Raw genomic sequence first — 40980 nt, forward strand, 5'->3', positions numbered from 1 at the left:
AAAACATCCATCGGTTTTGCCTCGGCGCACAATTGACCAGTCAAAAAAAAGCGGCGGCCCGAGATCAGGCCGCCGCGCTAGCATGGGTTACCTTTTGCCCGGGATAAAGCCCGGAATACCGGTTTCCACCACCGAGTTGAAGCGCACCCGCGTCGTGATGTCCTCCTTGATCTCAAGCATGGCCCGGTGCGGCAGCGTGGTAATGTCAAAGTTTTCCTGAATATGGCTCAGTGTCGCAGACGTGGTCAGAAACGCCACACCGCGCTGCACCGACCAGGCCAAGGCGACTTGAGCCGGGGTTCTGCGCAGGTGTTTGGCGATGCCGGTCAGCACCGGATCTTCCAGCACCGCAGGCTGCATGCCATGACCGAGCGGCGCAAACGCGAGGACGATGATGCCGTGCAGTTTGCAGAACTCCAGCAGCTCCCATTCCGGCAGATACGGGTGGGATTCCACCTGCACCACGGCAGGTTTTATCCGCGCGACTTCGACAATCGCCTTCAACGCCTCAAGGGTGATGTCCGACAAGCCGATGGACTTGCAGCGCCCTTCATCCACGAGCTGTTCCAACGCCCGCCACGTCTCGATCAAGGTCACGCCCGAGTCATAGATCATGTGGCCGAACGGGTCTCGGGGTTCCTGGTCATCACCGGGTTGAAAGGCGAACGGCGTGTGGATCAGGTAGCAGTCAACGTAATCCACTTGAAGGCGCCGGCAACTGGCCTCGAACGCCGGCAACACGCGCTCGGGACGATGGTTGGTGTTCCACAGTTTGGTGGTGATGAACAGGTCTTCGCGCCGGGCCTTGCCCGAGTCGATGAAGGCCTTGAACGCCACGCCCACTGCTTCTTCATTGCGATAACGCTCGGCGCAGTCGAAATGACGGAAACCGGTTTCCAGCGCATGGGTGACCGCTTGGGTGGTGACGCTGAGGTCGCGGAACAAGGTGCCAAAGCCCACGGCTGGCATCTCGGCCGAGCCGTGGTTCAGTGCAAATTTTGTCTCGCGAAGTTCGTCGTGAAAGGCTTCGTAGGTCATGTCGTTACTCCACTCTCTGAGGCCGCAGCCTTTACTGATATGAACGTTTGGATTCTTCGCGACTGGCGACTCGCTGCTCAAACACGCCAACCGAATTGCCACCCAGGGCGACAAACAGCTGGACGGTGTCGAGGTACTGCGCGGTCTTCACCCTGATCTGTCCCAACAACGCTTGCTCATAGGCGCGCTCGGCCTCCAGCACCTGGAGAATGCTGTTCTCGCCTTGGGCGTACGCTTGCTGGTTCAAGCGAAAACTGCTGTCGGCGGCGCGCAATGCATCTTCCTGGGCGAGGTTTTCTTCGGCGTGATGGTTGATGGCTTGCAGCGTGTCGGCGACCTGACCGAACGATTGGATGACGGTCTGCTGGTAGTCAGCGAGCGATGCGTTGTAACCATCGACCGCCGCCTGGCGTTCAGCCTTGAGGGTTCCACCATTGAAGATCGGCCCCGCCACCTCGGCGGCGAAGCCCCAGAGCGCGGCGCCACCATTACCGGACGCCGACTGTGCGAGAAACGCGGACAGCTCCACGTGGGGATAGAGGTTGGCAGTCGCGACACCGACGGCGGCGCTGGCCATGTGCAGTTGCGCTTCAGCTTGCAAAACGTCCGGCCGGGTGTGGGCCATTTCCGAAGGCAGACTGACAGGCACGTTGGCCGGCAAGGCAAATTCACTCAGGTCGAAGTCCGGCGCGATCCAGTCGGCCGGGCCTTTGCCGGTCAGGATCGACAGCGCATGCCGGGCCGAATCACGTTGCTGAGCCAGAGGCGGCAATAGCGTGCGGTCCTGGGCGAGCCGGGTTTCGGCCAGCGACACATCGATCTGCGTGGTGCTGCCGTTGGCATGGGCCATGCGCACCAATTCAAGGTTTTTGCTGTCATTGGCCAGCAGTTTTTCCACGGCCTGGATCTGCGCATTCGCCGAGGCCATCAACAACGCCTGGCTGGCGACATTGCCCGTCAAGGTCAGGTACGCCGCTTCGTAGCGATGTTGCTGAAACGCCGTCAATGCTTGCTGTTGTTCAACCTGGCGCTTGTTGCCGCCGAACACATCCAGGTCGAAACCGACCCGAGGCCCGATGGCATAAAAGTTGGAAACCACGGGCTGCGGTCCGTTGTGCGTACGCTGACGACCGGCCTGGGCAGCAAAATCGACCTGCGGATACAGCACCCCTTGCGCCGCCGCGACGGAAGATGCCGCCTGGCGAATGGTGGCATCGGCCGCGACGAGTTCCAGATTGCCTTCGATGGCCCGGCGCACAACGCCGTCGAGCTTGGGCGAACGAAACGCTGTCCACCAGTCGCCGTTGACCTTCTTGCCCAAATCGATGCGCTGGCCAAGACGCTGCTCGGCCTGTTGATCGTAGTGTTGCGACGGACTCGGCGCAGGCATTTGATAATCGGGGCCAACCGTGCAAGCGGTCAGGAACACCAGCACCGCGACCGCGCCGAACGTGGTGTTGATCAGTTGTCTGTTGATGAAACGCGCATTGGATTTCATGAGGCAAACTCCACGAAAACTAGTTGGTCGCAACAGGCTTGCGAAGAAAGATCACCAGTGGGCTCACCACCAGCATCGCGAACATCAAAATCTTGAATTGGCCGACCACGCCGATAAACGCCGCCTGGCCGGTGATCATTTCGTTGAGCCCCGCCATGGCTTGCAGGGACGTCGCCGCCGAATGCGCCGCCGCGCCATACGGCGTCAGGTTGCTGGCCAGCGCCATGTGCATCGCGTGGGTGTTGTTGTAGAAATACAACTGCACGATTGCCACACCGAGGGTGCTGCCGTACACACGCGACAGATTGAACAGACCGGTGCCTTCCGGGCGCAGCGTCGGGTCGAGCGTGCTGAACGCAACCTTGGTCAGCGAGGGCATCAACAGGCCGATGCCGATGCCCTGAATCGCCCCGGCCAGCGCCACCGGCCACCCGTCCATCAGCGGCGAATAACCGAGCATCAGCCAGTTGGCATACACCACGATGGCCACGCCCGCCGCCACGAACAGTCGACGGTCGAAACGCTCCGGAACACGCCCCATCAACAGAAACGCCCCGACCAGGCCCATGCCCCGCGGGATGGTCAGCGAACCGGTGGTGTCCGGCGGATAGCCGAGGATTTCATCGAGCATCGGCGACGTCAGCGCCATGGTCGACAGCAGCACGAAACCCACCGCAAAAAAGATCACCGTCGACAACACGAAGTTGCGGTCGCTGAACAAACGCTTGTTGAGAAAATGCACCTTCGCGGTCAACACATGCACGAGGAACAGGTAGAGCCCGAGTGCACAGCCGATCGCTTCCAGCCAGATTTCGGTCGAGGCAAACCAGTCCAGGCGTTCCCCACGATCGAGCAACATTTGCAGGCTGATCAGCCCCAGCGTGAAGGTGCCGAAACCGAAGAAATCGAACGTTGGGCGTTTCTCGGCCTTCTTCTCGGCGAGCAACAATGCGATCACCAGGAAGATGTACGCCGACAGCGGCAGGCTGATGTAGAAGATCGGGCGCCAGCCAAAATGTTCGGCGACCCAGCCGCCGATGCTCGGGCCGCTGACGATGCCCAACAGCACGATGGCGGTCCACGTCGCGCCGAACTTCGCGCGTTTCTCCAGTGGCAATGTTTCCAGGGCAATCGCCATCGACAACGGCGCCAGCACGCCACTCGCCAGGCCCTGGAAAATCCGCGCGCCGATAAACTCCAGCGGCGTCGAAGCCAGGGTGGCGAGCAACAAGCCCAGGACGAACACGGCCAGCGCGGTTTGGTACACCCGTTTCAAGCCATAACGCCCGGCCAGCCATTGCGCGACCGGCATGGTGATCGCGCTCGCTGCAAGGTACGAGGTGAAAATCCACCCCGCCTGGTCGTCGGTCATCGACATACTGCCTTGAATATGTCTGAGCACGGCATTGGGCAGAGGCAGGTTCGCCGATTGCATATACGTCGCGAGCAATGCGGCCAACCTTAATGAACCCGCGGGAGTGGTGTTCATCAGGAAGCTCCTGCGGTCAACAGCGCCTTGAGCGGTTGCCACCATGGCGTGCGGTGCCCGGTATCGACCTTGACCGTGGCACTGATCCCCGAATAGAGCGGCATCTGCGGGTCGAGCTCGTCGAGTTCGAGTCGCACCGGCACCCGCTGCACCACCTTGACCCAATTGCCGGTGGCATTTTCCGGCGGCAGCAAGGCGAAGTCCGAACCGGCACCGGGGCTCATGCTGATCACGTGGGCCTTGAATTCGTGATCCGGGTAGGTGTCGAGATGAATGGTCGCCGCCTGACCCGGACGCATATGCGTCACCTCCGTTTCGCGGAAGTTGGCTTCCACCCACACCTGGCGATCGGACAGCAGCGCAAAGGCTGGCGCGCCGTTGTTGACGAAATTACCCACCTGCAAATCATCGACCTTGGCGACGATGCCGTCGTCCGGCGCATACACCGTGGCGTACGAGAGGTAGAGCTGGGCTTCATCCAGTTGCGCCTTGGCCTCGCGGACGGCCGGGTGGCTGTCGGCCTCGATGTTCGGATTGCCATTCAACGCGACCACGGTGCTGGCGATCTGTTGTTCGATGGAGGCAATACGTTGTCGTGACACTTTCACGTCGGTGTCGGCGCGCTCATAAATCGACTTCGACACGAACTCGGACGCGACCAGTGCCTTCTTGCGGCCAAATTCCTTTTGGTCAAAGTCGGCCGACTCTTTGGCCGATTGCAGTTCAGCCTGTTGCTGGCGGTAACTGGCTTTGAGCCCATCGATGCGCAACCGCGCGACGCTCAACTGGGCTTGTGCGCGGTCAACGGCGATCTGCAAGGGTTTGGGGTCGATGCGGAACAACACCTGGCCCTTGCGAACGGGCTGGTTGTCTTCGACTGCGATCTCGATGACCTGCCCCGAGGTGCGCGCATTGATCGAGGCCTTGGCCACTCGGGCGTAGGCGTTATCGGTCGAGATGTAAGGCTCGCCAGCAACATAGTGGGCGTATCCGATCGCGGCGAAGAGCGCCGGGACACCCACCATCAACAGGGGCCGTACGGTTTCTTTAAGCGTTTTTTTGTTGGGCGCTGTCGGGTTTGGCCCTGGGTGCTCAAAGGTTTGTGAAGCCGGGATATCGAACTGTTTAGTCATGATCGAAAACACCTTTAACCGGGAAGTCAGGGGCTAATACCCATAAAAAACAGCCATACCGTGCGCAGTCAGAAGGATCACTCCGCCGCACCCTGTTTCGTCGCCGCTATACCCCGTTCGAGCGCTGCTTCAACAAACCTGAAATTGAGGAACTTCTGGTTCCTTAATTTTGTGCGATGGTGTAAGAATATGCCTCGACTTACCTTCACACAAGGATTTTGTACGCCATGGCACAAAAAAAGATTACCGAAGCAAAAGGACGTGGCCGCCCACGCGCCTACGACCCGCAGACCGCACTGCAGCAAGCGCTTGGTGTGTTTTGGAGTACTGGTTATTCCGCCGCGTCGCTGGACAGCATCGCCACCGCAGCGGGCATGAACCGCCCGAGCCTGTATGCCGCTTTCGGTGACAAACACGCGCTGTACATCAAGGCGCTTGAGCAGTACTGGGAATTTGCCGCCGCCGACATGCACGCGGCGCTGACGGACAGCCAACTGACCTTGAGCGAGGCGTTGATGCGTTTCTATGAGGGGCAGCTATCAATCTACTTCTCGGGAGACGGCCAACCCCGCGGCTGCTTCGCGATTGGCACGGCCACCACCGAAGCCGTCGAGGATGTTGAAATCCGTGAGGTGCTGTCGGACCGTCTGAGCCGACTCGACGCCGATCTCGAAGCGCGTCTGCGAACGGCCGTGACTGCCGGCGAACTCAAAGACAACGTCGACCCGGCCGCCCTCGCCGTGCTCGCCTCCTCCCTGCTGCACAGCATTTCCATCCGGGCGCGTGCAGGAAAATCCCGCGCGGAACTGACCGAACTGGCACGCAACGCGGTCAACGTGATCTGCGGTTGAGAGGCTTTATGGCGGGTGAAGGACTTGAAGACATTTTGGCCGATCAGCTCGACGTGATTTTCTGCGGGATCAATCCGGGCATGACGGCCGCCGCCCAAGGGCATCACTTTGCGGGCCGGAGCAATCGTTTCTGGCGCACGCTGCACCTTGCCGGGTTTACCCCCGAGGAGGTGCGCCCGGAAAACGACCGGACCCTCTTGCAGTACCGCTGCGGATTGACCGCCGTGGTCGACCGGCCTACAGCGCGCGCCGATCAGCTGTCGTTGCACGAATTCATCGCCGCCGCTGCCGACTTCGAACAGAAGATCCTGCGCCATGCGCCCCGTGTCGTCGCGTTTCTCGGCAAGGCCGCCTACAGCGCGTTAACCGGCCAGCGAGACATTGCCTGGGGCCTTCAACCCAAGACCTTCGGCAACGCCAAGGTCTGGATTTTGCCCAATCCGAGTGGGCGGAATCTGGCGTTCTCGCTGGATCAATTGGTGGCTGCGTATCGCCAACTCCATCAAAACTTGCACAAATCAACAGTAGGCTAAGCTAAGGATCAGCTTATTGCGCACGATGCTCGCTCCGGCAGGGTTTGGGTGTTTCTGAAGAGCGTCTGCAACAGCTATTTCAGACAGGCCCACACTGTTCACGCAGGACTGACGTGATGACCGAGCCCCTTCTCAGCTTTGATGAACTGAAGCGTGCCGCCGTTGCCGGCGAAATTGATACCGTCCTGGTCTGCATGGTCGACATGCAGGGACGTCTGGTCGGCAAACGATTCCAGGTCGAATTTTTCATCGACAGCGGCCATGAAGAAACCCACTGCTGCAATTACCTGTTGGCCGACGACATCGACATGGAGCCCGTGCCGGGCTATGCCGCTGCCAGTTGGAGCAAAGGCTATGGCGACTTTGTGCTCAAGCCTGACATGTCCACCCTGCGCCGGGTGCCCTGGCTGGAATGCACGGCGCTGGTGCTCTGTGATGTGCTCGATCACCACCATCGCCGCGACTTGCCGCACAGCCCGCGGGCGATCCTGAAGAAGCAGATCGAACGCCTGCGCGAGCGTGGCTATACCGGCATGTTCGCCTCGGAACTGGAGTTCTATCTGTTCGACGAGAGCTACGAGGCGATCCACAAGCGCAACTACCACACGCCAAAAACCGCCGGCCATTACATCGAGGATTACAACATCCTGCAGACCACCCGCGAAGAGCCGGTGCTGCGGGCGATTCGCAAGCACCTGCAGGCCAGCGGCATTCCCGTGGAAAATTCCAAGGGTGAATGGGGCCCCGGCCAGGAAGAAATCAACATCCGCTACGCCGATGCCCTGACCATGGCCGACCACCACGTCATCATCAAGCATGCCTGCAAGGAGATCGCGCAACTGCAAGGCAAGGCGATCACGTTCATGGCCAAGTGGCGTTATGACGCCGCCGGGTCCAGCAGCCACATCCACAATTCGCTGTGGGACAAGAACGGCAAGAAGCCGCTGTTCTTCGATGCCAAAGCCGAATTCGGCATGTCGAACCTGATGCGCTCCTGGGTCGCCGGTCAGCTCAAATACGCCAACGACATCACCTGTTTTCTCGCGCCCTACATCAACTCGTACAAGCGTTTCCAGGCCGGCACGTTTGCACCGACGCGGGCGGTGTGGAGCCGCGACAATCGCACCGCCGGTTTTCGGCTGTGTGCCGAAAGCAGCAAATCCATCCGCATCGAATGCCGCATCGGCGGCGCCGACCTCAACCCGTATCTGGCCTTCGCAGCCCTGATCGCGGCGGGCCTGGCCGGGGTCGACGAGAAGCTCACCCTCGCCCCGCCGTTTGAAGGCGACGCTTACGTCGATGACCATTTGCCCGAAGTCTCCAAGACCTTGCGCGAAGCCAGCGCCGCACTCCAGAGCTCGAGCATGTTGCGCGAAGCGTTCGGCAACGAGGTGATCGACCACTACGTGCACACCGCCGAATGGGAACAGAAAGAGTACGACCGGCGGATCACCGACTGGGAACTGCAGCGCGGCTTCGAGCGCTATTGAGGTCAGCATGACGGCAACCATCCAACTCATTTCCCCGGTCGATGGCCGGGTGTATGCCGAGCGCCGCTACGCCGACGCCACGCAGATCGAACAGGCACTGACCGCCGCCTCCACCGCCCAGGCACAGTGGAAACGCCGGCCACTGAGCGAGCGCGCGGTTTTTTGCAGTGCGGTGGTGGACGCGATGCTGGCGATGAAAACTGACATCGTGCGGGAACTGGCCTGGCAAATGGGGCGCCCGGTACGCTTTGGCGCGGGTGAACTGCGCGGTTTCGAAGAGCGTGCCCGGCACATGATCGCCATTGCACCTGAAGCCCTGGCGACGATTGAACCCACGCCCGTCAGCGGATTTCGTCGGTACATTCAACGTGATCCGTTGGGGACCGTGCTGGTCATTGCGCCATGGAATTACCCGTACCTGACCGCCGTGAATACGATCATTCCGGCGCTGATGGCCGGCAACAGCGTCATCCTCAAACACGCGTCGCAAACGCTGCTGGTGGGAGAACGGTTCGCCGAGGCCATGGCCAATGCCAACTTGCCGCCCGGTCTGTTTCACAACCTGCTGCTCGATCACCGCCAGACCGCCGACATCATTGGCTCCGGACGCGTGCAGCAAGTGAATTTCACCGGTTCCGTCGGCGCTGGCGAGGCCATGGAAACCGCCGCAACCGGGCGCTTCCTTGGCGTCGGCCTGGAGCTCGGTGGCAAAGACCCGGCCTATGTGCGCGCCGATGCCAATCTTGAACACGCGGTAGAAAACCTGGTGGACGGCAGTTTCTTCAATTCCGGGCAAAGCTGCTGTGCCATCGAACGCATTTACGTCGACAAGACAATCTACCCGGCCTTCATCGAACGTTTCGCCGCCCTGACCCGCCAATACGTGCTGGGCAACCCGCTGGATGAAGCCACCACACTCGGCCCCTTGGTCACCCCGGCCGCCGCTGATTTCGTGCGCGGCCAGATCGCCGAGGCGCTGGCCCAAGGCGCCATTGCACTGATTGAACCCACGGCATTTGCCGCTGACGAACCGGGCAGCGCCTACCTCGCGCCGCAAGTATTGGTCGATGTCACTCATCAAATGTCGGTCATGCGCGAGGAAAGCTTCGGTCCGGTGGTCGGCATCATGCCGGTGGACGGTGACGACGAAGCCATCGCCCTGATGAATGACAGTGAATTCGGGCTCAGTGCCTCGATCTGGACTCAGGACCTGGCCGCCGCCGAACGCCTGGGCAATGAAATCGACACCGGCACCGTGTTCATGAACCGCTGCGATTACCTGGACCCGGCCCTGGCCTGGACCGGGGTAAAAAACAGCGGACGTGGCGTCACCCTGTCGCGCCTCGGTTATGAACACCTGACCCGCGCCAAATCCTTCCATTTGCGCCACGAGATCTGAGCCATGAGCCTGACCGCGAACTGGAATTACCCCACGAGCATCCGCTTCGGTGTCGGCCGCATCGCCGAACTCGCCGACACCTGCCGCGCCCAGGGCATTCAGCGCCCGTTGCTGGTCACCGACAGTGGCCTGGCGCGTGCGCCGATGACCCTCGCCACCCTCGACGCCTTGCGCTCAGCGGGCCTCGGTGCGGCGATGTTTAGCGACCTCAAGCCCAACCCGGTCGAAGCCAACCTTGCCGGAGGCCTGGATGCCTGGCGTGCCGGCAACCACGATGGCGTGATCGCCTTCGGGGGCGGCAGCGGCCTGGACATGGGCAAGCTCATCGCCTTCATGAGCGGACAGACGCGGCCGGTCTGGGATTTCGAAGACATCGGCGACTACTGGACCCGCGCCGATGAAAGCCGCATCGCCCCGGTCATTGCGGTACCGACCACGGCGGGCACGGGCTCGGAAGTCGGGCGTGCAGCGGTGATCATCGACGAGGCGACCCACACCAAACGCATCATCTTCCACCCGAAAATGATGCCGCGCGTGGTCATCAGCGACCCGGCACTGACCGTCGGCATGCCGGCGAAAATCACCGCCGGCACCGGCATGGACGCCCTGGCGCACTGCCTGGAAGCCTACTGCGCCCCCGGTTTTCACCCGTTGGCCGACGGCATCGCCGTGGAAGGCATGCGCCTGGTGGCCAACGCATTGGTGCGCGCCGTGCACACGCCGGGCGACCTGGAAGCGCGCGCGAACATGCTCGCGGCGGCGGCGATGGGCGCCACCGCGTTCCAGAAAGGCCTGGGCGGAATGCACGCGCTTTCACATCCGGTGGGCGCGCTGTACGACACCCATCACGGCATGACCAATGCGACCTTCATGCCCTATGTCCTGAAATTCAATCGCCCGGCCATCGAAGAGCGCATCACCCGCCTGGCCGCGTATTTGCGTTTGCCTTCCCCCGGCTTCGACAGCTTCCTGGCCTTCATCCTCAAGCTGCGCAAAGACATCGGCGTGCCACACACGCTGTTCGAGTTGGGCGTGGACGATCGACAGGCTGATCTGATCGCGGACATGGCCGTGGTCGACCCTTCTGCCGGCGGCAACCCGCTGCCCTTGACCAAGGCCGGTGCGGCAGAGATTTTCGACGCGGCGTTTCACGGCCGCCTGTAGAGCCGTTGACTGTCGGTGCTCGACACATGAAGGCAGCGCACGGCAGGTTGTATCGGTTGGAGACAGGAGCAGTACGACAAGGGGTTGAAAGCCAGCTCGTCCGGCATTCCGGAGGGGCGCGTATCAAAACCTGAAGGGGCACACAACATGAATCCAGCAAGCCAGCCCGGCTCCGACGCCTCGCATGACGAGGACGTCAAGGCGCTGCACAGCATGGGCTACGCCCAGCAGCTCTCACGACGCATGGGCGTTTTCTCCAACTTCGCGATTTCCTTCTCGATCATCTGCATCCTCTCCGGGGGCATCAACTCCCTCGCCCAGGGCACCTCCGGCGCGGGCGGCGCGTCCATCGGCATCGGCTGGCCCATCGGCTGCCTGATCTCCGGGGTGTTCGCCATGGCCATGGCGCAGATTTCCTCGGCGTACCCCACCGCTGGCGGGCTGTATCACTGGGGTTCGATTCTGGGCAACCGCTTCACCGGATGGCTGACCGCGTGGTTCAACCTCCTGGGATTGGTCACCGTGCTGGGGGCGATCAACGTCGGCACCTATTACTTCTTTTTCGGTGCGTTCGGCCCGGCATTGGGCATGGAAGACACGACCACGGTGCGGGTGATTTTCCTCGCCGTGCTGACCGGTCTTCAGGCCTTGTGCAACCACCTGGGGATCGGCCTGACCGCCAGGCTCACCGACTTCTCCGGCTACCTGATTTTCGCCACGGCTTTGGCGCTGACCATCGTCTGCCTGATCTCGGCACCGAGCTATGAATTCGCACGGTTGTGGACCTTCAGCAACTACTCCGGCGATGCCGGCGGCGCGGTCTGGCCATCGGTGTCGAACGGCTGGGTGTTCATGCTCGGCCTGCTGCTGCCGATCTACACCATCACCGGTTATGACGCCTCGGCACACACCTCCGAAGAGACGCGCAACGCAGCCATTTCCGTGCCGCGCGGCATGGTCATGTCGGTGGTCTGGTCGTTGCTGTTCGGCTGGGTGATGTTGTGCTCGTTCGTGCTGATGTTGCCGAACATGGACGAGGCGGCCAAGCAAGGCTGGAACGTGTTTTTCTGGGCGATGAACACCCAGGTCAGCCCGACGCTGAAAGTGGCGCTGTATGTAGCGATTTTCATCTCGCAGATCCTCTGCGGCTTGGCGACCGTGACCTCGGTGTCCCGGATGATCTTCGCCTTCTCCCGCGACGGCGGCCTGCCCTTCTCCAGAGCACTGGCCTCGGTCTCGCCAACCTTTCGCAGCCCGGTGGCGGCGATCTGGACGGGGGCCACCCTCGCCGTGCTGTTCGACTGGGGCTCGTCGGTGATCTCGGTCGGGGCCACGCCGGTGTATACGATCGTGGTGTCCTGCACGGTGATCTTTCTGTTCTTCTCTTTCATCATTCCCATCGTGCTGGGCCTGTTTACCTACGGGACCTCGAAGTGGCCGACCATGGGGCCGTGGAACATGGGACGCTTCTGGTACACCGTATTCGCCCTGCTCTCGGTGCTGTCGATGGTGATCATTTTCATCATCGGCATTCAGCCACCGAACGATTGGGCGCTGTACATCACCATCGGCTTCCTGGTGCTGACGGCGATTGTCTGGTTCGGCTTTGAAGCCCGACGCTTCCAAGGGCCGCCGGTGGGCGATGTGATTGCCCAGCGCCAGGCGCAGATTGCGGCGGCAGAGGCGGCGTTGAATAAACGCGCCTGAAGCTACACGAACCCTGTAGCAGCAGGCTTCGCCAGCTGCTACAAAATTGCGTTAGCGTCTCAAAAACGCGGCTTGACGGTTTTCCACTCGGGCTTGTAACGCTGCATCTGTTTCACATCATCGCGCTGGCGAATGCCGCACGTCAGGTATTGGTCATGCAGCTTGCCGAGTTGATCGTGATCCAGCTCCAGGCCCAACCCCGGTGCACGAGTAATTTTCACGCAGCCATCGACGATCGGCAGCTTGCCGCCCTTGATCACCTCTTCGTCCGGCTCCTGCCACGGGTAGTGCGTGTCGCAGGCGTAATCGAGATTCGGCACCGACGCGGCGACATGGGCCATCGCCATCAGGCTGATGCCCAAGTGCGAGTTGGAGTGCATGGACACGCCCAGGCCAAAGGTCTGGCACATTTTCGCCAGCGCCTGGGTGTCGCGCAGGCCGCCCCAATAGTGATGATCGGCGAGGACGATCTGCACGCTGTTCAAGGCCACACTGCGGCGGAACTCATCGAAATCAGTCACCACCATGTTGGTCGCCAGCGGCAGGCCGGTGCGTTTGTGCAGTTCGGACATCCCCTCCAGGCCTGGCGTCGGGTCTTCGTAATATTGCAGGTCGTCACCCAGCAGTTCGGCCATGCGAATCGACGTTTCCAGGGACCAGTTAGCGTTCGGATCGATCCGTAGCGGGTAACCCGGAAAGGCCTTTTTCAGCGCCTTGATGCACGCCACTTCATGCTCCGGTTCCAGCGCGCCGGCCTTGAGCTTGATGCTCTTGAAACCATAGGTCTCGATCATGCGCCGAGCCTGGGCGACGATCTGCTCTTCGTTCAGCGCTTCACCCCAACTGTCGGGCTTGTAGGGGGAATCGATGTGCTGGGCGTACTTGAAAAACAGGTAGGCGCTGAACGGAATCTCGTCGCGGATCGCACCGCCCAGCAAGTCCACCAATGGCACGTTCAGCGAGTGCGCCTGCAAATCCAGGAACGCCACTTCGAACGCCGAGTAGGCATTGCTCACCGCTTTGCTGGCGTGAGAGCCGGGCGCCAGTTCGGCGCCGGCGATGCTCGCGGGTTTGTTCGCCGCCACGGTGGCCTGCACGATGGCGCGCAGCTGATTGAGGTTGAACGGGTCGAGGCCGATCAGCTTGTCTTGCAATTGCTGCTGGATCGCCAGCGCCGGCGCGTCGCCGTAACTCTCCCCCAAGCCGATGTAGCCATTGTCGCTCTCGATCTCGATGATCGAGCGCAGCGCGAACGGTTCGTGGATACCGCTGGCATTGAGCAGCGGCGGATCACGGAAAGCGATGGGGGTGACGGTGACTCGTGTGATTTTCAAGAGGCTGCTCCCTTTGGATCTGGTTTCAAAGCGGTGTGACTGACAGTGGGTTGTGGCAAGGCGGTCGTGGCGGGTTTACCGGTCAGCGCGCGCAAGGCGTTGCCACGGGGTGCGGTGCGTGCGAAAAAGATCACCACGGCGGCGACCAGTGAGGTGGCGGCCAGGCCGTAGAGCCCGCCCTCGATTGAGCCGGTTTTTTGTTCGAGAAAACCGAATGCCGTCGGCGCCACGAAACCGCCCAGGTTGCCGATGGAATTGATCAGGGCGATCACCGCGGCGGCGATGCGCGCATCCAGATAGCCTTGCGGAATCGGCCAGAACAACGCCGAGGCCGCCTTGAAACCAATGGCCGCAAAACAGATGGCGACGAAGGCGAAGATCGGTCCGCCGGTGGTCGACATGAACATGCCGAACGCCGCAATCACCAGCGTCAACGCCACCCAGGCTTGCTGGTGTTTCCATTTGTTGGCCATGGCGGCGAAGCCATACATCGCGACGATGGAAATCAGCCACGGAATCGAGTTGAACAGGCCGACCTGGAAGTCGCCCAGATTGCCCATTTTCTTGATCATGCTCGGCAGCCAGAACGTGGCGCCATAGATGGTCAGGGCAATGGAAAAGTAGATAAAACAGAACAGCGCGATTTGCTTGTCGGCCAGCAGTTTGAACATCGACGGCTTGATTGTCTGCGCGGCTTCGCGAGCCTGCTGCTCCAGCGCGATGGCGCCCACCAGCGCGTCCTTCTCTTCGGCGCTCAGCCACTTGGCTTCACGCGGATGGGATTGCAGCCAGAACCAGACAAAACCGCACAGGACGATGGAGGCGAAACCTTCAATCAGGAACATCCACTGCCAGCCATGCAGGCTGAAACCGCTGACGTTCAGCAGCGCACCGGACACCGGGCCGGAGATGACCGACGCAATGGCCGAACCACTGAGAAAAATCGCCATGGCCTTGCCCCGTTCCGTCGACGGCAGCCACTGGGTGAAGTAGTAAATGATGCCCGGGAAAAAACCCGCTTCGGCCGCGCCGAGAATGAAACGCAGCACATAAAAACTGGTTTCGCCGCGCACGAAGGCCATGGCCATGGCGGCGGCGCCCCAGGTGAACATGATGCGCGTCAGCCACGCGCGAGCACCGTAGCGTTGCAGCAACAGGTTGGAGGGCACTTCGAAGATCGCGTAACCAATGAAGAACAGCCCGGCGCCCAGGCCATAGGCTGCGGCGCCGATGCCCAGGTCGGTTTCCATGTGGCTGCGCACGAAGCCGATATTGACCCGATCGATGTAGTTGACGATGAACATCACCACAAACAGCGGCAGCACGTGGCGTTTCACCTTGGCCGCGGCGCGGGCGAGCACACTCGGGTCTGGCGGATTCTGGAGGGTATTCAAGAGGCAACTCCCGATCATTGTTTTTTTAGGGACGAGCCGATCATGGACGCGGCAATTGATCCCGTCTAATCTAACTTGGCATTCGATTGATACCTGGATTAGATCAATGTTCGAACTGACTCAACTGCGCTGCTTCACCACAGTGGCCACCGAACTCAACTTTCGGCGCGCCGCCGAACGCCTGAACATGACGCAACCGCCGCTCAGTCGACAGATCCAGTTGTTGGAGCACCATCTGGGTGTCGAGCTGTTCACCCGCACCACCCGCAGCGTCGCCCTCACCGCCGCCGGTCGTGCCTTCTTCATCGAAGCGCAGAACCTGCTGGAGCGCGCCCAGCAAGCCGCCGTCACCGCCCGGCGTTTTGCCGAAGGCGACATCGGCTCGGTCAACATCAGCTTCGTCGGGAGCGCGGTGTACGAATTCCTGCCCAAGGTCATCGCCGAAGCACGGCTCAAACAGCCCCACGTCAAAATCGACCTGTCGGAAATGAACACCTACCAACAGCACGAAGCCCTTCGCGCTCGGCGGATCGATCTGGGCATCGTCCGCGCGCCCTTGCTGGAACCGGGCTACGCCACCGAGTGCCTGGTGCGTGAGCCGTTCGTGCTCGCCGTCCCCAGTCGCCACCCGCTGGCGACTGCCGACACCGTGTCCGTCCAGGACCTCGACGCGCAACCGTTCCTGATGTACTCCCACGCCGCCTACCCGCCCTTCAACGAACTGCTGACCGGCATGCTGCGCTCCGCCCGCGTGGCCCCGGAATACGTGCAATGGCTCGGTTCGTCACTGACGATTCTGGCGCTGGTCAACGCCGGAATGGGCCTGGCCCTGGTCCCGCGTTGCGCCACCAGCGTGGTGTTCAAGAACGTGGTGTTCCGGGATATCGATCTGGGGGAAGGCGTGCAGAGTGAGCTGCATCTGATCTGGCGCGAGAACAATGACAACCCGGCGTTTGCGATGTTGCTGGAGGGGATCAGGAAGGCTGTGAGGGAGGGATGGGGCGTGTGAAAGCATCGATCAAACGATGAATACCTGTGGCAAGGGGGCTTGCCCCCCTCACCACAATCAGCGGTTACACGGAGGGCTCAACCTTATCCAGCACCCGGTTCGCCGTGATCTCCGCCACCATGATGCTGTTGGAAATACCCAGCAAGGCGTAGCGCGACTCACCCTCCAGGTGATCCACCAATTGATGGACCATCACATCGACCGACGCCAACGTTTCGACCAAAAACACGGCCAGGGTTTCGGTCGTGGCCGCCGGGTCCACGGAAAACAGCGTACTGCGCGTGCGCTGGGTGGCTTTGATGTCCGCGTTTGACGGGAAGTGAAAATTGAGCGCGCGCTCGGCGGCGGCGTGGAGTTTTTTGGAGTCGAGGGTTTCGTATGGGGATGCGGGGTCGGTATCTGGTGGGTCGGTTTCTGGCGATTCGGTTTCTGGTGGATTGGGCGTTACTTTGAACATTGGCTCTAACCTCATAAGAGTGAGGCTGCAACCCGCTCGCGACTAAACGATAGGGAGGCAGCTGTGCACAGGTTAGTCGACCGATGAGCCAAGAAATCGGCGCGCCGAAGCGCCCTGCGCACAACCGCCATCAAGTGCAGGCATGGGATACCTGGCTGATAGGGACACTGTGCGTCTTGACATCAACGGGCGACTAAACCCGATCACTGATGGGCAGTGACGGGAATCAAATTACCGAGGGAGCCCAAGGCGCACAAGCCGGCGGATTCTGGCGTAGCCGTAGGCAACGGCGCAAGGTTTTGTAGCTTTCAGGACGTAACCTGGAGGGCGTTTAAACACGCGCTTTCAAAAGTTGTTGAATGAGCCGACACGTAGTTCCTAAAGACTCCTGTCGTGGGAATGATCAATAACCTGTGGCGAGGGGGACGGCTTTATTGTTCCTGCCGTCTGAAGCCGTTCACTTCTGCGGAACGACAAAACTCACTTCCGTATGGGTGAGAATCTTGTGAGTCGGATCCGCCACTTCAAGCAGCACCTTATGCGTGCCGGGCGTCAGCCCAACCACGATAATCGGATCTTCACTGGTGTGCGCCCATGTCCCTTTCCAGTCGTCGACGGTCACATGCAGGTGAGCGAGACGGGGTGATACGTCAGCAGCCGTTTTGCCAAACACCGGCATGATCCTGGCGTGTTCTATTTGATACTGGATGATGACAACCCCGCGGGCGAGCGGCTCGGCAAGCGGCGGATAGGCGATGAGCGTGGGCACCGCCTCGGATTCCAGCGGGAGGATTGCCGGTGGCTGCTGGGGGGCTGCAATGCCTTGACCGCTTGCGGCGATGTAAAGAAAGAATCCCGACGCAACGGCCAAGGCATTTCTGAGCGCGACGGGCATGATTGTTCTCCCGTGAGATAACTTAAGGCTAGATCAAACTTGGCAGTTGTCGATATGGCACAGAACGTGCCGCATCCGCTCGAACGCCGCACACCCTCAACGCCCGATGGATGACTTATCGAGTATCGCTCGATACCCTACCTCCCCGTTCCCAGTCCCACGCCCCTTTCACCCAGGCGAGCATGTCATGAAATCCCCCGCAGGTTTGCTGCTGTCGGCTATCGAACTGGACCGTGCCAGCGCCATTCCCCTGTACCGCCAACTGTATCTGCAAATTCGCAAACAGATACTCAACGGCAGAATCCAGGGGGGCGTGCGCCTGCCGTCTACGCGGACCTTGAGCCAGGAATTGGGGCTGTCGCGGATCACCATTCTCAATGCGTTCGATCAGTTGATTGCCGAAGGTTTTCTGGCCTCGCGCACCGGTGCCGGTACGTACGTCGGCACGGAGTGGGAAAACCGGGGGATCGAGGACGAGCAAACGTCCCAGCCACCGCGCCTGTCGGACCTGAGCCAGTCAATGCTGTCGCTGCGCAGCGATCATTTTCGCGGGGTGTCCTATACCGACTGGGACCCTGCGACCCCGACCTCTTTCCTGCCCAGCCACAGCACCTATGAAGCCTTCCCGCAGGCGATCTGGCGGCGCCTGATGAACCGTCATCTGCTCAAGCCCACCAAGGCCATTCTGGGTTATGGCGAATTGCAAGGCTTGCAGGCGTTTCGCGCGGCGATTGCCGAATACGTTTTCGATGCGCGGGGCATCGACTGCGATGCCGGGCAAGTGGTGATCGTTTCCGGCGCGCAGCAAGCGTTCAACCTGCTGGGCATGTTGCTGCTCAATCCGCAGGACAGCGTCTGGATGGAAGATCCGGGGCACATCGCCGCGCGCATTGCGTTGCAGGCCCAAGGGGCACAGGTGATTCCCTTGCGTATCGATGAACAGGGGATCGACGTCCAGCAAGGCCTGGCCGAGTGCCCTGATGCCCGCCTGGTGTTTTGTACGCCGTCGCGCCAGCACCCGTTGGGTGTCACCCTCAGTTATGCGCGGCGCCAGGCGCTGATCGACTGGGCGGCGCAGCATCAGAGCTGGATCATCGAGGACGATTGCGACAGTGAGTTTCGCTACAGTGGCCGCCTCCTGCCGGCGCTGTATGCCATGGACCAGATGGCCCGGGTGATCTACGTCGGTACGTTCAGCAAAGTGCTCTTCCCGTCACTGCGACTGGGTTACGTGATTCTGCCGCAGGCACTGGTCGAACCCTTTTGCACGTTGCGTGCGGTGATGGATCGCAGCCCGCCCACCCTGCTTCAGGCGACGACAGCAGACTTCATGGGCGAAGGCCACTTTCTGGGGCACATCCGCCGCATGCGTGCGCTGTACAAGACGCGCCAGCAGGCCTTGATCGGAGAGCTTGAAAAGCAGATTGGCAGCTTTTTCAGGATCACCCCGGCGGACGCCGGCATGCACCTGATCGCCTGGCTACCCGCCGAACTCAGTGACATCGAAGTTGCCCGGCAACTGGCCCAGCGCAACATCCACACCTACGCCTTGAGCGACTACCGCATCCAGCATGCCCTGCCGCCGGCGCTGTTGATCGGCTTTGCCGGCACACCCGAACACCAGGCCCGGGAGCGTGTCGAGGCGCTGGCCCAAGCCTTGCGCGCATTGGGTTATCTGCCGCCGACCACTTGAGGCGAGGCAAGTGGTCTTATCAAATAACTGATAGTGGATCTATCGAGAGTTCCTGACTGGCGCGATAAAGGCTGCGCCGGCAGACCCGGTGTCTGAACCAGGAACGACTCTAATGAACAATAAGATCCAGGAACGATTCAACGCCTTGCTGAGCCATAAAGTGGTCGAAGACGGGGCTGTCCCCGTGCTCACGGATGCACTGGCCCGGCGGTTGCTTGAGCGTCTGGGGCAATTGCGTCTGTTTGCCCACGCCTACCCGCTACTGACCAACCTCACCCACGGCCGTGTGACCCCGGCCGACCTGCTGGACTTCGCCTATCGCCACGAGCTGCAAGGCCTGAGCCTGCACTTGCTCGACGGCGAGGAAAACAGCCTGAGCCAGATGTCACCCGTGCAACTCCAGGCGTTTGCCGCCAAGGCCAAGGCGCTGGGGCTGGATGTGCACCTGGAAATCAGCAGCACGCGGAAAAAGGATGTCGACCAGGTGATCGCCATCGCCAGGGCGCTGGGGGTGCGCAACATCCGTGTTTACTCGCGTTACGAGGGCACGCTGTCACAGGTCATGGACATCATCGAAACCGACCTGCAGTACCTCGCGCAGCAAGCCGATGAACACGACCTGTTCTTTGACTTCGAGCAGCATGAAGAACTCAAGAGCGACGAAATCGCGCAACTGCTCAATCGCCTCAACCACCCTCGCCTGCATGCCCTGTTCGACTTCGGCAACATGATCAATGCCTGCGAACAGCCTTTGCAGGCCCTGCGCAACCTGGGGCCGCACATCCGCCAGACGCACATGAAAGGCGTGCGCATCGTCCCCGAACACAACGGTTTCGGCCATTACGGCGTCTTGCAAGGCAGCGACGAAGACGATCTGCCCAGCGCCCGCCTGCTGTTCGAATTGTTGATGCTGGGCGAAGCCACCCCACAGGTGATCGCCTTCATTCTCGAGCAGGAAAACCACTACGTGGCCCCCGCCTTCCGCCAGAGCATCGAGGCCGCTGATCCGTTCATTGCTTACCGGGAGATGAGCGAAACGCCGCTCCCGAACGGCTTCTCGCTGGAGCAAATGCTGGCCGATGAACACCGCTGGGCGAACAACCAGGTCGCCTATGTCCGTAGCCTGCTGGCCGAACTGCGCACCTTGGCCGAACTGACCCTGGCCAGCCCTTCCAACGCCTGACCCTGACGACCCGATTACGCCCGGAGAACAATAATGACAACTCAAAACAAGGCCAAATGGCTCCGATTCCTGATCCTCATCCTCGGGGGCGGCACCATCTACAAACTGGCCAATCTCAAGGACGCCTTTTACGTGCCCATGCAGGAATTCATGGGGTTGAGCCACACTGAAATCGGCATGCTGCTCAGTGCCAACGCGATCATCGCCACTGCGCTGTTTGTGCTGGGCGGCCTGCTCGCCGATCGCTACGACACGCGCAAGCTGATCCCCCTCGGCCTGATCGGCACCGGTGGCCTGGGGTTGTACCTGGCGACCTTTCCGCCCTTCAGCAATTTACTGATCGTGTTCAGTCTGTTAGCCGTGTGCGCCGACTGCCTGTTCTGGCCATCGCTGCTCAAAGCCATCCGCAACCTGGGTGACGATCAGGAGCAAGGCCGGTTGTTCGGCCTGCTCGAAGGCGGGCGTGGCGTGGTGGATACACTGGTGGCGTTTTCGGCGCTGGGCGTGTTCGTCGCCATGGGTTCGGGCGAAACCGGCCTGAAGTCGGCGATCCTGTTCTACTCGGTCATCGACATTTTGGCCGGCACCCTGACCTGGTTCCTGCTCAAGAGCGGCAACGCGCAGTCGGTGGCCAAGCCCAAGAATGGCCTGGCGAACCTGATGGAAGCGATCAAGGTTCCAGGCATCTGGCTGGTCAGCCTCAACGTGTTCATGGTCTACATCGTCTATTGCGGCCTGACCTATTTCATTCCCTACCTCAAGGAAATGTACGGGTTGCCCGTGGCATTGGTGGGCGCCTACGGCATCATCAACCAGTACTTCCTGAAGATCCTCGGCGGACCTGCCGGCGGTTTTATTGCCGACAAGCAATTCAAGAGCACCAGTCGCTACCTGAAGTGGGCATTCCTGGCGCTGTTGCCGCTGATGGGCGTAATTATGTTGATTCCGAAAAGCCCGGGCTTCATCTATGCGGGCATGGCTGCCACCCTGTCCTTCGCCTTGATCGTGTTCTCCATGCGCGGGGTGTTCTGGGCGCCCATGGGTGAAGTCGGCATTCCCCAACACATCACCGGCTCGGCCTTCGGCATCGGTTGCCTGATCGGCTATGCGCCCGGCATGTTTGCCTACGTCATCTACGGCGCGATCCTCGATCATTTCCCCGGTGAACAGGGTTACAACTATGTCTTCACCTTGATGAGCCTGCTGGCCGTCGTGGGCTTCATGGTGTCGAGCCTGCTTTATCAAGCGGTGCGCAAAAAATCCGTGACCACTGACGGCATGAGTGCGGCGCAAGCCTGATCGTCGAGTGCAGAGGTCATCGGCATTGACGATGACCTCTGCCTCGCCCGTCACTCAATGCGGCGCGCGAGGAATCGTCTTCAGCAAGTCTTCAGGGCTGATGTAACCCACCACCGGCTCTGAACCACTGCCCGGCAGTGGCAGGTCAAGGATGTGGCCCTTGATCTTGCCGATGACGTGCATTTCGCAAGGCTTGCAGTCGAACTTCAGGGTCAGCACTTCGTCACCGTGCACCAGTTGCATTGGCGCGACTTTGGTGCGCACACCGGTCACGCCTTTGGCTTGCTTGGGGCACAGATTGAAAGAGAACCGCAGGCAGTGCTTGGTGATCATCACTGGCACTTCCCCGGTTTCTTCATGAGCCTCAAACGCCGCGTCGATCAGCTTGACGCCGTGGCGGTGATAGAAGTCCCGGGCCTTCTGGTTGTAGACGTTGGCCAGGAACGACAGGTGCGACTCCGGATACACCGGCGGCGGCGTGGTTTCGGCCTTGCGGTGACCTCGCGGGTGGGCGAGCAGCCGGGCCGCGGTCAATGCCTCGATCACTTCGCGACGCAAGGCTTTGAGCTGCGAGTTGGGAATGAAGAACGCCTGGGGTGCATCCAGCTCAATGGCAGTGGCGTGGTAGTCCGTGGTGCCCAATTGACCGAGCAGGTCGCGCAGTTGCTCCAGGGCCTGCTCCGGCTTGTTGGCCAGACCGAACGGACCGTCCAGCGACAGGCTCGCGCTGACGCCCTCCTCGCTCGTGGCGGTCAATTGCAGGCGCTGTTCATCCAGACGGGCCACCCAACTCAAACCGATACGGCGTTCGGCGGAAGTCTTCTGCAAGGCTTGCTGCCAGTTATGGTCAAGGTTGCGGCTCAGTGGATGGTTGGGCCGCAGCTTGAACATCCCGTCTGGCATCTCGTTGGGTTCGACCCGGTAGCGATAGCGCTTCTGGCCGTCTTCGAGGAATTCACCCTTGGGCTCGGCGATGTTGGCGCGGAAACCCACCACCTCGCGTTTGATCTGCACATTAAGGCCGTCGCCATTGGACAGCGGCTCGAAGGTCACCACCTGCAAATCACGCTTGCCGACCTTCTCCACCACGCCCACCGACAAGCCCGTGAAGGTCGGCGAGTCGAAGGCGCCGATGTCGATCTTGCGATCAGTGACGAAGTAATCGGTGCTGCCACGGTGGAAGGTCTTGTCCGGGTCGGGCACGAAGAAGTGCGCGGTGCGGCCGCTGGAGGCCCGCGCCAGGTCCGGGCGGTCTTCCAGCACGTCGTCCAGACGCTGACGGTAATAGGCCGTGATGTTCTTCACATAGCCCATGTCCTTGTAGCGCCCTTCGATCTTGAACGAGCGAACCCCGGCTTCGACCAACGCCCGGATGTTGGCGCTCTGATTGTTGTCTTTCATCGACAGCAGGTGTTTTTCGTAGGCGACGACGCGGCCCTGATCGTCCTTGAGGGTATAAGGCAAACGACAGGCCTGGGAGCAGTCGCCCCGGTTGGCACTACGACCGTTCTGGGCGTGGGAAATATTGCACTGCCCGGAGAACGCCACGCACAACGCGCCGTGGATGAAGAATTCGATCGCGGCATCGGTCTCGTCGGCGATGGCGCGAATTTCTTGCAGGTTCAGCTCGCGGGCCAATACCAGTTGGGAGAAACCCGCCTGGTCCAGAAACTTCGCCCGTGCCAGCGTGCGGATGTCGGTCTGGGTGCTGGCGTGCAGCTCGATCGGCGGGATATCCAGCTCCATCACCCCCAGATCCTGAACGATCAACGCGTCGACGCCGGCATCGTACAACTGGTGGATCAGCTTGCGCGCCGGCTCCAGTTCGTTGTCATGCAGGATCGTGTTGATCGTGGTGAACACGCGGGCGTGATAGCGACGGGCGAACTCCACGAGTTGCGCAATATCGCTGACTTCGTTGCAGGCATTGTGCCGGGCGCCGAAGCTCGGGCCACCGATGTACACGGCGTCGGCGCCATGCAGGATGGCCTCGCGAGCGATGCTCACGTCACGGGCGGGGCTGAGCAATTCCAGGTGATGTTTGGGAAGAGACATATTTTTTATCTGGTTATCACGGTAGGTGCGCATTGTAGCGGGCAAAAACGAGATGGGCACGTGGGGCGACGGAATGAGGGTTGTTGCACACCTGCACAGCAAAAGCAGCACTTGCCGACACCCACTTGCAGCGAGTGTCAGCAAGGGGTCGCACTACTTCGATACCACCACCGCCGGTGGCTGCCAGCTGCCTTCGCCAGGGGGAAGAATCGAAGGCGGTGCGGTCTTCGGCCAGTAGAGACGCATCACCAGATAGACCGTGTCGTCAGGTGCCGGCAGCCAGTTGGCTTCCTTGGCCTTGCCGGGGGAGTCCTTCTGGATGTAAATCGTCAGTGAGCCATCCGTGTTTTTCTTCATGGCCGACAGCATCGGCGAATTGATCAGGTAACGGTTGAGCGGATTCTTGATCAGCAGTTGGCTCTTGCCGTCGTACAGGGTCACCGACCAAAAGGCATTGACCGGCGGCAGCTTGCCGGCCGGGAAGGTAAGCGTGTAGTTGCGCTTGCTGGTATCCAGCGTCTGGCCGTTGCCGTCGGTGCGGGTATAGGGGTACATCGCCTCAACGGCGTCATTGCCGTAAAGGCCGCCCTTCGCGGCACCGGCACGCATCAGCCAGTCGGCCTTGTAGAACGCCTGGTCGCCGAAGAACGCACCGACGTTCCAGCCATTGATGTTTTTCATGCCGCTCGAGAGAAACTGGTCCACCTTCTCATCGCCGGCCTTCATTCCCAGCAAGACTACCGCTTTGTGTTCGAGCGAGAGGTCTTTGAATTCGAAGCGCCGGCCGGGGCCTACGCCGATGCTGGCCAGCTTCGCCCGGATCTGCTTGTCGTCAGCCGATGGCGGCACATACTCCAACGCGGCCGACAGGTACTCGAAGAAATTGTCCTTGATCCCCGCCGTGGTGGCCGGCACGAAATCAATCTTCGGGGCCGCGGGCGGCGCTGGTTGATGGAGGAAGGCTGAAAGCGGCTGGACCTTGTAACCCGCCTGAACCTTCTCGACATTGGGCATGTCGGCTGGATTGAACAACTGGGTCCGGATCAACGTCAGGGCAAAGGGGGTCGTGGAGGTGAACACTTTATCGATGCCAGGCGGTGTCGCCCCTTTCCAGTCAGGGCCTGCAATCAGATAGCTCCCGGGCGCGCTGGCCGTTGCCCGGCTGCCGATGTAGCCGAAGTTATAGGTGTTGCCGTCGATCAGCTGCACCGAGTAATAGCGCTTTTTGGAGACTGCCGGCACGGTGATCACCAGAGGCTCGGCACGCAGGTCGGTCCAAAGTATCGAGTATGGAGTGTCGCTGTTTGGCGTAATGACGGCAGTGTCAGCGGGCGTCGCGACCCGATGTTCGTTATACAGTCGGTTGAAGGGCGCCTTGAACTGGCTGGACTTGGGGTCCACCGCGAACTCGTTCATCACGGCGTAGTTCATCACCAGCGGCAGGCCGTAGATAAAGCCTTCCTCGGCGATAGCCTTCGTCTGTTCGAGGCTCGGCGCGGGTACGCCCTTGGCCACATCAGCCTTGTCTGCCTGTGTGATCGGATCGTTCTTGCTCGCACATCCCGTGAAAAGCGTTGAACCCACCACGACAAGTGCCGCAACTAATGTCCAGCCCCGGTTAAACGTCCTGTTCATGTCCACCTCGTTTGTTCTGAGCAAGTTGGCACCACGCCAGTCTGACGACTGAATGCCTGCAAGAACCCTAGGCACAGGGTTCCGGCTCGTCAAACGGACAAGGACAATTTTGAGTTTCATCACTGATTGACGGTGCTTCGCGATGTGAACAAGGCCATCACTGCCGCGAGCACCAGCAAGATAGCGCTGGCGAGAAAGGTCATGCGATAGCCGCTCCCGTCGAACAACAGCCCGCCGAGGGTAGAGCCCAGGGCAATGGATAGCTGAATGACCGCCACCATCAGGCCGCCACCGGCTTCAGCATCCTTGGGCAACGCCTTGGCCAACCACGACCACCACCCCACAGGTGCCGCCGTCGCGATCAGGCCCCACAGCCCCAGTAATACAAAAGCAGCCACGACGCCACCGCCAAGGACAATCAAGGACAGTGCAATGGCGGCCATTAAGAGTGGAATGCTGACCAGGACGCGGTACAGGCCGGTTTTCAGGAAACTGCCGATCAGAAGGGTCCCGACAAAACCCGCCACGCCGATGACCAGCAGGATCATCGACAACAGGGAGACCTCTACACCCGTGACGGTCTCCAGAAACGGGCGCAGATAGGTGAACAATACAAACTGCCCCATGAAGAAAATGCCCACGCTCAACATGCCGAAACGGACCAATCGGCTCTTCAACAATCGAAAGACATTGCCCGTGCCCGCTTTACGCGGCGCCGCCGTCATGGCTGGCAGGCTGATCCACTGCCAGATCAATGCGATGATCGCTACCGGAATCAGGCAGAGAAAAGCACCCCGCCAACCGATGACACTCCCCAGATAGCTTCCCAGTGGGGCGGCCACTACGGTTGCCAGCGCATTGCCGCCGTTGAAGACTGCCAGCGCCTTGGGAACGCTATGGGACGGTACCAGGCGCATGGCCATTGCCGCCGACATCGACCAGAACCCGCCGATCACCACGCCGATCAGCGCACGCCCCATCATGTACACCGTATAGTTTGGCGCCAGACCAACCACCAGCCCCGACACGCACATAATCCCGGTCAGTAGCAGCAACAGCGTCTTGCGGTCCATTGCGCCCGCAAGCCTGGAAATCGAAAGGCTTGTCAGCACCGCGAAAGCGCCGGAGATGGCAATCCCATACCCGGCCAGTCCTTCACTGATGTGCAGATCCGACGCAATCGGCGTGAGTAAACTGACAGGCATGAACTCGGAGGCGATCAGCGCGAATACGCACAGTGTCATCGCAAAGATGCCACTCCAGTAAGCCGGCCGTTCCCCAGTTCCCGGCGTGCCGAGGGCATCACCTGTCGGGGTGTCGAATACAGGTGTCTCGCTCATCCTCAGTACTCCGTTCCAGATAGGTGACAGAGCTTGACGGATTCGAGATACCTTGATTAGTAGGTGTAATCTTCATGTGCTTTTGAGAAAAACTCAGCAATGGCCCATACCAAAGTCAACGATCTCCAAGCTTTTCTGGCAGTGGCACGCGATCAAAGCTTCACCAAAGCCGCAGCCAAACTGGGCATTACGCCTTCTGCACTGAGTCATACGATCCGGGCACTTGAACAAAGACTGGGAATACGTCTGCTCGCCCGCACGACACGCAATGTGTCGCCGACAGAGGCAGGCGAGCGATTGATGCGCTCGATCGCCCCGCTTTTTGATCAAATCGCTGTTGAGATCGAAGCCTTGAGCGAATTACGGGACAAGCCCAGTGGCACGATTCGTATTTCCTGCACTGACGATCAGATTGAGTTGTGCATTCGGCCGATGCTTGCAGGCTTCTTGAAGAATTACCCGGATATCACCCTGGAGTTCTACGTCGACTATGGATTCACCAACGTGGTCGAGGAACGCTTCGATGCCGGCATTCGCCTGGGCGAATCGATCAGCAAGGACATGATCGCCGTTCGCATAGGACCGGATTGGCGGTTGGCGGTGGTGGGCTCTCCAGCCTATTTCGAACACAACCCGGCACCCACAACCCCCTATGAACTGACCGGGCATGACTGCGTGAATATCCGACACAGGCCATCAGGGGCGATTTACGCCTGGGAGTTTGAACGAGATGGCCGGGCGTTTACGGTCAAGGCAGATGGGCCACTGGTTTTCAACAGCATCATGCATGTTCTCAATGCCGCCGTTGATGGCATTGGTCTGGCCTATGTACCCGAGGAATTGGTCGCACCGTATCTGGCCGACGGCCGCCTCAAAGAAGTCCTGGCCGACTGGTGCCCCGAGTTTCAGGGTTACCACTTGTATTACCCCAACAGACGCCAGACCTCTCCCGCCTTTTCTGCATTGGTGGAGGCGCTGAAATATAGAAGCTGAGTGTTCTGTATTCGACGCGCTGCAACATCTGTTACAGCTCTAAATCAGCCAAACGGAGCCAATCTGATACGGTTTTTTATTGTGGATCTGAGTCTGTTCTGTGGCTGGGTCGGTGTTCTATAAAGAGCGGGATCGGAGTGCGAGCGGACTGCACCCGACCGCCCACTTTTCCAGACTCTTTGAAGATCGGATGGTCTCGGCAGTCCTCAGGAACCATCATGAATACCCTCTGCACGAGCTTTCACAGCGTGGCTCTCCCCGAGTCGCAGCGTGACATTCTCGGCATGATCGCGACCAATCATCCACTGGGCGACGTTCTGGCCGCCATCTGCCTGATGCTCGACGCACAAGAGCCTGACACGCGTTGTTCGATACTGCTCACCGATGCTCAGGGCAAGCATCTGCTGAACGGTGCGGCGCCTGGCCTACCGCCTGAATACAGTCAGGCCATCCATGGCATGCCCATCGGTCCACAGGAAGGGACCTGCGGCACCGCAGCATTCCGGCGCGAATTGGTGGTCACCGTAGACATTGCCCTGGATCCGAGCTGGGAGCGTTTCCGGAGTCTGGCGCTGGGGCACAATCTGCGCTCCTGCTGGTCGTTGCCGTTATTCTCGCATCAGGGCTGTGTGGTGGGGACGTTTGCGCTGTACCAGGATCGGGCCAATGGACCGAATGAGGCGCAGATTCAACGGCTGACCTGTGCGGCGCAGCTGGCGGCCATTGCGATCCGCCATGAGCGTGACGGCCACCGTCTGGAGGAAAGCGAACAACGTTTTCGTTCATTGTTTACCTACAACCCCAACCCGGTGTTCGCCCTCGATCTGGCTGGCAATATCCAGAGTGTGAATCCAGCAGGCCTGAAGCTGAAACCGCACACTGCAACCGACTTCATCGGTCATCATTTTTCCCACCTGGTGCTCGAAGAAGACCTGGAACGGGTCAGTCGGCATTTTTCCGCTGCCCGCACCGGCGAGCCGCAACGCTTCGAGGCACGGGTTCGCGACGAGAATGAAAACCTGTTGACCATGGACATCTCTAACCTGCCGATCATGGTCAACGGAAAGATCGTCGGGGTATTTGGCATTGCCCGGGACATCAGCGAGCAGAAGCATTACGAGCGCCAATTGAGCTTCAACGCCAGCCATGACCGGCTAACCGGTTTGCTTAACCGTGTTTCGCTTGAAGACCGGCTTATTCTGGATTGTCACATCAGTCGTCGGCGTAAGCGTCGTCTGGCGGTGATGTGCATTGATCTGGATGGATTCAAATCCATCAACGATTCGATCGGACACTGCTTCGGCGATCAGGTGCTGATTGAAGTGGCGCAGCGCATGACCCAACAGGTTCGTCCCGGGGATACCATCGTGCGCATGGGCGGTGACGAATTTATCGTCTTGCTGCCAGATCTGCTTCGGGATGAGGACGTTGTACCGGTGGCCGAGCGATTGATGGCCAGCATTGCCAGACCCTACTGCCTCCAGGGCATTGACCTGCACGTGAGTGCAAGTATCGGCATCACCCTGAGTGATGGTGACATCGAGCAGCCGATGCAGCTGATCCAGCAAGCTGACATGGCCATGTACAAAGCCAAGCAGCAAGGGCGCAACAACTTCCAGTGGTACACCAGCGATCTCAATCAACGTGTTTGCGAGCACGCAAGCCTGCGCAATGACCTGCAAAAGGCGATCGAAACTCAGTCGTTTGAACTGCATTATCAACCGCAGATAGACGCGCGCACCGGTCGGGTAGTCGGGATCGAGGCGTTGCTGCGTTGGGAACATCCGGAGAAAGGCTTTATCTCTCCAGCGGTGTTTGTGCCGGTGGCAGAAGACAGTGGTCAAATCATCCCACTGAGCCTTTGGGTCCTCGATACGGCTTGCGCGCAGCTGCGCCAGCTAGGCGATCAGGGCCTCACAGGCATCTCGATGGCCGTGAATATTTCGCCGATGCATTTCCAGCGCGGCCAGTTCGTTGAGTGTATCCAGACAGTGCTGAGCAAGCACGGAGTTAGCGCCGGGCAGTTGGAACTGGAGATTACCGAGTCGCTCTTGCTGCATAACGTTGAACAGGCCATCGATACGTTACACCGGCTCAAAGCCTTGGGTGTACGCATTGCGCTCGATGATTTCGGCACCGGCTTTTCAAGCCTCAGCTACCTCAAGCGTTTGCCCATCGACAAGATCAAGATTGACCGCTCGTTCATCCAGGATATCGCCACCGACCATCACGATGCCGCCATCACCCAAGGCATTATTTCCATGGCCCATCACCTCAGCCTGACAGTGGTCGCCGAAGGCGTGGAAACGGCGTCTCAGGTGAATTTCCTGAAGGGCAGTCGCTGCGACATTTTTCAGGGCTATTACTTTGCCAAACCGATGCCATACGAGGCACTTGAGATGTTCTTGGGCATCGATATCCGCGGGAGCAATACCACGCAGGCCGGATGAACAGGACTCCCTGGTGATCGCTGGGCTAGCCGACTGAAAACCGTAATCGTCCTTGTCGGCGGCTGAACTAAAACGGGCTGGATATCCGCTCTATCCGGACGAGGATGCCTGCAATCACTTAGGGGGGAGACACGCATTCGCTGCCCGCCACGGGTCAATGGAGCAGACGTGCAGGTGAAACGATATTGGGGCCCCCTGCTACCCGGCTGAGCAATTCCAGCCGGGCAACCTCAAATGTATTCCATACCTCCCGATCGGCAACACTGGGTAGCGAGATGGCTTCTCCAGAATCAAAATCCTCTAGCGCGGCATCCACAATGGCCACTGCGCTTTGATATCGGGTCTGCTGTGAACCGGCATACAAAATTGCTTGAACACGTACTGCGACTTTATTGAAACGCTGGCGCAGCGCGTGGGATAGCGAGAGCAAAAAAGCGCTACTCGCCGACTCAATGGCAGCACCGGAACTCGTCTCGAACACGGGCACCAGATTGATAACCGTTCCGGCGCCCCTCTTTACGAAACCATTTGCCAATGCGTAAGACAAGCGTACGGGAGCAGTGATCCCCAAGGCGATTGTGGCCCCTATCTCATCTTCCTCAGGGATATCGTGATGGTTGATGAGCAATGTGATACTGGCGTCCTGGCTTAACAAGGCCTCAATGCGGACAACTTCGGCGGACACAGCCAAATCGGCATTCAGCACTTCAACCGATCGTCCGCTGGAGTCAGTGAGCGCTGCAGCGAGCGTCATTAATTGCGGCCGATCCACGGCAATTAAAATCAAGTCGTAGCCCCGCTGAGTCAGTCGGTGGGCGAACGCTGTGCCTATCGCGGTACCAGCGCCGGTTATAACTGCCGTGCCTTTATGAGTCATGCGGTTTGCTCCAAAGGCGGGTGCATGAAATAGGACCAGAGTAGTGAACGCCCGTATGTCGGTAAAGGCCGTAAAACCATCATTTCCGGCCTCGTGTTGGTCAAGTTTATGGGCGGAAATATTGGTATTCCGACCTGTTGACGGAGTGCAAGCTGCTTAATCTGTCTTCACTGAGTCGGGCCGTAAGACGCCGCTACCGACACCACCGACAGCCGCAGCATCAACTTGATGACCATTGCCGATGATGATCAATACGGTGACCACCCCAGCGCACTGGAATCTACAGCCAGTCAACAGATGGTCATCCGGTTGCGGTAATGCGTGCCAGCGTGGAGCCTGGCGATCTGGAGTTCGTAGTGCAGCTCAATGAGGCACTGGCTGCGGGTTGAAGTTTCTCGTGCCTCAGTATCGGCCTTACCGAATTTACCCGGCAAAAAACGCTAACCCCCTCGAAATCGCGGTTCTGCTTGCAGTCCGGCGATTTTCGCGCATGATTACGTTTCGCATGTCACCAGACATCATGCGTCAAGCCACTGATCAACTGGGCGAACGGGAGTCTTTATGCAAAGTGTTGCGTTGATCGTACGGCCCGATTTTCAGGTTATGAGCCTTGCTGCGCTTTCAGCTTTCGAGTTTGCCAACCTGGCCGCGGGCGAAAAACTCTATGACATCAGCGTGCTATCCGAGCAGGGTGGATTGGTCGCCAGCTCCCTGTTCACCTCGGTTGATACTCAGCAGTTCAACAAGACAGATTTCGATACCGTCTTGATCAGCGGTGCAATGGATCGCAGTTCGGCGTCGAACGGTATTCACTCCTTTCTGGTTGAAGCCAATGCCGATTCACGGCGGGTAGGCGCTTTGTGCGTCGGCGCTTTCGCGCTTGCCGAGTCCGGGTTGCTCGATGGGCGTCGAGCCACAGTGCACTGGGCTCGCGCCAAGGAAATGCGCGATAGATTTCCCGCAATTAAGGTAGAAGAAGATCGCATCTTCATCATCGATGGCAAGATCTGGACCTCGGCGGGCATGACCGCTGCGCTCGATTTAACCATCGGTATGGTCGAGAAGGATTACGGTGCCGCACTGGCCCGGACTGTCTCTCAGCGGCTGGTGCTTTACCATCGCCGCGCGGGTGGGCAGTCCCAGCATTCGGCGATGCTGGAACTGAGTCCGAGCTCCGACCGGATTCAGCAGTCGCTGGACTTCGCTCGAAAAAACCTGCGCCGCGACCTTTCCGTAGAAGACCTTGCGGATGCGGCTTGCCTGAGTCCTCGGCAATTCAGTCGAAGCTTTCGCGAGCAGACCGGAAGCTCACCCGCCAAGGCCATCGAAAATCTACGTCTGGAGGCCGCACGATTGATGATCGAACAAGGGCGTCTAACGCTTGAAGCGGTGGCCTCGGAGACCGGCTTTGGCGACCGTGAGCGTATGCGCCGGGCCTTCCTGCGCGTATATGGTCAATCCCCGCAATCGTTGCGCCGGACCTTCGGTTCTAACGCTGACGTATAAGCTTCTATCTTTTCGCAGCAGAATAACGGCGGCCATTGGCCGCCGTTATTCATTCTTGGAACGCTACTTTTTGAGCGTACAGATTATTTAATTTGAAGGTTGAAGTTGCGGTGCAGGTCGACGACCGGATATGTAGGCCAAGATCAAGGCTGTCGCTGTGCAGAGGGCGCTGACAAAGCCAAGGTTGGCCAACGAGCTGTAGTGCAATGTCAGGGAGCCAAGACCCGCACCCAGTGAGAAACCGAGGTACATGAAGGAGGCGTTGAGCGACAACACCACCGGCGCGCTCGCAACACCAGCCACGCCGACCAGCGTGGTTTGCTGGGCAGGATAAAAAGCCCAGTGAGCCACGCCCCACGCAGCGATGGCGAGGACTATCGGCACAACTACGAACTGTCTATCGATAAAGTGTGGCGCCAGCGACAGGACGACGAACGCCGTAGTGGATGTCGCCAACGCTGGCAGGATCACTGCGCGCGGACCTTTGCGGTCTACCGTTCGGCCGCTGATGGCCAGGCCGATTGCGGCTGAAACACCCCAGCCAAATAGCACGAAGCCTATCGCGGGGCCATTTATGAAGGTGGTGGCTTCCAAAAGCGGCGCGAGGTAGGTGTAAGTGGTGTAACTCGCCATCGCCCACAACGTAGTGATCAGCAGTGTATGCAAAACCGCAGGCTGAGCCGCAGTTGAAATGCGCTGGCGCAGGCTGGCGGTAGCGAGTCCGGTTCCTATCTCGCGTGGAAGCCCTATCAGCAAACCGGCGACGGCCAACGCGGCAATGATCGCGACGCTGCCGAACGTGGCGCGCCAACCCATTGCCGCCCCCAGCACGGTGCCCGCCGGAACACCCAGGGCAATGGCGAGCGACAGGCCACCGTTGACGATAGCGATGGCGCGGCCACGCTGTTCGGGCGGCACGACCACGCTGGCCAGTGCGTTCGCACCGGGTACATACACTGCCGCCGCGAGCGCCAGCACCAGTCTCGCGGCCATCAACGACCAATAGCCACTGGCCGTGAAGGCCAGCAGATTGGCCACCGCAAATAACGCCATGGCACCGATCAGCAGCCTGCGCCGGTTCAGGTTCCCGGTCAGCGCAGCCAGCACTGGAGAGCTCAGTGCATAGGCCAGAGCAAATACCGTGACCAACTGGCCCGCCGTGGCAACGCTGACGTCAAGATCCTTGGCCATGCCGGGAAGCAGGCCCGCGATCATGAAGCTTTCGGTACCGACGGCAAACGTGCCTAAGGCCAGCCAATACAGCGGCCGGTTGCTTTTGATGAATTGGGTTGAGTTCATGGTGTTCCAGCTGTGGAAATGTGAGTTAAGCCACCCGGGTCTCAATCAAGCCGTGACTAGTGTCGGATAGTCCGTGTAGCCCACTTCGGTGCCGCCGTAGAAAGTGTTGCGGTCGTACGCGTTCAATTCAGCACCGGATTTGAAACGAGCGGCCAGGTCCGGGTTGGCAATGAACATCCGCCCGTAAGCGATGGCATCGGCATCCCCGGCAGCAATCGCTTCGCTGCCACTCTGCGCGGTGTAGCCTCCCGCCGAGATCACCGGTCCTTTAAAAAGACGGCGGAATAATCGAGCGTTGTTGGCGACATCCAAACTCAGGTCATCACCCAGGCCTACCGAAGAAGCGCGAGGCTCGATCAAGTGCAGATAGGCGATGCCACGCTCGCTCAATGCCTGGATGACATAGCTGAACAGGTCCGTGGGGTTGCTTTCTTTCATGTCATTGAAATTGCCCGACGGCGACAGACGTACACCCACTTTGTCCGCGCCGATGGTGTGGGCAATCGCATCGACCACATTCAGAAGCAGGCGAGCGCGGCCTGCTATCGAACCGCCGTAGGCATCTTCACGCAGGTTACTGTTGTCCTGAAGAAATTGGTCGAGCAGGTATCCGTTGGCACTGTGAATTTCAACCCCATCAAAACCTGCGGCCATCGCATTTTCAGCGGCCTGACGAAAGTCATTGACGATGCCGGGCAGTTCATCGATATCCAGAGCACGCGGGATTTCGAAAGGTACCAGTGAAAATTCGGGTGTGAACGCCTGGCCGTCGACCGGAGCCAATGCAGATGGCGCCACCGGCAAAGCGCCCTCGGGGCTATAGGATGAATGTGAAGTCCGCCCGCCATGCACGATTTGCGCAATGATGCGCCCGCCTTGAGCATGTACTGCCTTGGTCACTGCGTACCATCCGGCCACTTGCTCGGCCGAGTACAGCCCCGGCATATTTGGGTAACCCATGCCCTGCACACTGACGCCCGTGGCTTCGGTAATGATTAACGCGGCTGAAGCACGTTGAGCGTAGTACTCGGCGCTCAGGGCGGTAGGTACGCCACCGGCAGCTGAACGCATGCGCGTCAGGGGGGCCATGACGATGCGATGAGGCAGTTCCAGCGACCCCAATCGCAGGGGGGCATAAAGATTTTCGATGGACATGAGCAAGTACTCCGCAATAACTGAAGTCAAAAAGGGATGATGAATTGCAGACGCTGGACTTGGGTTTCATCCAGCGTGGCGGACGAGCCAATTAGCTGAAAATGAGCTTGCTGAAGTCCAGCGACACAAGCAAAGGCTCGGGGATTTTTTGCCCAGCTTCGTCGTAGGCGTAGATACGGCGTTTTGTCGGCATCATCAGCCCCTGTACCTCGCAGTAATCACTGACGTAGTTAGCGCCGGTAGCTCCGCCAAGAATGTCGACGGTGTAATCATGGCGACGCATCAGGCCATCCGGCCCGAAGTGGGTGATCTGCTTGCGGGTATGGCTCTCGATATGATCAGGGAAAGTGACTTCCAAACGTCGCCATACTTCGCCGTTTTCGTTCCATGGCTCGATCTCCCTGCATTCGAAGCCGGGGTAGGTATAGAGAAAAGGCGAAGTCAGGTAGGTCCACAACGCTTCGCTGGCAAAATAGGCCACATGTAGCAAGTCCCAAGGGCTTTCCAAGGTATGACCAACGAAGGAGTCGGCGGGCTGGTCGCGTTGTTCGACGATGATTCCATCGAGGGTTTCCAGGGTCAGTTGACCGGGTAGGAACACGCTGCGTTGGTTCGGTCCGGCAAAGGGGGTGATGCTCAGGCGCTGGGTCTGGGTCTTGATATCCAATTCTTTATCGAACAGCTGACCCGGCTGCTGCTTGAGGTGCCAGATAGCACCGTCGATCGAAACGTTGGCTCGCAGTTGTGCGAAGCTATTCCAGCGATCCAGGCCACCGTGGGCCTCAACGGCGAAAGCGAGTAGATCATTCATCAGGCGTGCTCCGAAAAGAGGTTTTATATCGATGCGCAAGGGTTGCGCCGGTCCGGCGACTCAGAGTGCGGCGCGAAGCACCAGTTCAGCGACTGCGCCAGGCGGGGAAATCATCGAGCAATGCCCGGCGTCCACCGTGGCCTGCACGGCTCCGATCCTGGTCACAAACATTGATTGAAGTTCAGGCGCAATGGCGTTGTCTTGTGTCGCGAGCAGATACCAGCTTGGCTTATCGGTCATACTGAACTCCCCAACGGGATAGCGAAGTTGAGCTGGGTGGTGAAGAACCGCAGAAAAGAAGTAGTAACTTCAGGCCGAGGCTCACCGTGAGGAGTGCGGAGCTTCAACTGCTCTGCGCTGCTCATGGGAAGTATCTTGGGCCGTATAGGTTTGGGACATCGGTCGAAAAACCGACATTTCAAGCCATTGTGCGTTGACCGGAAAAGGCGTTTTTTTGGGCGCGCGCCAAAGCGCCGCAGCGACCACAACTGTCGCTGAAACGAGAGGGTTGGAAGGGATGGAGACTAACGCCACTGTGACGCGGCTTCAGACGCTAAGGCCCTGACAGCTGAATTCCATCCGGTACGCAAACGATGAACGCAGATAACCTATCAGCGCCTGCAAGGGGGCCGATTCAAAGTGCTCGGCCATCGCCAGAGGACAACTCCAATCACCCTGAATCAGCAGAGTAAGACGGTCGGTGGGATCCAGAGCTAGCGCATAACGAGAGCAGTTTGGAAGTACAGCCATGCTGTCGATAAAACCGCTGATCTGTTGGGCGAGGTCGGATGGGCTTCCGCGCCGCAACTCAACAACGATGAGGTTACTCGCCTGGGTCTGCTGACCAGCGTGTAGGGCGCCGTTATTCTGAAGATGAGTGGTCATCGGTTAGCTCCTGCTGTTTGTTGTCCATGATCGGTATCGGCACCGGACTTCCCCGGCGCATTTACCGATGTCGGCGGCGCCATTTCCCTACCCTCCTCTTCCCAGTGCCTCGCAGGAGCCAGATGTCTTGCAAGAGCGCTGGGGGCCATGAGGGTCAGCGGTCTGCCGCACTGCAATATGGCCCTGCTGCGTTTGCAACAGGGCCTTGAAGGGTCATCCCGGGAGTGACGTGGGCCTGTTACTTTGGCAGGGCTGCCAACGCCGCTTTTTCGATCACCGCAGCCACTTCTTTCGGGTGCGAGATATACACCGCGTGGCTGGATTTGACTTCTGTCACCTGAGCCGCGGCACGGGTGTACATGAAGCGTTCCAGATCAGGATTTATCGCCCGGTCCTGGGTGGCGACGATGGCCCAGCTCGGCTTCGATTTCCAAGCCGGCGAGGTAATCTTCTGGCCGAAGTTGGCGCCGTTGGTCAGCACTTGAGACAACGCCATAAAGTGGGTGAGCTTTTCCGGCAGGTCGGCGGCAAAGTCGGCGCGAAACTTGTCCGGCGCCAGGTAAACGAAACCGTCCGCCGTCGGGGTAATCGCCGTCGAGGCCGCCGGCATTTTGTGCAGTAATTCGCCCGCAGCTTCACCCGCGTCCGGAGCGATACCCGCGACGTATACCAACGAGGCAACCTTCGGATCGGTCCCGGCCTGGGTAATCACCACACCGCCGTAACTGTGTCCGACCAATACCGCCGGGCCATCCTGCAAGGCCAGCGTACGCTGGACCGCTTTTACGTCGTCATCCAGCGAGGTTTCCGGCTCTTGCACGACCGATACATGAAAGCCGTCCTTTTCCAAAATCTCCGTGACACCGCGCCACCCGGAGCCGTCGGCGAAGGAGCCGTGTACCAGCACAATGTTGTGGATCGCGGCAGCCGGCGTAGCCGCCATGACGTAGCAAGACGCAACGGTGGAAGTTGCCATTAACAGTGCCGCGGATAAAAACTTCATCGATGATTCCTTTTATCAAGTGTGGATTAAAGATGTAGCGCGCGTGTTCACGAAGGCGCGTCGAGCGATGACGCTGAAGTTAAACGCCCCCGAAACTCACGTTCTTTGTTGTTGTGCCATGGGTCCCATGTTAGGGAGCGGCAGCAAGGTTCACCGGACGAAATACCAGCCTTTTGAGCCATGTTTTGTCCTTTTTTTTCCGGGCTCATCAGAGCTCGCGTACAAACCAAAAAGCCCCCATGAGGGGGCTTCGTTTGATCTCTACGCTACAGCCGTTCGCGCTCGGCGAAAGACGTTACGCAGTCGCTTCTTCTTTATAGAACTCGTAGTCGGTGTAACCCACCTCGGTGCCGCCAAAGAAGGTTGGACGGTCATAAGCGTTCAGCGGCAGGTTGTGGCGCAGGCGCTCCGGCAAGTCCGGGTTGGCAATGAAGTGGCGACCGAAAGCCACCAGATCGGCGTCGCCAGCCTGAAGGATGGCCTCGGCGGATTCGCCGTCAAAGCCACCGGCAGCAATGATCACGCCTTTGTAGTGTTTGCGCATCAGCTGGGCAGCCACCGGCGCCGGGTCGGCATTCTCGTCCTCGATGTTGCCCAGGATGCGCGGCTCGATCAGGTGCAGGTAAGCCAGGTTCAGCGGCGCCAGTTGTTGCGCGACGTAGGTGAACAGGCCTTCTGGATCGCTGTCGCCCATGTCACCCCAAGTGCCGCTCGGGCCAACACGTACCGCCACGCGATCACTGCCCCACACTGAAATCAGCGCGTTGGTCACTTCCAGCAGGAAGCGAGCGCGGTTTTCGAACGAGCCGCCGTAAATGTCGGTGCGTTTGTTGCTGTTGTCCTGCAGGAACTGGTCGATCAAATAACCGTTGGCGCCATGCAGTTCCACGCCGTCAAAACCGGCTTTCACGCCACGTTCGGCAGCAGTGCGGAAGTTTTCTACCAAGCCTGCGATCTCCTCGATGCTCAGGGCGCGGTTCGGGGTATTGGGTACCCACCCTTCGGTGGTGTAAGCAACGCCGCCGTGCAGGACTTCCGATGGGCCGACGGGGATGCTGCCTGCAGGCTGCACGTCGACATTGGATTGGCGACCCGCATGATAAAGCTGCAGAAAGATCTTGCCGCCTTTAGCGTGCACGGCGTCGGTGACGTGTTTCCAGCCCGCGATCTGGCTGTCGTCGAACAGGCCAGGTGCGCCGAGATAGCCGTTGCCGTTTGGCGCGGCGATGGTGGCTTCACCGATCAGGAAGCCGCCTTCGGAAGTGCGCTGGGCGTAGTACTCGGCCATCAGAGCGCCAGGACGAGCGCCCTCTTCGGCACGCATACGGGTCAGCGGTGCCAATACAATGCGGTGGGCGAAGGTGAACCGCCCGACTTTAACTGGGGAATGAAGTTTGGACATGGTTGCCTCGATTGAAGTGTATGTGTAGAGCCATTGGATATCTGCCCGGGTCGATAGCCATGTGGGCTTTCGGGGTTGGGGCGCTTGGCATCAGTAAAGGTGATTTTCCGGAGTGAATAAATGGGCCGCGTTTCCCAACACTTCGGACTTTTTGGCTGTAATGCTGGCGATCATGGAGATCGAACTGTCGATGTCCGTATAACGGCGCCCGCACTCATGCAAGCGCCGCGGGGTGCTCACTGGGCGTAGAGTTCCAATATCTGTGTGTTGAACTCAGTGACAAAGGCGTGTTCATCGGCCCCGGCATTAGCGCGCATTGGTTTGGCCCGCTCGACCAGGATTTCCACCGCGTCCGTGCCCAGCACCGCTATCGTCTCGGCAATAAACTCATCCAATGGCATCGCCAGTTCCGCTTCGGAGCTATCCATCAGCTCAGTACGTACCCAGGGCGGCGCGATTTCCAGCACCTTGACCGAGGTATCGCGCAGCATGAAGCGCTGTGACAGTGCATAAGAATGCAGCGCAGCCTTGGTGGCGCTGTACACCGCCGTCAGCGCCATGGGCACGAAGCCGAGCACTGAGGAGGTGTATGCCACATAAGCTTCATCGGCCTTCTTGAGGTGCTCAATCAGCGCCGAAGTCATGCGAATGGGGCCCATCAGATTGGTGGTAACGGTCGACGCCAGCAACTCGTCATCCACATGGCCGGCTGCGGTGTCCGGCAACATGATCCCGGCGTTATTGATCAGCACGTTGAGCTGCGGGAATTCGTTGATCAACTGTTTCGCGACCTCGGTAATACTGGCTGGATCGGTAATATCCAGCTCGACCGCATGCATGCCTGGGTTGGCCGCAACGACGGCTTCCAGATGGCCCTTGCGCCGACCTGAGATAATCACCTGGTTTCCCAGCTTGTGCAGTGCTTCGGCCAGCCCGCGGCCGATGCCAGAGCCGCCGCCGGTAATGAAGATAGTGTTTTGAGTGAGTTTCATGGGTGTGTCCTCTGAGATTGCAGAAATGCTAAGCGTGAACAATTAAGGAAAAATATCGGTTACCTGGCGGCGCGAATGACCAGATCGGCGACAGCCGCAGGCTTGGAAACCATTGAGCAATGGCCCGCATCGACATGGTCGCTGATGGCGCCGATCTTCTTCACCATCAGCTCTTGAAGTGCCGGTGTAATGGCGTTATCAAGGGTCGCCACCAAATACCAGCTGGGCTTGTGCTGCCAGGCGGCTTGAGTGAGTGGTGTGGTGAGTGCCGCTACAGCGGTGGGACGCTGGTTTTCAAACAGCTGACGCTTCTCCTGCGCACTCACATCCTGAGCAAAGCCTTCAAAAACACCCTCGTAAGTGAGGCTCGACGAGCCCGTCTGATCTATGTGGATCTCGGCACTCATCAGCGATGGCTCGGCCAATGCGGTCAGCCCCAATGCTGATTCGCCAATGTCAGGGGTAAAGGCGTTGATATAGACGAGGCCCGCCACCTTGGCGTGAACACCTGCCTCGCTGATGACCGCACCGCCATAGGAATGGCCCACCAGCAACACCGGTCCTGGAGCGGCGGCGATGGCCTGGGACACGACGTCGGCATCTGCTGCCAGTGACGTCAGCGGCAGGTTGACCGTGCTCGTGCTCAGGCCGGCGGCTTCGATCAATGCGCGCGATTTGCTCCAGCTGGTGCTGTCGGCCCAGGCACCGTGTACAAGAATGACGTGTTCGATAGTGCTCATGGCCTTTCTCCTGATTTCGGGTAGACGGGCGGGTTGCCCATGCTGTGGATTCAGGGTCTATGCTAGGCGCGAGCCAAGAAGCTGATCGGTCGAAATACCGACGTTTCGGGCCATTTCGCCGCGCGCCTCTACTCTGCCTTGACCCTCTCCCAGCACCGAGCACACCTCAAATGATGGACAGCCTCAGCGGCATCACGGCCTTCATTCATGTGGCCGAAACCCGCAGCTTTACCGAAGCCGGTCGCCTGCTGGAGATTTCCTCCTCCGCCGT

General features: G+C 59.6%; 36 protein-coding genes (1 of these 36 cut by a window edge). 14 read left to right on the forward strand and 22 right to left on the reverse strand.

What is annotated here, in order from left to right; genetic code table 11:
* From D882_RS0119600 to D882_RS0119620, 5 genes are all read right to left on the reverse strand, one after another.
* Nucleotides 1-11, reverse strand: the beginning of a protein-coding gene (locus tag D882_RS0119600; protein WP_027924801.1) for a LysR family transcriptional regulator. It extends 928 nt beyond the left edge of the window; only the first 11 of its 939 coding nucleotides appear in the window; its start codon is at nucleotides 9-11; its stop codon lies off the left edge, out of view.
* 76 nt (nucleotides 12-87) lie between these two features.
* Entirely contained in the window at nucleotides 88-1038 is a 951-nt protein-coding gene (locus D882_RS0119605; RefSeq protein WP_027924802.1) for an aldo/keto reductase, read from the reverse strand.
* A gap of 31 nt (nucleotides 1039-1069) precedes the next feature.
* The gene (locus D882_RS0119610) at nucleotides 1070-2536 is read right to left on the reverse strand and encodes an efflux transporter outer membrane subunit (protein WP_027924803.1); all 1467 of its coding nucleotides are present in this window, start codon (nucleotides 2534-2536) and stop codon (nucleotides 1070-1072) included.
* Nucleotides 2537-2555: 19 nt separating this feature from the next.
* On the reverse strand, nucleotides 2556-4025 hold the full coding sequence (locus tag D882_RS0119615; protein WP_027924804.1) for a DHA2 family efflux MFS transporter permease subunit: 1470 nt from the start codon (nucleotides 4023-4025) through the stop codon (nucleotides 2556-2558).
* Nucleotides 4025-5158: an HlyD family secretion protein gene (locus tag D882_RS0119620; protein WP_027924805.1), complete on the reverse strand. Its 1134-nt coding sequence runs from the start codon at nucleotides 5156-5158 to the stop codon at nucleotides 4025-4027. Before D882_RS0119620 ends, D882_RS0119615 begins: the two co-directional genes overlap by 1 nt.
* Nucleotides 5159-5385: 227 nt before the next feature.
* Between D882_RS0119620 and D882_RS0119625 the strand changes: the two genes are divergently transcribed.
* The 6 genes from D882_RS0119625 to D882_RS0119650 all read left to right on the forward strand — a co-directional run bounded on the left by D882_RS0119625 (nucleotide 5386) and on the right by D882_RS0119650 (nucleotide 12302).
* A complete protein-coding gene (locus D882_RS0119625; protein ID WP_027924806.1) occupies nucleotides 5386-6009 on the forward strand; it encodes a TetR/AcrR family transcriptional regulator in 624 nt (207 codons plus the stop codon).
* Nucleotides 6010-6017: 8 nt separating this feature from the next.
* On the forward strand, nucleotides 6018-6542 hold the full coding sequence (gene mug / locus D882_RS0119630; RefSeq protein ID WP_027924807.1) for a G/U mismatch-specific DNA glycosylase: 525 nt from the start codon (nucleotides 6018-6020) through the stop codon (nucleotides 6540-6542).
* 116 nt (nucleotides 6543-6658) lie between these two features.
* On the forward strand, nucleotides 6659-8032 hold the full coding sequence (locus D882_RS0119635; RefSeq protein WP_027924808.1) for a glutamine synthetase family protein: 1374 nt from the start codon (nucleotides 6659-6661) through the stop codon (nucleotides 8030-8032).
* Nucleotides 8033-8039: 7 nt separating this feature from the next.
* Nucleotides 8040-9431, forward strand: a complete 1392-nt coding sequence (locus D882_RS0119640) for an aldehyde dehydrogenase family protein (RefSeq protein ID WP_027924809.1) — start codon at nucleotides 8040-8042, stop codon at nucleotides 9429-9431.
* Nucleotides 9432-9434: 3 nt separating this feature from the next.
* A complete protein-coding gene (locus D882_RS0119645; RefSeq protein WP_027924810.1) occupies nucleotides 9435-10595 on the forward strand; it encodes an iron-containing alcohol dehydrogenase in 1161 nt (386 codons plus the stop codon).
* A gap of 147 nt (nucleotides 10596-10742) precedes the next feature.
* Complete coding sequence (locus tag D882_RS0119650) at nucleotides 10743-12302, forward strand: amino acid permease (protein WP_027924811.1); 1560 nt, start codon at nucleotides 10743-10745, stop codon at nucleotides 12300-12302.
* A 59-nt stretch (nucleotides 12303-12361) separates the two neighbouring features.
* On the opposite strand, the gene D882_RS0119655 is transcribed toward D882_RS0119650, so the two are convergent.
* Nucleotides 12362-13636: a glucarate dehydratase family protein gene (locus tag D882_RS0119655; protein WP_027924812.1), complete on the reverse strand. Its 1275-nt coding sequence runs from the start codon at nucleotides 13634-13636 to the stop codon at nucleotides 12362-12364.
* The gene (locus D882_RS0119660; RefSeq protein ID WP_027924813.1) at nucleotides 13633-15030 is read right to left on the reverse strand and encodes an MFS transporter; all 1398 of its coding nucleotides are present in this window, start codon (nucleotides 15028-15030) and stop codon (nucleotides 13633-13635) included. Before D882_RS0119660 ends, D882_RS0119655 begins: the two co-directional genes overlap by 4 nt.
* A 106-nt stretch (nucleotides 15031-15136) precedes the next feature.
* Between D882_RS0119660 and D882_RS0119665 the strand changes: the two genes are divergently transcribed.
* Nucleotides 15137-16039, forward strand: coding sequence for a LysR substrate-binding domain-containing protein (locus tag D882_RS0119665; protein WP_027924814.1), 903 nt, complete (start codon nucleotides 15137-15139; stop codon nucleotides 16037-16039).
* Nucleotides 16040-16103: 64 nt separating this feature from the next.
* Here D882_RS0119665 and D882_RS0119670 read toward each other — a convergent pair whose 3' ends face one another.
* Both D882_RS0119670 and D882_RS0119675 read right to left on the reverse strand, forming a co-directional pair.
* The gene (locus D882_RS0119670) at nucleotides 16104-16496 is read right to left on the reverse strand and encodes a DUF6124 family protein (RefSeq protein ID WP_027924815.1); all 393 of its coding nucleotides are present in this window, start codon (nucleotides 16494-16496) and stop codon (nucleotides 16104-16106) included.
* A 457-nt stretch (nucleotides 16497-16953) separates the two neighbouring features.
* A complete protein-coding gene (locus tag D882_RS0119675) occupies nucleotides 16954-17391 on the reverse strand; it encodes a DUF6130 family protein (protein ID WP_027924816.1) in 438 nt (145 codons plus the stop codon).
* Between the two features lie 187 nt (nucleotides 17392-17578).
* Here D882_RS0119675 and D882_RS0119680 point away from each other — a divergent pair, with 187 nt between their 5' ends.
* The 3 genes from D882_RS0119680 to D882_RS0119690 all read left to right on the forward strand — a co-directional run bounded on the left by D882_RS0119680 (nucleotide 17579) and on the right by D882_RS0119690 (nucleotide 21566).
* On the forward strand, nucleotides 17579-19084 hold the full coding sequence (locus D882_RS0119680) for a PLP-dependent aminotransferase family protein (protein ID WP_027924817.1): 1506 nt from the start codon (nucleotides 17579-17581) through the stop codon (nucleotides 19082-19084).
* 112 nt (nucleotides 19085-19196) lie between these two features.
* The gene (locus D882_RS0119685; RefSeq protein ID WP_027924818.1) at nucleotides 19197-20267 is read left to right on the forward strand and encodes a sugar phosphate isomerase/epimerase; all 1071 of its coding nucleotides are present in this window, start codon (nucleotides 19197-19199) and stop codon (nucleotides 20265-20267) included.
* Nucleotides 20268-20300: 33 nt separating this feature from the next.
* Nucleotides 20301-21566, forward strand: a complete 1266-nt coding sequence (locus D882_RS0119690) for a nitrate/nitrite transporter (protein WP_027924819.1) — start codon at nucleotides 20301-20303, stop codon at nucleotides 21564-21566.
* Between the two features lie 54 nt (nucleotides 21567-21620).
* Here D882_RS0119690 and D882_RS0119695 read toward each other — a convergent pair whose 3' ends face one another.
* The 3 genes from D882_RS0119695 to D882_RS01000000131270 all read right to left on the reverse strand — a co-directional run bounded on the left by D882_RS0119695 (nucleotide 21621) and on the right by D882_RS01000000131270 (nucleotide 26500).
* Nucleotides 21621-23621, reverse strand: a complete 2001-nt coding sequence (locus tag D882_RS0119695) for a U32 family peptidase (RefSeq protein WP_027924820.1) — start codon at nucleotides 23619-23621, stop codon at nucleotides 21621-21623.
* 153 nt (nucleotides 23622-23774) lie between these two features.
* Nucleotides 23775-25256, reverse strand: coding sequence for a DUF1254 domain-containing protein (locus D882_RS0119700; RefSeq protein WP_027924821.1), 1482 nt, complete (start codon nucleotides 25254-25256; stop codon nucleotides 23775-23777).
* A 119-nt stretch (nucleotides 25257-25375) separates the two neighbouring features.
* A complete protein-coding gene (locus D882_RS01000000131270) occupies nucleotides 25376-26500 on the reverse strand; it encodes an MFS transporter (RefSeq protein ID WP_032833610.1) in 1125 nt (374 codons plus the stop codon).
* 195 nt (nucleotides 26501-26695) lie between these two features.
* Here D882_RS01000000131270 and D882_RS0119710 point away from each other — a divergent pair, with 195 nt between their 5' ends.
* Nucleotides 26696-27589 (forward strand): LysR family transcriptional regulator, encoded by an 894-nt coding sequence (locus tag D882_RS0119710; RefSeq protein ID WP_027924822.1) that lies wholly within the window; start codon nucleotides 26696-26698, stop codon nucleotides 27587-27589.
* A gap of 218 nt (nucleotides 27590-27807) precedes the next feature.
* On the forward strand, nucleotides 27808-30039 hold the full coding sequence (locus D882_RS0119715) for a bifunctional diguanylate cyclase/phosphodiesterase (RefSeq protein WP_027924823.1): 2232 nt from the start codon (nucleotides 27808-27810) through the stop codon (nucleotides 30037-30039).
* A gap of 154 nt (nucleotides 30040-30193) precedes the next feature.
* Here D882_RS0119715 and D882_RS0119720 read toward each other — a convergent pair whose 3' ends face one another.
* Entirely contained in the window at nucleotides 30194-30916 is a 723-nt protein-coding gene (locus tag D882_RS0119720; RefSeq protein ID WP_027924824.1) for an SDR family oxidoreductase, read from the reverse strand.
* Nucleotides 30917-31477: 561 nt separating this feature from the next.
* Here D882_RS0119720 and D882_RS0119725 point away from each other — a divergent pair.
* A complete protein-coding gene (locus tag D882_RS0119725) occupies nucleotides 31478-32422 on the forward strand; it encodes a GlxA family transcriptional regulator (RefSeq protein WP_027924825.1) in 945 nt (314 codons plus the stop codon).
* Between the two features lie 87 nt (nucleotides 32423-32509).
* Here D882_RS0119725 and D882_RS0119730 read toward each other — a convergent pair whose 3' ends face one another.
* From D882_RS0119730 to D882_RS0119770, 9 genes are all read right to left on the reverse strand, one after another.
* Nucleotides 32510-33721 carry an MFS transporter gene (locus D882_RS0119730; protein WP_027924826.1) on the reverse strand — a complete coding sequence of 404 codons (1212 nt, stop codon included), beginning with the start codon at nucleotides 33719-33721 and terminating at the stop codon, nucleotides 32510-32512.
* Nucleotides 33722-33766: 45 nt separating this feature from the next.
* Nucleotides 33767-34876 carry an alkene reductase gene (locus D882_RS0119735; protein WP_027924827.1) on the reverse strand — a complete coding sequence of 370 codons (1110 nt, stop codon included), beginning with the start codon at nucleotides 34874-34876 and terminating at the stop codon, nucleotides 33767-33769.
* A gap of 91 nt (nucleotides 34877-34967) precedes the next feature.
* Nucleotides 34968-35687, reverse strand: a complete 720-nt coding sequence (locus D882_RS0119740) for a hypothetical protein (RefSeq protein WP_027924828.1) — start codon at nucleotides 35685-35687, stop codon at nucleotides 34968-34970.
* Between the two features lie 60 nt (nucleotides 35688-35747).
* A complete protein-coding gene (locus tag D882_RS0119745) occupies nucleotides 35748-35927 on the reverse strand; it encodes a hypothetical protein (protein WP_027924829.1) in 180 nt (59 codons plus the stop codon).
* 306 nt (nucleotides 35928-36233) lie between these two features.
* Nucleotides 36234-36572: a hypothetical protein gene (locus D882_RS0119750; RefSeq protein ID WP_027924830.1), complete on the reverse strand. Its 339-nt coding sequence runs from the start codon at nucleotides 36570-36572 to the stop codon at nucleotides 36234-36236.
* Between the two features lie 238 nt (nucleotides 36573-36810).
* A complete protein-coding gene (locus D882_RS0119755) occupies nucleotides 36811-37575 on the reverse strand; it encodes an alpha/beta fold hydrolase (protein ID WP_027924831.1) in 765 nt (254 codons plus the stop codon).
* Nucleotides 37576-37870: 295 nt separating this feature from the next.
* Entirely contained in the window at nucleotides 37871-38977 is a 1107-nt protein-coding gene (locus D882_RS0119760) for an alkene reductase (RefSeq protein ID WP_027924832.1), read from the reverse strand.
* Between the two features lie 236 nt (nucleotides 38978-39213).
* Entirely contained in the window at nucleotides 39214-39969 is a 756-nt protein-coding gene (locus D882_RS0119765; RefSeq protein ID WP_027924833.1) for an SDR family oxidoreductase, read from the reverse strand.
* A 59-nt stretch (nucleotides 39970-40028) separates the two neighbouring features.
* Nucleotides 40029-40709: an alpha/beta hydrolase gene (locus D882_RS0119770; RefSeq protein WP_027924834.1), complete on the reverse strand. Its 681-nt coding sequence runs from the start codon at nucleotides 40707-40709 to the stop codon at nucleotides 40029-40031.
* A 173-nt stretch (nucleotides 40710-40882) separates the two neighbouring features.
* Here D882_RS0119770 and D882_RS1000000133220 point away from each other — a divergent pair.
* Nucleotides 40883-40980, forward strand: a 98-nt coding sequence (locus tag D882_RS1000000133220) for a LysR family transcriptional regulator (RefSeq protein WP_177327620.1), incomplete at its 3' end; no start/stop codon positions are given.

It is taken from the genome of Pseudomonas sp. URMO17WK12:I12 (genome assembly GCF_000514395.1).
Lineage (GTDB): Bacteria > Pseudomonadota > Gammaproteobacteria > Pseudomonadales > Pseudomonadaceae > Aquipseudomonas > Aquipseudomonas mucoides.

Excerpts from the sequence above, each read along its gene's own strand:
- D882_RS0119760 (WP_027924832.1), bottom strand. The coding sequence starts at position 38,977 with ATGTCCAAACTTCATTCCCCAGTTAAAGTCGGGCGGTTCACCTTCGCC.
- D882_RS0119695 (WP_027924820.1), bottom strand. The coding sequence starts at position 23,621 with ATGTCTCTTCCCAAACATCACCTGGAATTGCTCAGCCCCGCCCGTGAC.
- D882_RS0119735 (WP_027924827.1), bottom strand. The coding sequence starts at position 34,876 with ATGTCCATCGAAAATCTTTATGCCCCCCTGCGATTGGGGTCGCTGGAA.
- D882_RS0119635 (WP_027924808.1), top strand. The coding sequence starts at position 6,659 with ATGACCGAGCCCCTTCTCAGCTTTGATGAACTGAAGCGTGCCGCCGTT.
- D882_RS0119685 (WP_027924818.1), top strand. The coding sequence starts at position 19,197 with ATGAACAATAAGATCCAGGAACGATTCAACGCCTTGCTGAGCCATAAA.
- D882_RS0119700 (WP_027924821.1), bottom strand. The coding sequence starts at position 25,256 with ATGAACAGGACGTTTAACCGGGGCTGGACATTAGTTGCGGCACTTGTC.
- D882_RS0119680 (WP_027924817.1), top strand. The coding sequence starts at position 17,579 with ATGAAATCCCCCGCAGGTTTGCTGCTGTCGGCTATCGAACTGGACCGT.
- D882_RS0119715 (WP_027924823.1), top strand. The coding sequence starts at position 27,808 with ATGAATACCCTCTGCACGAGCTTTCACAGCGTGGCTCTCCCCGAGTCG.
- D882_RS0119720 (WP_027924824.1), bottom strand. The coding sequence starts at position 30,916 with ATGACTCATAAAGGCACGGCAGTTATAACCGGCGCTGGTACCGCGATA.
- D882_RS0119650 (WP_027924811.1), top strand. The coding sequence starts at position 10,743 with ATGAATCCAGCAAGCCAGCCCGGCTCCGACGCCTCGCATGACGAGGAC.
- D882_RS0119615 (WP_027924804.1), bottom strand. The coding sequence starts at position 4,025 with ATGAACACCACTCCCGCGGGTTCATTAAGGTTGGCCGCATTGCTCGCG.
- D882_RS0119645 (WP_027924810.1), top strand. The coding sequence starts at position 9,435 with ATGAGCCTGACCGCGAACTGGAATTACCCCACGAGCATCCGCTTCGGT.
- D882_RS0119665 (WP_027924814.1), top strand. The coding sequence starts at position 15,137 with ATGTTCGAACTGACTCAACTGCGCTGCTTCACCACAGTGGCCACCGAA.
- D882_RS0119625 (WP_027924806.1), top strand. The coding sequence starts at position 5,386 with ATGGCACAAAAAAAGATTACCGAAGCAAAAGGACGTGGCCGCCCACGC.
- D882_RS0119620 (WP_027924805.1), bottom strand. The coding sequence starts at position 5,158 with ATGACTAAACAGTTCGATATCCCGGCTTCACAAACCTTTGAGCACCCA.
- D882_RS0119745 (WP_027924829.1), bottom strand. The coding sequence starts at position 35,927 with ATGACCGATAAGCCAAGCTGGTATCTGCTCGCGACACAAGACAACGCC.
- D882_RS0119670 (WP_027924815.1), bottom strand. The coding sequence starts at position 16,496 with ATGTTCAAAGTAACGCCCAATCCACCAGAAACCGAATCGCCAGAAACC.
- D882_RS0119770 (WP_027924834.1), bottom strand. The coding sequence starts at position 40,709 with ATGAGCACTATCGAACACGTCATTCTTGTACACGGTGCCTGGGCCGAC.
- D882_RS0119610 (WP_027924803.1), bottom strand. The coding sequence starts at position 2,536 with ATGAAATCCAATGCGCGTTTCATCAACAGACAACTGATCAACACCACG.
- D882_RS0119740 (WP_027924828.1), bottom strand. The coding sequence starts at position 35,687 with ATGAATGATCTACTCGCTTTCGCCGTTGAGGCCCACGGTGGCCTGGAT.
- D882_RS0119690 (WP_027924819.1), top strand. The coding sequence starts at position 20,301 with ATGACAACTCAAAACAAGGCCAAATGGCTCCGATTCCTGATCCTCATC.
- D882_RS0119750 (WP_027924830.1), bottom strand. The coding sequence starts at position 36,572 with ATGACCACTCATCTTCAGAATAACGGCGCCCTACACGCTGGTCAGCAG.
- D882_RS0119765 (WP_027924833.1), bottom strand. The coding sequence starts at position 39,969 with ATGAAACTCACTCAAAACACTATCTTCATTACCGGCGGCGGCTCTGGC.
- D882_RS0119605 (WP_027924802.1), bottom strand. The coding sequence starts at position 1,038 with ATGACCTACGAAGCCTTTCACGACGAACTTCGCGAGACAAAATTTGCA.
- D882_RS01000000131270 (WP_032833610.1), bottom strand. The coding sequence starts at position 26,500 with ATGACACTGTGCGTATTCGCGCTGATCGCCTCCGAGTTCATGCCTGTC.
- D882_RS0119755 (WP_027924831.1), bottom strand. The coding sequence starts at position 37,575 with ATGAAGTTTTTATCCGCGGCACTGTTAATGGCAACTTCCACCGTTGCG.
- D882_RS0119640 (WP_027924809.1), top strand. The coding sequence starts at position 8,040 with ATGACGGCAACCATCCAACTCATTTCCCCGGTCGATGGCCGGGTGTAT.
- D882_RS0119730 (WP_027924826.1), bottom strand. The coding sequence starts at position 33,721 with ATGAACTCAACCCAATTCATCAAAAGCAACCGGCCGCTGTATTGGCTG.
- D882_RS0119675 (WP_027924816.1), bottom strand. The coding sequence starts at position 17,391 with ATGCCCGTCGCGCTCAGAAATGCCTTGGCCGTTGCGTCGGGATTCTTT.
- mug (WP_027924807.1), top strand. The coding sequence starts at position 6,018 with ATGGCGGGTGAAGGACTTGAAGACATTTTGGCCGATCAGCTCGACGTG.
- D882_RS0119710 (WP_027924822.1), top strand. The coding sequence starts at position 26,696 with ATGGCCCATACCAAAGTCAACGATCTCCAAGCTTTTCTGGCAGTGGCA.
- D882_RS0119725 (WP_027924825.1), top strand. The coding sequence starts at position 31,478 with ATGCAAAGTGTTGCGTTGATCGTACGGCCCGATTTTCAGGTTATGAGC.